This window comes from Levilactobacillus fuyuanensis (assembly GCF_003946395.1).
In the GTDB taxonomy this organism is placed as follows: Bacteria; Bacillota; Bacilli; order Lactobacillales; family Lactobacillaceae; genus Levilactobacillus; species Levilactobacillus fuyuanensis.
Genome location: NZ_RHNZ01000009.1, coordinates 57,672 through 113,258, shown reverse-complemented (window position 1 = coordinate 113,258; position 55,587 = coordinate 57,672). Strand labels below are relative to the sequence as shown.

The window sequence follows — 55,587 nt, the reverse complement described above, 5'->3', positions numbered from 1 at the left end:
ACTCAAAAAAATTGCCTAATCTCAATGGATTAGACAACTTTATAAATAGAATTACCAACAACAGTTGACATAGAACCATTAAATTACCCTTGACTCGTTTTCAACTTCTCAACCAACGCCTTAACCTGATCACTCGTTTCACAGTCGTTAATAGCTGCTTCCGCAAGATCACTCAGGGTCGAGGCATCCAGTTGTTTCATCAAGTTCCGAGTCTTCAGAACCGACGTGGCACTCATGGAGAATTCATCGAGGCCCATCCCCATCAGCAGCGGTACCGCCGTCTGGTCACCGGCCATTTCACCACACATCGCCACGCTCGTTCCGTGACGGTGAGCGGCCTTGATGACGTGGTTGATCAGTCCCAAGAGGCTTGGGTGGTACGGCTGGTAGAGGTAGAAAACCCGTTCGTTCCCCCGGTCAGCCGCGAAGGTATACTGGATCAGGTCGTTGGTCCCAATACTAAAGAAGTCAACTTCCTTAGCAAAGTGATCGGCAAAGATCGCAGCGTTAGGAATTTCAATCATCATACCTAACTTGATGGTCTCGCCCACCTTGACACCAGCCTCAACCAACTTCGTCTTTTCTTCGTTGAAGATGGTCTTGGCCTGCCGCAACTCTTCCAGCGTGGCAATCATTGGGAACATGATTCCCAAGTCACCAAACGCCGAGGCCCGAATCAGTGCCCGCAGTTGTGTCCGGAAAATGTCCTGCCGCTTCAGGGAAATCCGGATTGCCCGGTAGCCCAAGAACGGATTCATTTCCTTTGGCAATTGCATGTATGGCAGATCCTTGTCGCCCCCGATATCCATCGTCCGGATGACCACTGGCTTGCCGTCCATTTGTTCGACGGCCGCCTTGTAGGCAGCAAACTGGGTATCTTCGGAAGGCAACTGATCGCTGTCCATGTAAAGAAATTCGGAACGGAACAGTCCAATTCCCTCGGCACCAGACTTCAGAACGGCTGGCAAATCTGCCGGCGTCCCAATGTTAGCAGCCAACATGAAGGATTGCCCGTCCTTAGAAACGGTCGGTTCGTCCTTCAGCTTCTCCCACAACGCCTTTTGTTCGGCAAAATCACTAGCCTGTTGCTGGTAGTCTGCCAACTCGGTTTCGTCAGGTTCAGCCAGAGCTACCCCATGCAATCCATCCAAGATGACCGTTTGTCCATCTTGAATACTCGTCGTAGCGTTCTCCGTTCCGACAACCGCTGGAATCTCCAACGTCCGGGACATGATGGCCGAGTGACTCGTCCGGCCACCTAGGTCCACCAGGATTCCCTTCACGAACTGCCGGTCCAATTGGGCCGTATCGGAAGGCGTCAGGTCATGGGAGACCACGACGACCGGCGACTTAACCAGTGCCAAATTAGGCAACGGCCGGTTCAACAAATGGCTGAGGACCCGCTTCGTCACGTCGCGGACATCGGCTGCCCGTTCCTGCATGTAAGCGTTATCAGTCATGGCCTCAAGCATAGCCGAGAACTGGTCAGCCACGTCCTGTTGCGCCGTCTCGGCGTTGCAGGACTTCTGGGTGATTTCGTCCTCTACCTGTTTGATAAAGTCAGGATCATTGACCATTGCCAGGTGGGCATCGAAGACCTCTGCTTCTTTAGGGCCAAGGTTTTCGAGCGCTTTAGCTTTGATCTCTTCCAGCTCGGTCACGGTAATCTTCCGAGCTGCGGCCAACCGATCGATTTCAGCTTGGGGATCGGTAACCGTCGTTTTTTCGAAACTTAAATCTGGGTCAACTAACGTGTAGGCCTTAGCGATGCCAATCCCATCGCTGGCCGCGATTCCTGTAATTTTCGTCGACATACGTCATTTCTCCTCGAGTAATTCAGTCCGTCATCAGCGCTTCTTCTCCAGCACCTTATTGACCAGAATGCTGGGGTTGTGTTTCACTCCTTGACGTTGTAGCTCCTCAAAGATATTAAGGAATTGCTTCTGCCGGAACTTAAACCCGTCGATCATGATGGAATAGAAGGCCATGTTCCCATTACTAACGAGATTCCGCGTGAGGACCACGTTCTTCTCGTCCTGACTGACCACCGTCTTCCGAGCTAAGATACCGATCTGCATGACGGCATTGTTCGGGGTCATTTCAATCTTCAAGATATCCGCCCACGGCACCACGACCGCTGGTTCCTGCGTATTATCCGTAATGCCCTGATCGTCGAAAATATAGTCGGGACGTTTCGCATGACCCTTCACCGCAGTATCAAAGGCTGCATAGAAGAACAGCAAGCCAAAGGCCACCGCCACAATCTTCATAATTAGCCAAGTCGAGGTGAAGACCACCCCACAGATGGCCAGGCCAAACAGAATGAAGACAATCGTCGTCATATAAACTCGTAATCGACTGGGATAAACTTCGTACGCTTCTTTCATCATCAATTCCTCAAATCATTTGTGAACTAACCCGCCGCCAACTGTTACTTGATAGCTGAGTCGTATTCTACTCGCTTGGAGTCTGGCACAGTTTGGAAGTAGATTTCCAAACCATTGTCGTGGAAGTCCTTCAAGAGTGCCTTTTCGTCATCACCAATGGCAACCGTTGGGATAACAAACTTGGTGTTGGCCTTCTTGGAAACCCCACCGACGTTGAGTTCCTTTAATTCCAGACCAGCGTCCATGGCTTCCTTAACTTCCTTGATATACTTGAAGACCACAACGACCTTGTCATCGCCGAATTGGTTCTTCTTCCATTCTTCAGCAACTTCAGTGGCACTGTAAACCTTGATACTCAGGCCACCGGTAGAGTTGGTGCTAACGTAGATGTCTTTCATGAAATCGTCAGCAGCCGTAGCGTTGTCCACCACGTAAACGGAATTTGTCCCAAAACCCTTGGTCCACTTCGTCATAACTTGGCCGTGAATCAAACGATCATCGACCCGTGCTAAATTAATTTGTCCCATAATAGTTATCCTCCAATTTTAACGTCCGTAATTTTCTATGATTGGTGTAAGAAATTCTTGTCGATCAATTTCATCCCTTCGGTGGCAACACCGATAGAATCCGTGATCAACTTTTCAGTATTATCCTCAGCTTCTGAGAAGTTCAGAATGTTGACGAGGAGCGGTAAACTCAGGCCCGTCACGATCTTCATGTCGTGATACTTGGCCAGAGTTGACAGGGACACGTTAGATGGACTCCCACCTAATAAGTCGACTAACAGAACAGTTTCGTCATAATCGGCTTCGTTGGCTTGTAAAATATCATAAACTTTTGTCCGCAAATCATCAACCGATTCGCCGGGATGTAGGCCCAATGCTTTCACATTTTCCTGTGGTCCCATTAATAATTCCATACTCTTGACGGTTTCAACACCCATATCACCGTGGGTAATCACTAAGAATGCACGTTTCATAATCGCTAATTCCTCCTATTAGATGACGTAGAAGATACTCAATACGACTAACGCAATGGTCAAGTAAACCAGACCACGCGTGATCTTGAGACCCTTCTTCTGGAAGTACCAGTACAGCATCAGTACGGCGAACAGTGGCAGGATCCCTGGGAGGATCGTGTTCAAGATATCCTGAACGTCAAAGACCTTTTTACTGATACTAAACTTCAGGTAACTTTGGATCTTAATGTATTGCCCAGCTAAGATCCCCATCATGTAGAGCCCGAGAACCCCTAATCCATCAATGATACCGGCCATTCGGCCACCAGTCATGATTTCCTTAGCGGCAGCCCGCCCCAGTGAGTAACCCATCTTAGTAAAGTAATAACCATAAGTAAAGGTTGCGATGGCGAAACAGAGGAATGGTAGCAAGGCCCCCATGAAGTTCCCTTTCTGAGCGAAAGGCAAGAAGATGGCGATGAAGATGTATTGCACAGTCCCGGAGTCAATGGAGTCCCCAATACCAGCCAGTGGACCCATCAGCCCAACCTTGGTGTTGTTGATCATGTCTTCAGAGATTGGTTCCTCACCGTTAGCTAAGGCCTTGGCCCGTGCTTCTTCCAGTGAGAGTGTCACACCGGTTAACGTTCCCCCACCCCAAGTGGCCTGGGTGTTGAAGAATAACAGATGCCGTTGAAAGGCTTTTGCCAATTCGGTTTTGTCCTTGTATAACTTTTTTAAGTTTGGAATCAACCCGAAACAGAAGGCTGGTGCCAACATCCGGTCAAAGGTATGTGGGACTTCGTTAGCCCACCACCAACGGAACCAGGATTTCATTAAATCTTTATTCGTAATTTTATCAGGTTGCGGAATCCGATGTTCTTCAGCTTGAACATCTTCGTTTTCAGCAACGTCAGCGTTGTTTGCAGCTACTTCTTCACTCATTGATTTCTACCTCCTTAATTCGTCGATTTCTTTGAAGTAAACGTCACGTAGAGGATGGCAAAGATGGCACCGAAGATGGCGTAGATCGTCATGCTGATGTCCAACTTGGCAAAGGCCACACTCATGAAGTAAGCCAGGAAGAAGAATGGTAAGAGTTGTTTCTTCCCAATAACTTGCATGATTACGGCGATCCCTAAGGCAGCCAACCCACCGCCGACACTGTTCAAGACGTGAATCAACGTCCCGTGTTCGATGTTAGCAACTAAGCCAGAGATAACGGGTGCTCCGAAGTAAAGGGCGATGAACATCAGCGGAATGAACAGTGCGAAGGAAATCAAGGTTGGAATCCCCATGATGGCAAATCCTAAGCCCCGGGCATTCCCTTCCTTGGCGTACTTGTCCATTGGCTTCAACGCGAAGGTGTTGAGGAAGAATCTGAATTGATAGAGGTAACTTCCGAGTAACCCAACTGGCACCGCAATCGCGATGGCCCCTTGAGGACTCATGTGGCCGAGCAGTGCAACTGGCACCGCAATGGCCGTGGCAATACATGGTTCAGCGGGTAAGGCTCCCCCTGGCGCAACAAACCCCATGTAGACTAACTGAATGGCAGCGGTTACAATCATAGCTTGTTTGATGTCTCCCATGATGAACCCAACCATCATCCCTGTCATCAGCGGACTAAACCGCATTGTCAGGGTTGAAAAACCTAAAATTCGTGATTCAACCAAAGCGACCCAAAGTGCAATCAGTAACGCTTGCCAGATAGATAACGTCACATGCATGATAAATGCCTCCCTAAAATAAAATATATAATGGCTACACAAGATAATCATTCTTACCTGTCCGGTAAAAACATCTGTCTCTATTATAAATGAAATCGGTTCCATTACAACCTTGAATATAATCTTTTTTTCGAATAGAATGGAATCAAACCATAATGGGGGTAAAATAGCATGACTGAAATCACAATTTACGTTGTCCGCCATGGCGAAACCTTACTGAACTCTTTTGATCGGATGCAGGGCTGGGTGGATTCTGACCTCACAGCTAAGGGCCGGCAACAAGCCCTGACTACGGGAAAACAGTTGGCAAACATTCCATTTGATTATGTTTGCTCGTCGGATCTCAACCGCGCTATCGACACGCGCGACTTGATTCTCTCGCAGCTGACCCATCAGCCCAAGATTATTACGCCCAATGCAACCTTCCGCGAGGTCTTCTTCGGTTATTATGAAGGTCTCAATGCTCCAGCCGCCTGGCAGGAAGTCTCGCAGGCCACAGGCTACGCTGGTCAAGAAGAACTGATCAGTCACTTCGGTTTTCCCAAAACACGTCAGCTCATGCACGATGCGGACCCTGCTCATCAAGCGGAGACTTACGATCAGGTGATTGCCCGCTGGCGACACGGCTTTGACGTGCTTCACGAAGCATGCCCGGACAAGGCCACTGTCCTGTTAATTACCCACGGGACATTCATTCGGACGCTAGCCGATCACCAGGGGATTGATATTTTGGGGAACTTCCCATTGAATGGCAGTGTGTCTATTGTGAAGGAAACCAATGACAGTATAAAACTCGTGAGCTATAATCAGACTACAGCTATTAAATAGTGTTGGTGGTGCTGTCAAAACCTGTCGCCTTCGGTTGCCAGGGATTCCACCTGCTGCGGGGACCGGTGAAAGTCTGGAAAGCGGTCTTTCACCTCGCTTTGAATCCGCAAAAAATCATGCGTATCCAAAGTGTCCGGTGCTGTAAGAACGGGAAAATTCAATCGCCCGTTCTAACACCACAATCATGGCTGGCTCCATCCCTGGCCTCCTGCGGCTAAACTAGTTTTAACAGCCAACATTGTTCGACAATGCATCTAAACTCTTCTTTTAGCACGACCTTGTTATCTATCGTCTATCACTTTGAGCCACCATAATAGACATCGCAACCATAATAATCATTTTAGTATTTTAGAATAAAATTGGAGATAGACTCATGAATTCTGAGCTTTTGCAGACCTTTTTAAAAATTGTTGAATACCGGCAGATCTCTCAGGCTGCAGATTCTCTGTATATTACGCAAGCCGCCGTAAGTAACCGGTTACATCGCATGGAGAGCCTCTTGGGGGTCAAGCTGATCAACCGGGTCAAAGGGAATAATACAATCTCTTTGACACCCTATGGTACACGCCTTGTACCAATTGCCCGCCAATGGATTCAGCTCAGCGACCAAGTTGATAGTCTCAAGGAGATGGGTGACTACCACGTTTTGACGGTAGCGACCTCACTGGATATCAACACGGCTATCCTTTCCGAAATCGCGCCACAGGCTTTGCAGGACGATACTTTACTACGGCTCAACATCCAAACAACTGACGACTTGAATATATACAACCTGATTGATAACGATCTTGTAGACATTGGCTTTTCCTTTATTGAATCCACCCGTCACAAGATTGAGACGCGAAAAATTGGGCAGGAACGACTGGTGCTCGTGACCAAGCCAACCAGTAACTATCCAGACTTTGTCGGGACGACCATGCTCTCGCGCTACGATGAATTGATGATTCCCTACAGTGACAGCTATCGTAAGTGGCACATGCTGTGCTGGGAGGACAAGATTCCCCCATTTGTGCGGCTCGACACCAGCCTCGCCGTCCCCCAGTACCTGGTCAACGACCGCAATTGGGCGTTGATTCCAGAATCCATGGCCCGTTTCTTTATCAAACACGGGCAACCTCTGCGGATTCTTCATTTGATGGAAAAGCCGCCAGTGCTGCCCCTGATTGCAGTGAGTCGTCCGCAGCGGCTCAATGCCCCGGAATCCAAGAAACTGGTGGTCAAGATGCAATCTGAATTATTCAAAATGCAGCAAGACAACGACTTTATCTAGACAAAACAAAACGGACGCGTTGACCCTACCCTAATCGGCAGTGGTCAACGCGTCCGCTATTTAGTTTAAAAATTATTCGGCGTTGTCGCTGTTCGCTTCATCGTCAGCAACAGTATCACTGGCGTCTTCATCGCTAGCAGGCTTCTCGTCTGGTAAGTCAGCGACTTCATCACTACTCAAAACAATGTCATCGGCTGGTTCGTCGGCAACATCGTCCGGCACCGTCTTCCAGGCTGGGGCATCGTCTTTGGCTTCAAACTTATCGTTCAAAGCTTCTTTGAAATCATCTGCTGCGTCTGCGGCATAGAAGGCGTAATCCACGGCGCGGTCTTTGAAAGCATTGTAGCGGTCACGTGCGGCGTCCTTTAAGGCTTCGCGTTGTTCTAAGTCTAAGGCGTGATAGGCTGCGTAGGCTGCCCCACCGACTAATAATCCTGCTAATAACTTGTGTTTTGCCATACTAATGACTCCCTTTCCGTGATTATTCCTTATTTTTGTGATTTCTGTAGAGGTCAAACGCCGTCTTGCCAACCTTGGCAGCTAGTGACGTCTTGGCCGTCTGTTTAGCCGTATCCGACACGCGGTCGGTCAGGTTCCGGGTCGCCGTGTTCAAATCAGAAACACTTTCACCCAGATCCGCTGCGGCCTGGAAGACTGGATCGATGGTGGCAACTTTCTGGTTAACGTCTTCCAGTAATTCATTCGCGTTAGCCATGATATTTTCAGCCTGGTGACTGATAACATCGAGATCCGACGTCATCGTTTTCACCGACTTATTTACCTCACCTAACGTTTTATTCATCTTGACTAAGAACATGCCAATGAAGAGGACCAGAATCAAAAACGCAATCGCTGCGATCAGGCCCGCTACTTGTCCACCGGTCATGACAACCCCTCCTTGTACTCAGTTACTTACCAATAGAATAGCATTCTCAAGGGACGGGTGCAATTAAAACCCCAAATCCGGCCGCCATTTCTCGTCCAACTCTGGGCGCCACCTGTAAAATCTGCTAAACTAGAGAATAAACTCCCTGTACTATACGCTCACTAGTCAGCGTCCAGTGCGGGCTTCAAAGGAGACGCGTTTCTTGACGGACCTCGTAACGACCACGGCCACTTCTTCCAAGTGGTTCCAACACTATGTCACTTCTTTTGACTTGGAGAAGTTCATGCACCTCATTACCAGTCGCTTTCTGTCTTTACTTTTTTTAACACTTTTATTTTTTGTCATCAATCTTGTCGGGAAATTCATCCTGCGGCGTAGCTTCAAGCGCTACTTAGTGCCCAAATCTGGCCCCAGCAATCGGCTGCAAACAATCAGCATGCTGACGATGAATCTCTTTCACTACACGATCCTTTTCTTTTGGATCTATGCCCTACTGTCCACGCTGGGCGTTCCCGTCGGCACATTAATCGCCGGTGCCGGAATCTTCAGTTTGGCATTAGGCCTGGGTGCTCAAGGGTTTGTGAGCGATCTGGTTACTGGGATCTCCATTCTCATGGAACAGCAGCTCGATGTCGGTGATGTCGTTCAGATTGGCACGATTGAAGGCACGGTCACATCGATTGGACTGCGAACCACGCAGGTCACGAGCGCCGATGGAACGTTGAACTTCATTCCCAACCGCAACATTACCATCGTTTCCAACCGGTCACGAAATAACATGCACGCACTGGTCAACATCCCCATTGCCCCGACAACGCCGGTAGAAAAATTACCGGCTATTATCAAAGAAGTCAATGAGAAGCTGTTGCCACAACACCCTAGCGTCATCGGCGAGCCGGCCATCACCGGCGTAGTTACCCTGCCACCAAACGAACTGGTCTTTCAAGTTGCCTTGACCTGCAAGAGCGGCAGTCAGTTTGCGCTTCAGGCCAGTTTTCTGACAGCCTACCTGAAAGCCATCCGCCAAGCTGGGATTCAATTGCCGACCCATGCGTCGATGCCCGCTAGCAAGTAAGTCAAGGGAAGTCGCCTGCGGCTGCCAGAGACTCCACCTGCTGTGGGGCCGCCTGCAGCCACAAAACGGGCTTCCGGCTCGGTTTGAAACCTCGCTAGAACATGCGAGTCTCCAAACACGTCCCGCGCTGTAAGGCCGAGAAACCCACTCGGTCTAACACCGCTGTCACGGCTGGCTACGTCTCTGGCCTCCTACGGCTAAACTGTCTTTTAGCTTAAACTTGCGCGCATCGTTGTTGCGATATCAAACAATGTTATTTTTTCAATACCAGCAAGCTTCTCATACAATTAGGCAGCAAAACGACCGAATCTTCTGTTAAATTAGAAGATTCGGTCGTTTTATTTTACGCTATTAGCTACAGGCGGCCAATTACTTCTCGGCCTGGTCTGCCACCTTTTCTTTCGCGGTTACATCATAATATTTGTGGAGATTGTGCGCCATGAAATTAATCCGTTTCAACAGCTCACGCCGTGTGATAATTCCCTGGAAGACCTTATCGTCATCAACCAGGGGAATAAACGGCTCATCCACTAAGTAGTTTAAAATTGTTTCGAGTTTGGTTGGGTCACTTACCCACCGGTTGACCGGCAACATGGCATCGGCCACCGTATAGCGACTGAGCTGTTCCACAGCCGCCCCCGGCACGTGCAGGAGATATTCCGAAATAGCTGCCAACGAAATCATCCCCTGTAAGCGATCATCCGGCGTCAGCACGGGGATTCGGCTGTAACCGACCTTCGATAGCACCATAAAGGCGTGTTCTAAAGTATTGGTTGCCGTGACGTTCGCAACCACATCCGCAGAGATCACATAGCTCTTCGGGTCTTTAAGCAGCATTTGTTCAACGGCTGGGTCAATCATGCCTTAATTCATCCTTTCTGCGTCTCCGTACGGGCAAACGTGAATTTCAAATCCGGCACGGGCTGCCCGTCCCGCGTCACGTACTGAACGATCCACTGAGTCGCCGTGACCGTGATAACCGCACACGTTCCGCCTAAATACTGAAACTCACCGCGCGGTTGACTGATACTCCCAGGATTCACAAACAGATGACCACCAACCACTTCGGCAGCCAACTGGTGCGTGTGCCCGTAGAAAACAGCCTCGGCCTGAGCGGCATCCGCGCGTAGCTTCAACTGGGTCAGATCCCAGTTCACGCCATCGTGATGCCCATGCGTTAGTAAGACTTGTCGCCCATCAACTTCAGACGTGACGACCAACGGCAGATTGGTATCAAAATCCATATTGCCCTGGACCACGTAAGCGTCCTGAAACCACGGATCATCGGCCGTCATTTCCGAATCGCCGCAGTGGAATACGGCATCCGGTTGTAGCTGTTTCTTTAAGGCAACCAAGATGTCCCGGTCACCATGATTATCACTGATCACTAACCATCGACTCATCGTTAAGCCTCCCACCAGGCGTCGAACTGCGGTAACATCGCCGCCACAGCCTTGGCCCTGTGACTGTGCTGATTCTTAGTCGCCAAGCCCATTTCGGCAAAGGTCAACCGTTCCTCAGGCACATAGAATAACGGATCATACCCAAAGCCATCGTGGCCTCGGGGTGCCGTTAGGATTTCACCCCGGACTTCACCGGTGGCAACTAACTTCTTACCATCGGGCTTGATGAGGACCAGTGACGTGTGAAAGGCTGCCCCCCGTTTTGCGGCGGGAACCCCTTCCAAGTTCGCCAGTAATTTCTCATTGTTCTTGGCATCGTCGTGGTCGCCCGCATAACGAGCCGAGTAAATGCCCGGCTCACCATTCAATGCATCGACCATCAACCCTGAGTCATCAGCCAACACGGGCAGTTGCGTCTCGTGCGCGACCGCCGTTGCCTTTAACGTGGCATTCTCGGTAAAAGTCGTCCCGGTCTCCACAACCTGCTTGAGATTGGGAAAATCCGCCAGCGTCTTCACTGTCAAGCCTTTGGGCTCAAAGATCGCGCGGAATTCGCGGGCCTTACCGGCGTTGTTCGTGGCAATGACAATCGTGTTTTCCATTCGTTATTCAACCTCCGTTGTTTGGATCAACTCCGCTACGGGCAAATGCTGTGCCCGAACAGGCGTCTCTACTAACCAATTATCGGCTAATTCATTGAATCGGTCAACGTCACCCGTGGTGAAATAGTCGCCCGCCGGATGCTGAACACCGCTTGGATTGGCTAAGTTCCAGTAATCCAACAACGATGTCGCCATGTTAGCCGTGGCGGTCCCGGGATCAACCAAGATCACGTCGGGCCCAACCACTTCCTGAATCAATGTCCGCAGCAGTGGGAAATGCGTGCAACCCATGACTAAGGTATCGATATCCTTATCCAGTAATGGTGCTAGTCCGGCCTTGACCACGGACTGTGCATGAGCTGACGTTAAATCGTTAGCTTCCACTAGATCCACAAAATTTTGAACGGCTAAACTAAAGACCGTGTTATGCGGGTCCTTTGCCAAAATCGTTTGCTGGTATTGGTCGCTCTTGACCGTTCCGGTAGTCGCAATCACGCCGATCCGATGATTCCGCGTCGCCTGCACTGCCGCGCGGGCGCCGGGTGCGATAACACCCACGACTGGAATGGTCAGTTCCTTTTGCATGGTCGTGAGGGCTGCCGCCGTCGCCGTGTTGCAGGCGATAATCAACATTTTAATATCTGCCTGGCGTTGTAAGAACCCGGCAATTTGACGCGTGAAGGTCGTGACCTCCGCCGCATCGCGAGGACCATATGGCAACCGTGCCTGGTCCCCTAAAAAGACTGTTTTTTCGGTAGGCAACAGCCGTTGAACTTCTTTTAATACCGTTAAGCCGCCGACTCCAGAATCCATTAACCCAATTGGACTGTTTTGCATGAATCAACGCTCCTCTCAATTACTTGAAACTATATTATCGCCTTTTTATGAAGCGGATTCAAGTTTCTTGCCGTGAAAATATCTACAGGTGTAAAAAAATCGTTAAATTTATCATGAGTTCAATGTTACTTAGTTTTTAAGGTATAATGAATTCAGAATATAATTCGGACAAAGGAGCCAACTATTTTGAAAAACTTATACCAGACCGTCATGAATGATGCTGCGGGGGCTCAGTATCTTCCCCAGATGATTCTTCGTGATGCTCTCATTCCAGAATTGCTCGGCGATGACAAGGGGGCCATCGGTTACTGGGCCGGTAAATCACTCGCGCGGAAATTCCCGATTGGCAATCCTAAGGACGCCGCCATCTTTTTTGAGCAAGTTGGTTTTGGAACCCTCTCGCTTGAAAAACAAACATCACACATGACCCGCTGGCAACTCAGTGGTGATCCTGTTCGCCTCCGGCTTCAAGTCGTCGGCGACACCGACTTCACCCTCGAAGCTGGCTTTCTTGCCGAAATGATGGCCCAACAACTGGGCATCATCACCGAAGCAGAATTGGTGGAAACTGGCCGTAAGTTAAAGAACCAAGCCGTCACCTTCGACGTTTACACGGACCCAGACGACGTGATTCCAGAATACGATGCGCCACAGCCGCTCAGCTTGGTTAAACCAGCTGGCGAGAGTGATGATAGCGGAGACTAGACGCTATCCTTTTTTAAAGCGATAAATATAAGTGAAATCCATTTGAGGTTTCACTTTTTTTATTTTTCAATATCTTACCCGTTTATACAAAACGACTGCTACGGAATTGTCCGCGGCAGTCGTTTTTTTCGACCGGCGTCTTTAAGCTTCGACGTATTGGTCTAAAATCTTCTTTAATTGATCCTTGGAGTGGTAGCCCACGATGGAATCGACCACTTTGCCGTCCTTCTTGACCAGCAATGTTGGGATACTCATGATACCAAAGGATTGTGGCGTGTTAGGGTTGGCGTCAACGTCCATCTTGTTAAAGGTAACGTTGTCCATTTCCCCAGCCAATTGTTCAACTACTGGTGATTGCATCCGACAAGGACCACACCACGTTGCCCAAAAGTCAGTCAGGGTAACGCCCGTAGCAGTATCTTGTTCAAAGGTTTTGTCCGTTGTTTCCGTAACCATTGTATTGCCTCCCTATCAAATTCATAACTTAACTACCAGCAGCATTTCAGGTTGCTTCATAATCAGTCTACCAGACTTTGATAAAATCACAACTAAATTGCTTGCAACTTAATTGTCAGGCTATTTAAACCGCACGACCGTGGAGCCATCGCCCCCGGCATTGGCAGGTGAGAAGCCAAAGCTCTTGATGCGGTTGTTGCGCTTCAGATAGTCCGTTACACCCTTACGTAGGGCCCCGGTCCCCTTCCCGTGAATAATCGTCACGGATGGGTAACCTGCCAGTAGCGCAGAATCAATGTAGCGATCCACTTCGGCCATAGCCTCTTCGTAGCGGTGTCCCCGCAAGTCCAAAGTTGGTGACATGCCGGATGCCCCGGACCGGCGAACCGTTGCCCGGGGCTGCTTCTTACTCTTGGCAGAGTCCTTGGCCTTCTCCAGGTCGTTATTGGCAATCTTCATCTTCAAGATACCCAGCTGAACTTCCCAATGATTATCGTCCAGTTGTTGCATCAAGACCCCGATTTGACCGTAAGACTTCACGAGAACACTGTCGCCCTTGTGGAAGTCAAGCTTGGCCTTTTCACGCCGCAGAACCCGATTTTTCTTCAGCTTGGTATCCTGCTGCAGGGCGTTCAAGGCCCCTTGTGCGGAAATCAGCTCATCTTCCTTGACCACACTCTGACCGGCCGCCAATTGCTTCTTGCGAATATCCGCGATAATCTGGTTGGCCCGTTTCCGGGATTCATCGACCAAGCGGTTCGCATCGCGTTTGGCATCCAACATGAGTTGGTCCTTCTGGTGCTGATACTGCTCGAATTGTTTCTGCAGCTGGTCATGGAGCGCATTGGCTTCCTCCAACTGTGTCTGTAACTCGGCCGCATCCCGATCTGCATGGCGTTTCTGCTCAGTCAGGTCGCTGATCATGGCATTCAGGTCTTGACTATCTTGATCGGTCAAGCCGCGAGCGGCATCGATAACCTGAGCTGGCATGCCCAAACGAGAGGCGATATCCAGCGCGTTACTCCGTCCAGGAATCCCAATCAACAAGTGATAGGTCGGCCGTAGCGTCTCGCCGTTAAATTCCATACTAGCGTTGATGGTATCTGGCCGATTGTACCCATAAGCCTTCAGCTCAGGGTAGTGGGTCGAGGCCATCACGTAACTACCCAGCGTCCCAATCTCGTCCAGAATGGCAATGGCCAAGGCGGCCCCTTCTTGAGGGTCGGTCCCGGCACCTAATTCATCGACAACGATCAGGCTACGTTCGTCAGCTTGTTGGAGAATGGCGACGATGTTTTCCATGTGACCAGAGAAAGTACTCAGACTCTGCTCGATGGATTGTTCATCCCCGATATCGGCAAAGATATCATCGAAGACACCAATCACACTGTTTTCGTTAGCCGGAATAAATAACCCCGACTGGCCCATCAATTGGACCAGCGCCAGTGTCTTCAGTGTGATGGTCTTCCCACCGGTGTTTGGCCCCGTCACGATAATTGCCTTGTAGTCACGACCAATCGTAATATCATTGGCAACGACCTTCTTTTGGTCGATCAACGGGTGCCGTGCTTGCCGCAAGTTCACCTGATTATCCAGTGACAGCTTTGGTTCGCTGGCCTTCAGTTGATGGGCGTAGCGGGCCTTCGCATTGATGAAGTCAAAGTGACCGAGTAACTCGGCATTGCGGAGAATTTCATCCTGATAAGGCGACAGTAAGGCCGTCAGCTCAGCCAGAATCCGTTGTTCTTCGTGACGTTCATCCATTTGGTTCTGCCGCAAGCGGTTGTTTAAGCCCACGACTGCCTGCGGTTCAATGAACAGCGTTTGCCCACTGGCACTCTGATCATGCACGATCCCGCCAAAGCGTTGCTTGTATTCGGCCCGAACTGGAATTACGTAGCGGTCGTCACGGATCGTCACGATGGTTTCGCTCAGGTACTTGGCGTCCTTACCCCGCGTGTATTGGTCCATCGTGGTACGGATGGCCGCCTCGGTCTGGGTGATGTGTTGCCGGATCTGTTTTAATGCTGGTGAAGCTTCGTCCGTAATGTGACCGTCGCCTTCCAGCGAGGTCCGTAAACGACGCGTCACATCGGGTAAGGTCACGAGTTCCTTGACTACCCGGTTCAACCGCCGTAAATCGATTTCTTTGTCTTCCAAATCGCGGAAGAACTTTACCACGGAACTCGTCGTCCAGAGGACCCGACTGATCTGAGCCAGTTCGAGACCATTCAGGGCGGCTTCCATAGCTAAGCGGTGTAAATGGGGCCGGATATCATCCAACTTGGGCAGTGGAATCCCACTCTCCAAGCGATAAATGTCCGCGCCATCTCGCGTTTCATCGAGCCAAATCTGGAGTTGCTTCACATCGGCCGTGGGCTGGAGCTGATTGAGCTCATGTTGCCCAGCGGCGGAGACTAAATAACCGCGAAGCGCCTGCTTGATGCGGTCGTACTCCATAATTTTTAATGTTTTTTGATTCATAGGACGCTCCTCTCTAACGAGTCGTCAGAATTAATGTTCTGTCAGCCACCAGTTGTAGACCTGCTTCGAGAGGACCGGCGTTTGCTTCACGATCCACTGGGCAACTGGTGACGCTTGATAACTGTTTTGGAATCCCTTAACTGGTAACAGGATCATCAGATTTAAGATTAAAAAGATCACCACGTAACGGATGACCAGGTTGATCAGGCCGCCAGCCAGTGAATTCACTTGATGAATCACTGGCAGCCAGGTCACCTTGTTGAGGCCGTACGCCACCCGGTGGACGATGAAAAATCCCACCGTTAAGATAGCGGAGAAAGCAATCCCATTTAAGAAGAAACTGCTACTCTGGGCCGCCGTGACCGCACTGGCTGAGCTGTCCAACGACAGGTTGCCAATGAATTGGCCGATACCCGTCGCCAGTGGTTTCGCTAGGAACCGCGCGGCTAGCCAAACGACGATGTACCCAATCGTATTGAGCACCTGTAGAACTAGGCCCCGGCGGTACCCTCGGCGAAAACCGAAGATCAATACCACCAGAATAATTAGACTTAAAACCAAACTAGTCCTCCGTTTCCGGAGCGCTTGCTGAACTGGCCGCTGCATCTGGCGTCTCTGCTGCTTGGCTCGCCGCAACGTCTGCCGTGGAAGCCATCTTCAGCTGGTCAGAGACGGCGTTGAAGGCCATCAGAATGGCAGCGTCTTCCTTGGATAGATTTGGTGATAACTGTTTTAATTGCGTAAATTGTTGATTCAAGACTTCAGTAACCGCTCGCATATGTTCATCGGAGGTCTGTCCTACAATCGTGTAGGTTTTTCCAGCGATGACGGCTTTGAAGCGGTGCGTCTGTTCCGTCATTTCTCATTCCCCCTGCTATTTTGCGTGCTCATGATCCATCGGTTCGTCGAACGTTTGCTGGCGAACCCAATCTCACAATGCACAATACTTTATTTTACCATTACTAGCCACTCCGTTGCACGCTTTGCGGCCCGCTTCTTCGGATTCTTTCCGGTAACCATCGTCGGATTCGTGGTAAACAAAAAAGAGCGGAAGTCCTCCGCCCTTTCATCTTGTCAATTTGACTAGCCTTGCTTGCCAGCGTTGGGATCAATCGTCCCGTCTGCTAAGAAGGTGTTTAATACGGACTCAACCATATCCCATTCATCATCGGATTCGATCAATTGCAGGTCGCCACCGGATGGGTTAGCTGGATCATCGTCAGCTGGTAAAGCGTAGGCTTGGATATCAACTTCCTCGTCGTCGCTCTTGCCGGCTGGGTAAATCAAAATGTATGACTTACCAAAGTCGTCAGATTCAAAGGTAAACAGGACATCGTATAACTCTTCGTCACCATTTTCATCAACTAATGTGATTTGTTCTTGGTCTTCGTTCATGGGAAACCTCACTTTTCTCGGGTTAATTTTCCTTGCCGATCTAAATAGTTCTGCAAGATTAACCCGGCTGCTAATTTATCAATTACTTTTTTCCGCTTACGGCGTGATGTGTCAGCCTGTTCCACTAACATACGCTCCGCCTCTACGGTTGTCAACCGTTCGTCTTCGAAGTCAACGGGCAAATGGAACCGCTCCGTCAACATCTCCCCGTACCGCTTAGAAGCCGCGGCGCGCGGACCCAACGAATTGTTCATGTTCTTGGGTAGACCCACGACAAAACCATCAACGTCGTGTTCGGTGACCAACTCGGCCACCCGATCCAACCCAAAAACTTCTGACTCTTCGTCAATTCGAATAATTTCGATACCCTGAGCCGTCCAACCCAAAGCATCACTAATGGCAATACCAACCGTTCGCGAACCAACATCTAACCCCATTAACTTCATGAAGGCTTCACCGGTCCATTCTGGTTGAGGTAAACGCGAACCAACTCTTCAATAATCTCGTCGCGCTCATGCTTGCGAATCAGGTTCCGTGCATCATTGATACGCGGAATGTACGCAGGATCGCCCGATAGTAGGTACCCGACAATCTGATTAATTGGGTTATAACCCTTTTCTTCTAGTGCTTGATAAACCGTTACCAGTGTATCATGGACGTCCTTTGGCTGGTTAGCGCCAAAGTCGAAATACATCGTTTTGTCTAATGAACTCACTATAAAACACCCCCGCACTTCCTCACTTAGCCTCAATTTTACTCGATAATTCGGCAAACTACAACGACCGACACCCAATGTAATCTATTCGTAATACTGCCGTTATCAAGGGAGCCGCCCATAACGGACCGCTCCCTCGATGACGCCCTATTATCCTGGTGAAGTTAGCGTCATTTGCCTGTGGAGGCTAACGTTAAATTCTACCAAGTATTACTGAATCGTGACTAGCCGTTATAGCCATTCTAATTATGGCTTTTAGTAAAATTGAGGCTGTGATCCGAATTGTTTCGGTTAGGTGGTTGGCACGTGACTTACGGCATAGGCATTTACGCTTATGCCTAGCTTAGAGCCAAACCAGATTTTTGCTTATTCTGGTTCGAAGCCTGCTCTTTGATTTCACATAGCCGAAACGTGCTACACAAGGCAGACTCCTGCGCTTAACCCCGCTAAGGAAAAATCCAGTTTTAAATTTTCTATTGGCTTGGAGTTCGCTCTAATTTCACATTGCCGAAACGTGCTCCACAAGGCAGGTCCCTGCGCTTAACCCCGCTAAGGAAAAAGCCAGTTTTGAACTGTCTATTGGCTTAGAGCTCGCTCTAATTTCACATTGCCGAAACGTGCTCCACAAGGCAGACTCCTGCGCTTAACCCCAATAAGGAAAAAGCCAAACCCGGGCTTTTATCCTTATTGACGTTAATGCTCAGAGTCTAACCGCCTTGTTCCGCACTCTATTGCTTTTCCAACCACTCAACAGCCGCAGTCATGGCATCTGGCAAGCCTGCTGGGTTCTTCCCACCAGCTTGGGCCAAGTTTGGCCGACCGCCACCACCACCGTTGATCTTTGGTGAAATAGCCTTGATCAGGTCACCAGCCTTGACTTGCTTTTGCTTGTCAGCACTGACCGCAACGATCAGGTTCGCCTTACCGTTGACTTCGGCACCCAGTACCAAGACATCGGAGAGCGCCTTTTCACGCCACGTGTCGGCTAAGGCTCGCAGTTGATCCATCTTGGAGACTTGAACCGTCCCACTGATCAACTTGTAGTCACCCGCTTCAGTGACTTGGTCAAAGACCGCACTGGCTTCCTGACTCGCTAATTTGCCTTCTAAGGCTGCTTGCTTCTGTTCTAAGCTCTTTACTTGTGCTTGTAGGCTCGTCACCTTTTGTTCCACTTCAGCGTCCTGAGTGACCTTTAAATCGCCAGCAACGGCGTCTAAGATCTCACTGCGACCCTGCAGGTACTTGTAGGCTGCGGCTGAGGTCACGGCTTCAATCCGTCGTACCCCGGCACCAACACCGGATTCAGAGGTAATCTTGAACAGACCAATTTCGTTGGTGTTCTTGACGTGGTTCCCCCCACAGAATTCAGTGACAAAGTCGCCAGCGCTGACGACCCGGACAACCTTACCGTATTTTTCGCTAAATAGGGCGATAGCACCCATCTTCTTAGCGGATTCGATATCCGTTTCCACTGTCGTCACAGGCAGTTCCGCGAAGATCTTTTCGTTGACGATGGCTTCAGCCTTGGCTAAGTCTGCGGGATCAACTTGTCCAAAGTGGGTGAAGTCAAACCGCAAGTAGTCACCTTCAACTAAGGAACCGGCTTGTTGGGTGTGTTCGCCAAAGACTTCACGTAAAGCCTTATCCAACAGGTGGGTCGCAGTATGATTCTTTTCGACCTTGCTGTGGAACTTCGCATCAACCTTTAATTCGTAGGTCGTGCCCTTCTTCAAAGGTGCGACAACGGTCAAGGTATGCAGGTTTTGCCCGTTTGGCGCGTGTTGAACATCGGCCACGTGTGCAACCACGTTACCGTCAAGGTCGTAGATATCCCCCTTGTCGGCCACTTGGCCACCCATTTCGGCATAGAATGGCGTCGTGTCAAACATGGCTTCGGCCGTTCCCGTCGTTGCTTCATCGGCTAACTGGTCGTCGACGACCAGTTCAGTCAATTGGCTCTTGGTTTCAAGCTGCGTGTAACCCACGTATTGACTAGGCGTCGTGACGTTGATCAGCAGGTCGTGTTGTAAGCCCATGGCTTTTTGCTTGCCCCGGGCGTTACGTGCACGGTCCTTTTGCTTCTGCATTTCTGCCTTGAAGCCGTCTTCGTCGACCGTGATACCTTGGTCGTCGGCGTATTCTTCCGTCAATTCAACGGGAAAACCATACGTATCGTAGAGCTTGAACGCATCGGCACCGGCGATTTGGCTGCCACCTTGCTTCTTCAAGTCAGCAATCAGACTGTTCAGCAGGTTCAACCCACCATCCAGCGTTTCACCGAACCGGTCTTCTTCAGAGCGAACGACCTTGGCGATGTAGTCACTTTGCTTGAGCACGTCTGGGTAGTAAGATTCCATGATCTTACCTACAACTGGGACTAATTGGTCCAAGAAGGCCCCTTCGATACCCAGCTTTTGACCGTTAACAATGGCCCGACGGATCAAGCGACGGATAACGTAGCCGCGGCCTTCGTTTCCAGGCAAGGCACCGTCACCGATTGCAAAGGTAATGGCCCGCGCATGGTCGGCAATCACCTTGAAGGACACGTCGTCTTCGTGGTTAGCACCGTATTTCTTGCCGGCACTGAGTTCCGCCGTCTTTTCGATGATTGGTAGGAACAGGTCGGTTTCGAAGTTGGTCTTGGCATTTTGGAAAATGGAAACGACCCGTTCGAGACCCATCCCCGTATCAATGTTCTTCCGTGGCAGTGGCTTGTAAGTGCCATCTGGTTCGTGGTTGAACTGGGAGAACACGATGTTCCAGACTTCGAGGTAACGTTCATTTTCGCCACCAGGGTAATTTTCAGGATCGTCGTCAGCCAGGTTGTTAAACGATTCGCCACGGTCGTAGAAAATTTCGGAGTCGGGACCAGAAGGCCCTTCACCAATGTCCCAGAAGTTATCTTCTACGGCAATGATGTGATCAGGGGCAACACCTGCGGCTTCCCAGGCTTCCTTGGCGTCAGTATCCTTTGGGTAAACCGTCATAAACAGTTTGTCTGGATCCCAGCCGAACCAGTCTGGCGACGTGAGTAATTCCCACGCCCAGTTGATGGCTTCCGTCTTGAAGTAATCCCCAACGGAGAAGTTCCCGAGCATTTCAAATAAGGTGTGGTGCCGAGCAGTCTTCCCAACGTTTTCAATATCGTTGGTCCGGATACTCTTCTGTGAACTGGTCAACCGTGGATTCTCAGGAACCACTTGGCCAGAGAAATACTTCTTCATCGTGGCAACCCCAGAGTTGATCCACAGTAACGATGGGTCGTCCTTGGGAACTAATGATGCACTGGGTTCGATGGTGTGGCCCTTAGACTGGAAAAAGTCCAGGTACATCTGGCGAATCTGACTACTACTTAGGTCTTTCATCTCTTAATACCTCCAAAAAAGTATAAAAAACACCGTTGCCCGTAAAGACGCCGAAGCGCGGTACCACTTTACTTGCAACGATGTTTTAATCGTTTACCTCTTAAACTCATAACGCTGAGTCGCGATGTAGCTGAGGGAGCGCCAGTAACCGACCGAATCGTTTTTCACAGCGACCAAAACGTTTCTGAAAATCGGTGAGTTACGGTATATCCTCGAATGATATTTAATTGTCCATTAGAAATTATAGGTGGCAACCGGCCCCTTGTCAATCAAGGTTTACGATTATTAACACTGAGCTGACATTGCCTCCGGGCTGGTGAAAATGAACCGGGTCGCTGAGGGCGGACGGTCGAAAGCTGCTCGCCTACGGCTGCCAGGCATTCCGCCTGCTGTGGGGACCGGTGAAATCCTGAGAAACGGTATTTCACCTCGGCTTGAAACCTCGCCAAGTTCAGGCGAGTTTCCAACCACGTCCCATGGCGTAAGAACGGGAAGAATCGAACACCCGTCCTAACGCCATTGTCACGGCCGGCTCCATCCCTAGCCTCCTCCGGCTAAGATAACCTTCAACCATCACACTCACAAAAAACCATAGCTTATTGTGCTCACAAAGGCGTTCAACAACCGCGTAGTGACCCATTACCAACTAATTTGCCGGGAGCCGGAGGCAGCTGAATATGACAGCCTGTGACGATGGCGTTAGCTGACGTTCTTTGTCAGGTTACACCATGGGACGCCTTTTAAGACGCCTGAACTTGGCGGCTTGAAAGCGAATCCGAGGACCGCTCTTTGGCTTCGGATGGTCCCCATAGGCAGGCATATTTAGTTGCCGCAGGCGGCAAAAGGATAATTTTATTGGTAACGGTCTGACTCGCGCTTGCGGCGCTTCCGTTCGTTACGAGCGCTTTGACGTGCCGCAATCCGCTTCTCTTGATCCTTCCGCCGGTGAATCTCTTGCTTGATTTGATGCTTGTAACCCGGCTTGATCTTCTTTTTCTTCTTCATAACGAAACCGATCAATGATGGGTCAAGCTTTTCCGTACTCTTGTTCCGCTTCGTCCGACGATTACGGTCGTAGGAATCCACGATCTCACCGTTACTGATACGCTTAGGTTGGAACTTGATCCCTAAGGATTCAATTTCTGAAATCTTAGCTTCTTCATCTGGTGAATACAGCGTAATAGCGGTCCCAGCCATCCCCTGACGTCCCGTCCGACCAACACGGTGGACGAAGAAGTCGAGGTCTTCTGGAATATCGTCGTTGATGACGTGAGAGACCCCTTCGATATCAATCCCACGGGCAGCCAAATCAGTGGCAACCACGAATTGATATTGCAGGTTCTTAACTTCACGCATAACCCGTTTCCGTTCTCGTGGCTTGATGCCCCCATGAATCATGGCGACCTTTAAGCCTTGGGCCTTCAAGAATTCGTTGATCTGTTCGACCCGCGTCTTGGTGTTGGCAAAGATCAGAACCAGGTAAGGTTCCCCCATCGTAATCAACTGCAAGATCAGTTGGTTGCGGTTTTGCCCCTTGGTGGAGATCAACCAGTTATCGATGGTTGGGGAGATAATCGTGCTCGTTGGAATTTCTTCGATCACGGGATGGTTCATGTACTTACGCAGGAATGGGTCGAGGCGTTGTGGAATCGTGGCGGAGAAGACCATCATTTGTAATTCTTTAGGCATCCGGCCGGCAATCTTGTCGACCTGGTCTAAGAATCCAAGGTCTAACGTCATATCCGCTTCATCGACAACGAATTGCCGCGTGGTGTGGACATCCAAGGCTTGAGATTGGATTAAATCCAAGACCCGGCCTGGAGTCCCGATAATCAATTGGGGTTGGTAATGACGCAGCTTGTTGACTTGGCGTTGCTTGTCAGTTCCCCCAACGTAGTTACCGATACGAATTTCAAATGGGGCTTCGGCGGCCAATTGTTCAGCGGCCGTATGAATCTGGTAAGCCAATTCCCGGCTAGGCGTCGTGATAACGGCCTGAACCTGGTTTTCGGACGTTAATTGGTTAAAAATTGGCAACAAGAAAGTATGGGTCTTCCCACTCCCAGTTTGGGATTGGCCGACCACATCTTTACCTGATGCAATCACGGGAATCAATTTTGCCTGAACGGCAGTGGGTTCCGTGAACCCAATCTTTTGCAAGGCCGTCATTAAATACGGTTGCAAGTTGAAAGCTTTAAAGTTTTCGGTCATTCATTTTCTCCTTTAGCGTTCGCCACTAACTCATCGAGCTCGTGGATCACTTGATCGATCTCAGCTTGGTCCTTGGCGCCGGCACCACTGGCTAAGGCGTGACCGCCCCCACCATGATTCTTTGCCAAGCCGTTGATGGAAGGTCCCTTTGACCGCAACCGAATGCGGTACGTGTGGTCCTTGGATTCAACAAAAATGGCCCAAGCCACTACTGACGTAATCTTACCAGGCAATGGCACGATGGCAGAGGTTGAATCCCCCTTGCCCAAGCCAAAGGGTTCCACGACCTCATCACTCAACTTGAGATAAGCGGCCCCACTGGGTAAGATTTCCAAATTCTGATAAACATAAGCGGACAACTTCGCCATGGCCGGTGAGATTTCATCTTCAGCCTGGTTGACCTCGGTCGCTGAGAAGTTGTAACCCATCAATTTACCAGCGACGACCATCGTGTTCCCCGTGGTTGCGGGATACATGAAGCGGCCAGTGTCGCCCACGATACCGGCGTAGAGTAAGCGCGCAGCGTCGTCAGGCATGGTCAACTCAGCTTCGTTCGCTGCGAACCAGTCGTATAACATTTCGGACGTGCTGGAAGCCTGATCCAAGACCCATTGCAAGTCACCAAAAGCGTCCTCGTTAGGATGATGGTCAATCTTAACGACGGCTTTCCCCGTCGACCAGCGTTCGTCGTCGACTCGTGGCTGATTAGCGGTGTCCACAACGATCACTAAGGCGTCCTTGTAGGCTTCATCAGGAACTTCCTGATCCGCCTGTCCCATCCAGTCAAAGCCAGGGTAGTGCTTACCAACCGCATAAACGGTCTTATCGGGAAAACTGGCCCGTAAGATGTCGCGCAGTGCAATCTGAGCCCCAATGCAGTCGGGGTCTGGTCGCTGATGACGGTGGATGATAATTGTTTCATATTTTTTGATTTCTTCTAAAATGGCAGTTTCTATAGCCATGGTTGTTCACCTATTTTCTATCCGATTTACCAACGCAATTGCGTCGTTACCGCGTTTCAGTATACAAGTTTTACGGGGTAATTTCAAAGAAAGTCTTTCAGGATTAACGGTCTGGGTCAAACAAGGGTAGCTTCAGCTCTTCGAATGTTTGCGGTGCCAATCCCGTCAGAGTAATCCCTAGCAGTCGCACCTGCTCATCACTAGTGGCCACACTTTGATAAATTTCTAAGGCCATTTCGTAGTAGGTTGTCGCATCGTTGGGGATAAAATCCGGCTGCGTCACCCGTTTGGTAATTGTATTGAACTCGCTGTCTCGCAACTTCAGAACCAAGGTCTTGCCGTGGCGCTGCTTTTGCTTCACGGTCGTAGCGACCATTTCGGCCAAACGCTCGAGCTGACTCTCCACTTCACCGGTCGTAGTCAGGGGCGGCCCGTATGTCCGTTCCTTACCAATCGACTTACGCTCACGTTGATACTCGACTGGTCGCTCATCGATGCCCCGAACCCGCTGATAGAGGATGTAGCCGAACTTGCCAAAGTCGTGAATCAACGCCAGCTGACTACGTTCGTATAAATCCGCCCCATTTAAGATACCTAGCTCGTGCATCTTGGGCACGGTCTTCTTCCCGACCCCACGAAACCGTTCGATTGGCAAGGCCATCAAGAAGTCGTGGGCGTCCTCAGGCAGAATCACGCAGACCCCCACCGGCTTCCGAAAGTCGGAGGCTTCCTTCGCCAAGAACTTGCTGTAAGAAATCCCAGTTGAGCAGGTCAGATGCGTCTGATCAAAGATCTCAGCCTGAATCGCGTGGGCGACCTGCACCGCCGAATGCAGATGGTGCTTGTTCTCAGTCACATCCAGGTAGGCTTCATCAAAGGCCACAGTTTCAATCTTGTCCGTATACTCGTGAAAGATAGCGTGAATCTGGTCGGAAACTTCGCGGTAGCGCGGAAAGTCCGGCGTCTTGAAGATTGCATTAGGACACAGTTTCAGCGCCTCATTGGCGTTCATCGCCGAGTGCACCCCGGTCTGCCGGGCAATGTAATTAGCGGTGGTCACGACACCCCGCCCACCGGTCTTACGTGGATCTTGGGCCACAATCAGGGGATGGCCCTTGAATTCCGGATGATCACGCTCCTCAATGGACGCGTAAAAGGCATCCATATCGACGTGAATGATTTTGCGTTGCGTGAATTTAGCTGCCGGTTGCATCGTGGCCACCTCCCAGTATGGCATAGGCTTTTCTAAATTATAATCGAACACGCGTTTGTCCACAACTAAAATTATCGCAGAGTTAACAGCCGATTGTCGCCTGCGGCTGCCAGGGATTCTGCCTGCTATGGGGACCGCCCGCAGCCCAAGACCGGGCTTCCGGCTCGGTTTGAAACCTCGCAAGAATCACGCGAGTTTACAAACACGTCCCGCGCTGTAAGGCCGGGAAAGAACCACCCGCCCTAACACCGCCGACACAGCTGACGCCATCCCTGGCTTCCTCCGGCTCACATTGGTTGTTAACTCTGCGTTTTCTAAATTTTCCCAATAGTATAATTCATTGATTCCGACTACGAGTTACCACTTAGTAAAGTTATCATTCAAACTGGCAGATCATATTTCAATCCGTAAATACGCCCAGATATCAGCCATTTATAACACTTCAGCTCAACTATCATTTCAGGGATGACCTAATTATTTCTAATATCTCATAAAAAGATGCGACTAAATTGGCAGAAATTACATCAGTAATAAGTAGAGGGAGGCATTGCTCGAACAATTAACTGAGGTTTTCCATCATAGTCACCAAATTGAATCGTCAATGTAGCCACGGCCGGAGGAGGTCAGAGACGGAACCAGCCGTGAATGTGGTGTTGAATCGGGCGGTTGCTTCTCCCCGATTTTACACCACCGGTCGTCCTTGGAAACACGCGAACTTAGTGGTTCCAAGGCGAGGTGGAAGCCCGCTTCTTGGCTGGAACCGACCCCACAGCAGGTGGAGTCTCTGACAGCCGCAGGCCTACGCCCATTGACATCCTGTTTAGCGGAACAAAAAAGACTGACACAGATTGCGTCAGTCCCCTAACTCACCGTCAAACTCGTTGCCAGTGAGTCACTCTAAACCTATTTAGCTGCGTCGTCCTTGTCAGCACTGTCGTCAGCGGCTGCGCTGTCGGCCGTGTCAGCTGAATCATCAGCGGCACTTTCAGCAGGTTGGGCATCGCTGGCTGCTTCACTCGTTGCTGCAGCAACGGGTGCCGTGACAGCGGCTGGGGCTTGCGCCGTAACCGTTGAGATCGCCCGTAAGTCGAAGACCAAGTAGATGCCATCGCAATCCAAGGTAACCGTCTTGTCAGCATCGTTGATTTCATCAATGACACCGTGCAGGCGGCCGATGGTAACAACGTGGTCACCCTTCTTTAATTCACTCATCATGTCCTTGTGCTTCTTTTGTTGCTTTTGTTGTGGCCGCAACATTAAGAAGTACATCAAGGCTAAAAAGATCACTAAGATAATGATCGTTGAATACTGGCTAGCACCGCCAGCGGCAATTACAAAGTTTCCTAACACTTTCGTTCACTCCTTCATATCGTCTCTATTGAACCACTTTACCAGAACCAAGGGATTCCGTCCAATTATTTCTAGAAGTTCTTGGGATGTTCGGTATTATAACTATATTTTTAAAAAGTAATTTGTCATCATCCCGAACAATCAATCTAATCGTGATTCTGATTGGGCATCGGCAGGCCTAAATGGGCATAGCCAGCCGCTGTCACTACCCGACCACGCGCGGTACGTTTCAGATAACCACGCTGAAGCAGGTAAGGTTCGTACATCGCCGCAACGGTTTCCGTCTCCTCACCGATGTTGGCTGCCAGGGTGTTTAACCCGACTGGCCCACCATCATAGTAGTCGATCATGGTCGTCAATAACTTCACATCGGTCGGATCAAGTCCCGCCGAATCGACCCGCAGCAACGTCAACGCGTGGTCGACGATGGCACGATCGATGGTGGAATGATTGGGCGACACTTCGGCGAAATCACGAATCCGCTTCAATAACCGGTTCGCAATTCGCGGCGTCCCTCGCGACCGCAAAGCCACTTCATGGGCCCCATCGGTCGCAATCGTCGTATTGAAAATATCAGCGGACCGTTCGACGATGTCCTGCAAATCACGTGTTTCGTAATAGGCCATGTGCTCCACGATACCGAAGCGATCGCGCAATGGTGCCGACAGTAAGCCGGCCCGCGTGGTCGCGCCAATCAGCGTGAACGGTGGCAATGGGAAATGCACGGGATGGGCGGTTGGCCCCTGCCCGACGACGATATCGATGTAGAAATCTTCCATCGCCGAGTACAGCATTTCTTCAACAATCTTTGGCAACCGGTGAATTTCATCAATGAAGAGAATATCGCCGGGTTGAAGTTCGTTGAGTAATGCCACCAGGTCACCTGGCTTCTCGATGGCTGGCCCACTAGTCGTCCGAATGTGCACGGCCATTTCGTTAGCAATCACCATTGCCAGTGTCGTCTTCCCCAGACCAGGTGGTCCGTAGAGGAGAACGTGGTCGAGCGATTCTTCACGCTGTTTGGCCGCCTGAATGTACACGCTCAGCTCATGCTTGATGGGATCTTGGCCAATATATTGCGCCAAGGTTTGTGGTCGCAATGATTTTTCAATTGAGTCTTCGTTATCGTCCGCAGGTTCGGGCGATACTAAGCGATCTTCATCAGCCATCGTTCAGCCTCCTTTCGTTTATTTCAACTAAGTTCTACCATTGTTGCTTACGGCTGTCAGGGATTCTGCCTGCTGTGGGGACCGGTGAAATCCTGAGAAACGGTATTTCACCTCGACTTGAAGCCTCGCAAAGATCGCGAGTCTCCAAGCTCGTCCCATGGCGTAAGTTCGAGAAAACCACTCGATCTAACGCCATCGTCACGGCTGGCGCCATCCCTGACCTCCTCCAGCTAAGCTAATCGTTAACTTTCTTCAAAACACGAGAAAAGTCTCTCTTTCAATATGGATATCACCATTTTTACACAATAATTCAACTACGTTTAGTTCGTCAGCAAGCGCAATCCTTCACTCAGATAGTCGTTCGTTGACTCGCCAGCAAATTGCTTTAATTTCGGTGTAATCTTCTTAACGGCCGTCTCGCGATAACCCAGAGCGGTCAAGGCTGCAATAGCGTCGTCCAGTTCAGGGTTGGTGCCATCGGTCGTCGCGACTTCCGGCGTAAACAGATCGCCGTCATCGATGGGTTCCAAATCATCCAATTTATTCTGGAGATCCAGCACAATTTGCCCGGCCGTCTTCTTCCCAACGCCTGGAAACTTCGTCAGGAAGCTAACGTCGTTGGTCCGAATGGCCTGCATCAGACCTTGATGATCCGGATTAGCCAGTATGGCCAAGGCACTCTTCGGTCCAATGCCATTCACGTTGATCAGCTTCAAGAAGAGTTGCTTCTCCGCAAAGTCTTGGAACCCGTAAAGTGTCTGGGCACTGTCGCTAACTGCTTGATACACATAAATCGTTACAGCTTGACCGTCAGTGGTGACTTGGTATCGGTAGGGATTGGCCGTGTTGACCAGATACCCCACCCCATTTACATCAATAACCACGTGGTCGGGGTAAACCGCCGCAATGGTGCCATGGAGGTATTCATACATGACCAGTCTAATCTCCTTTAAAGAAACATATGTTTGCTTTTTAAATTGTACCATATTCCCATCAAACCTGCAGTGAATTCCACAGATTTAGTAAATCTGGCGAAAAGGTGACAAGAGTAGCGAATAACTGAAACATACGCGACATAAGCGCGCACATCTCCAGCCGTGAGTGTGGTGTGCAATCGGGTGATTGAGCCTTCCCGATTACACACCACGGGACGAGCTTGGAGACGTCTGAACTCGACGGCTTCAAGTCGAGACGAAGGCCCGCCCTTTGGCTGAAGCCGACACCACAGCAGGCGGAGTCCCTGGCAGACGAAGCGGCCAGATCTCCACAAGTGAGATGTGTTATTCGCCCCAGTCGTCGCCGCTGTGATGGGGATCCTGAATCCGCTTGAACAGTTTCTCCAGGTCCTGATCCGTAAAGTGAACCAGCACCGGCCGGCCGTGAGGGCAATTAAATGGATTCTCAGCCGTCGCTAATTTCTTCAGTAAGGCCCGTGCCTGTTGGTCATCCAAATGGTGGTTGGCCTTGATGGCGCGTTTACAACTCATCATGATGGCCGTCTTCTCACGGAAGGCCGCCACGGAAATCTTGCCGTCCTTTAAGACCCAATCGATCATTTCCTTGATCGTATCGGTCTCCTGCCCTGCCTTAAACCAGGTCGGATGCTCGTGAACAATGAAGCTGTTCGGGCCAAAGGACTCCAAGTGGATACCGACACTACTCAGCGTCTCCACGTGGTTACTCAGTTCCAGAACATCGGTCGTCGGGTAATCCAAAACGATTGGGACCAACAACTTCTGCTCGTCATCGCTCACTTGACCGATGGCTTGACGGTAGAACTCGTAGTTGACCCGCTCCTGAGCGGCATGTTGGTCGACCAGGTACAGACCGTCATCGGCCTCAGCCAACAGATACGTCCCGTGCACCTGCCCCAAGTAACGCAGTTCGGGGAACCGCTGCTGTGGCTTTGCCTGGGTTAATTGCGTGGCTTCTGGAATCGTTTCAACGGGTTGACTCGCCATTGCTGGTCGTTCGGCCGCCGATTCAGTTGCCTTGCTCATCCCCAGCGGTGCGGCAGGCTGTTCGGTCCGATATTTCTCATCAAATGCCTGCACGGCAGGTAGCTTAAAGTCACCCCGCGCATGGATTACGACCGGTTCAACCGGAACCTCTTCCGGCGTCTGCAATGGTTGTGGTCCCCGCTTAGGCGCAACCGCTGACGCATCGGCCACCACACTGGGTTGACTCGCCACTGGTGTTGGCCGAGTCGCCGCTGGTGTTGGCCGAGTCGCCGCTGGCCGTGATTGTGGAGCGCTGGAGAACTCATACTTAGTCGAGGCGTCGTTTAACGCCATCGTCAATTGATCGGTAGCCGGTTCCGGCGTCTTCTTTTGCTTTGGTAACTCGCTAAAAACATCAGGAATCAGATTCTCCGTGGAGAGCCGTTTGAACACGGTCTCCTGAATCAGCTGGGTCAGCTCCGGCTCCTGACTGATGCGAACTTCCTGCTTGGTTGGGTGCACGTTAACGTCAACTAGTAGCGGGTCCATCTTGATATCAAGTACGGCCAGTGGATACCGACCGACCATCAGCTTGGACCCGTAACCGGCGATCAACGCCTTGCTCAGCTGAAAGTTGTGGATGTACCGTCCATTGAGTAGCAGCGAAATATACTGCCGACTTGCCCGCGTCAATTCTGGTAGACTCACGTAGCCGGTCACCTTGAAGTCTGGATTGGACCCGTTAATGGCAACCATCTTCCGGGCACTCTGCACGCCGTAGATCCCGGCAATCACCTGTTGCAGGTCACCTCGACCGGTCGTCCGCGTCAATTCACGCCCGTTGTGCACCAGTGAAAAGGCCACGTCGGGATAGCTCAGGGCCAGCCGATTCACGATATCCGTGATTCGCGCCAATTCAGTCGCTGGTGATTTCAGATACTTCAAGCGTGCCGGAACGTTGCCAAAGAGGTCCTTGACCGTCACCGAGGTGCCCTTGCGTGCGGCCGCAGCGGTGTGTTCCTTGATGATGCCGCCCACGTTATGGATCAACGTGCCGACACCCCCGGTCGAGGTCGTCAGGGTCACGTCAGCCACGGAAGCAATACTAGGTAGTGCTTCGCCTCGGAACCCCAAGGACTTAATGCGAAAGAGGTCCTTGCGATCCGTGATCTTACTGGTCGCGTGCCGTTTGAAGGCCATCTCGGCGTCTTCGTCAGCGATACCGTCACCGTCATCGACCACGGCGATTCGCTTCAATCCGGCCTCTTCCACCGTGATGTCGATCTGTTTACTGTGCGCATCAACGGCATTTTCCACCAGTTCCTTGACGACGGATGCGGGCCGTTCAACCACTTCACCCGCTGCAATTTGGTCGGCCAGTACCGACGCTAACTCATGAATTTTAGGCATGTACGACCCTTCCTCTCAGACTTACTTCGATAATTTTTGTTGCCACTTGTAGACCTGACTCATCACGTCCATCGGCGTCATCCCCATCAGGTTCAAGTGACTTAATTGTTCGATAACCTTGGCTTGGGCCGGATTCATTTCCGGTTCATCGCTAAATAATGATAATTGTTGATCCGTATCCGCCGTTGATGGCGCTGCTTCAGTTGGCGTGGTTTGCTCAACCGGCATCGGAGCTGGTTCAGCGGACGGTGTGGTCGGCGTTTCAACTGCCGCACTAGCCGCGACAGTCTCGGTTGCCGTGTCAGTCGTCTTCGTCCCATCGACCTGTTCACTAGGTACCGCCACGGCTGGTTTCTCCGCAGCTTCCTCTTCCAAATCAGTCAGGATCACTTCCGCGCGTTGTAATAACGGCGTTGGCATCCCCGCTAATTTGGCCACGTGAATCCCGTAGGACTTGTCGGCGGGACCCGGTTGCATTTGGTGCAAGAAGACCAGGTCGCCATCGCGTTCTACGGCGCCCACGTGAACGTTGCGCAACTGCTTTAAGGAATCTTCCAGCGCGGTCAGTTCGTGGTAGTGGGTCGAGAACAGCGTCTTGGCGTGAACCTTGTCGTGGACGAATTCAATGATTGCCTGAGCTAAGGCCATCCCATCGTAAGTCGCGGTCCCCCGGCCAATTTCGTCGAATAGAATCAGACTGTTAGCGGTGGCGTGGCTCAGCGCGCGGTTGGCTTCCTGCATTTCGACCATGAAGGTACTCTGCCCAGAAATCAGGTCATCGGCCGCCCCAATCCGGGTGAAGATCTGGTCAAAGACGGGCATCTGTGCGGCCTCAGCCGGTACGAAGCACCCCATCTGTGCCATGATCACGGTCAGCGCCAGTTGCCGCATGTAGGTACTCTTCCCGGACATGTTAGGCCCAGTGATCAGAAGGACATTGGTCTGGTCATTCATGGAAACATCGTTGGGCACGTAAGACTGGCGGCCCAATACCTTTTCCACGACCGGATGCCGGCCCTGGGTGATCTCCAAATCATGGCCCGCAATCAGCGTGGGTTTCACAAAGTGGTAATCTTCACTGACAACGGCAAAACTCTGGAGGACGTCCAGACTAGCAATCGTCGCCGCTAACTTTTGTAGCCGTGTAATGGCCTTCTTGACCTGTTCACGTAGGTCGACGAACAGCTTGTATTCGAGCGCCGTGGACTTCTCCTCGGCTTCCAAAATCAAGCGTTCCTTTTCCTTCAATTCCGGTGTCGAGAACCGTTCGGCATTGGCCAGCGTTTGCTTGCGTTCGTAACGGTCGGCGGGCAACTTGTCGAGGTTGACCTTAGTCACTTCGATGTAGTAACCGAAGACATGATTGTAGCCGATCTTTAGGTTATTGATGCCGGTTACTTCACGCTCGTGGGCTTCCATTTCGGCCAGCCACTGCTTGCCGTTACGCATGGCGTCACGGTACTCATCGAGTTGGTCACTGTAGCCGTCGCGAATCACGCCACCATCCGTCACGGACAGCGGTGGTTCAGGCATAATGGCATCCCGAATGGCTTCGGCCACGTCTTCCACCGGATCGAGTCCATTGAGCATGGGTTCAAAGACTTTTTCACCCAGATCACCAATCGTATGGGCAATCTGAGGAACCTGTTCAAGCGACGTCTGTAGCTGAATCAGGTCACGGCCATTGACGCTCCCAAAAGCAACCCGACCGGCGAGTCGTTCCAGGTCATAGACTTTGACCAACTCGGCCTGTAGATTGCTGCGTTCGAAGTAGTGATCGAGTAAGACGCCGACCTTTTCCTGACGATTCTCAATCTGTTTACGATCAATCAACGGCCGATCGAGCCACTGTTTCAACAAGCGCCCACCCATGGCCGTCTTGGTCTCATCCAGAAGCCAGAGTAAGGTCCCCGACTTCTTCTTCGTCCGTAAATTCTGGGTAATTTCTAGATTTGACTGTGAAGAATGATCCATCTTCAGAAAGGCAGCTGGTTGGTAGGCCACGGCCCGCTGTAAATGGGCTAGGCTGCGTTTCTGCGTAACTGTCACGTAGGTCACCAAGACGCCGATGACCTGCTTCAAGAGGTCGCTGGTCAGATCCTGTGCCACGTAACTCAGCTCGGAGCTCCCTTGGATATCATCCTGTGACGAAATCATCATGCCCAACTGTTTGCACCGGTCCTGCAACGTCTGACTGACCGTGGTATCGACCACAACTTCCTTGGTCTGTAAACTCATCAGTTCATTGATGACGGTGTCGACCGTATTCAGTTCGGCCGCCTTCAATTCACCGGTAGACAGGTCGGTATACGCCAGCCCATAGTGCGTGGCATCGGTCATGGTGAGCGCCGTTAAGTAGTTGTTGCGTTTGGCCCCGGCCGCACCGGTATCCGTCTGGGTCCCAGGCGTAACCAGCTGAATGACCTCGCGTTTAACCATCCCTTTAGCCAACTTAGGATCTTCCATCTGTTCACAAATGGCGACCTTGTAGCCTTGATCGACTAAGATGTCGATGTAGCTCTGCACGGCCTTGTGCGGCACCCCACACATGGGAATGGGATTCTTGGCACTGTGACTCCGCGTGGTCAGGGTCAATTCAAGCAGTTGAGAACCCTTCACGGCGTCCTCGTTAAACATTTCATAGAAGTCCCCGAGCCGGTAAAACAGGAAGGCATCGGGATACTGGTCCTTAATCTTTTGATATTGCTCCATCATGGGCGTCGTTTTCGTCATGGAAATTGGTTCATCCTTTCACTTCACTAAAAACTTAGCTTTGGTACGGGTGTTGTGGACTGATTAAAATCGGCCGAATCCGTGAAGCGTGGCCGGTCTTGTCATTTAAGTCGACGACACAACCGGATAAGAGTCCCGCACCCTTTTCTTGAACGGTATAGCGCGTTGGCCGCTGATTCTCGAAGCGTTCGATCACACTGTCGGCCTGCATCCCCAGGACGCTGTCGGCGGGACCGGTCATCCCAACTTCCGTCAAGAAGGCCGTCCCGTGCTTCAGCACCTGAGCGTCGCTGGTTTGGACGTGGGTGTGTGTGCCAACAACCGCGGATAATTGGCCGTCATAGCGCATGGCGAAGGCCCGCTTCTCACTGGTCGTCTCGGCGTGGAAATCGACGAAGACAAAGTCGGTATCCAATTCGGGTAGGAGATTCTTCATCGTCGCAAAGGGATCATCCATGGGATTCATGAAGACCCGGCCCTGCATGTTCACCACTGCCAGCACCTGTTGGTTGACCTTAACCTTGGTCCAGCCTTGCCCCGGTGTGTTGTCACCAGGAAAGTTAGCGGGCCGCACCAGACGATTGGCACCGCCAATAAAGTCGTAGAGTTCGGCGTTATCCCAGGTATGGTTCCCCATAGTGACCACGTCGGCCCCGTCCTTTAAGAGTTGCTTGTAGATACTTTGACTGATACCACGACCGACTGGGGTTGAATTTTCCCCGTTGACGATGGTGACCTGGGGCTTCAAGTCCCGTTTTAACTGTGGCAGGTACTCGTGAATCATGTCCACACCGATATTTCCAACAACGTCACCAACAAAAAGAATACGCATCTTCGTTCCCCTATCTGTGACCCCACGTGGGTCCTCATTGACCGGTCTGCCCGATCATTCTTAGTTTCATTCTATTCAATCGATTCAAATCGCCTGGTTGGGTATAGCCAGAAGTAACTCGAACCGCTTCACTGTAATTCTGTCAATTGCATACGGTCTATTTTACCATGGATTAACCGCTAATGACGTAAAAAAGCTAGGACCATAATTGGCCTAGCTTCTCTGACTTATTTCGCATATTCAACTGACCGGACTTCCCGAATGACGGAAACTTTGACGTGACCTGGATAATCCAAGTCGCCCTCAATTTGCTTCTTAATGTCTCGTGCCAAGACAACGGCATCCGTATCGGAAATCTTCTCTGGCCGTACGATGACTCTCACTTCACGTCCCGCTTGGATGGCGAAACTGTGGTCGACACCATCAAAGGCATCGGCAATCGTTTCTAACTTATCTAAACGGTGAATGTAGCTTTCAAGAGAATCAGAGCGTGCGCCTGGACGGGTCGCCGAGATTACATCGGCGGTCCCAACCAGTTCCGCAATCACAGACTGCGAAGCCGTTTCATCCGCTTGAGCGGCGATGGCATTTACTACGACGGGACTCTCACGATATTTCTTCGCGAGATCGACTCCGGTTGTAATGTAAGAGCTGTCGTCCTCATGTTCAGCGGCACGGCCAATATCATGTAATAATCCTGCACGTTTTGCTAACGTAACATCCTCACCGAGTTCAGCGGCTAAGACCCCAGTGATCTTGGCAACCTCAATTGAATGGGTTAAAGCGTTCTGCCCATGAGAAATTCGGAAATTCAAGCGGCCGACCAACTTGACCAATTCGGGATGCATCGAGTGAATCCCGAGGTCAAAGGTCGTTTGCTCGCCAAGCTCCCGGACACGTTCGTCCAGTTCTTTCTTGGCTTTAGCCACCATTTCTTCAATCCGTGCCGGATGAATCCGACCGTCTTGAATCAACTTCTCTAAGGCAATCTTCGCAACTTCTCGCCGCAATGGGTCGAAGCCACTTAAGACGACAGCTTCCGGCGTATCATCGATAATCAAATCAATACCGGTCAACGTTTCCAGCGTCCGAATATTCCGACCTTCACGACCGATGATTCGGCCCTTCATGTCGTCATTAGGTAATGTCACCACAGAAATTGTGGTTTCGGTAACCATGTCGGCAGCGCTGCGTTGAATCGCTGACACAATCAGGTCTTTGGCGTTGGCCTCGGCCGTCTTGCGAGCTGACTCTTCGCTTTCCTTGATCATTTTTGCGCGTTCACCTGCCAGAGCCGTCTTGGCCTCTGAAATAATCAGGTCCCGTGCATCGTCCTGGGATAAGGCGGCAACAGCTTCCACTGCTTCCTGCCGTTTTTCAATCAGTGAGTCTGCTTGTTGTTGCTTCTTCGCTAAATTCTGTTCTTCACCACTAAGCTTTTTGTCTCGGCGGTTCAACGAATTTTCACGTTTTTCCAGAGAATTGTCTTTCCGGTCTAACGTTTCTTCCCGTTGAATCAAACGATCTTCTTGCTTCTGAACTTCGGCACGACGTTCTTTCAGCTCTTGTTCGACTTCCGCGCGATACTTGTGACTGTCCTCTTTGGCCTCTAGAAGCGCCTCTTTGGTAGCAGTCTCAGCTTGTTTTTTGGCTTCGGCAAGGACACCTTGTGCAGTGAACTTGGCAGCATCTAGCTTACGTTCGTAGACAGATTTACGATAATAATACCCGCCCACGACACCAACAACGATAGCGATGATTGCGAGGATTATAATTGGAACACTCATGATTCCACCTCCGCATCATCAAAAATGACTAATTTAAAAATCAGACTTTTCAAGATGTTGATATGATAACTGACGCAACTTCAATTTTAATGGTTGCCATCAACGCTGTCAACTAAACTCCTCGGAAAGTGCTGCCAATTTCGCCATTCTCGTGTTGTCGGTGTTTCTATCAACGACACCCAGTCGTTTCCCGCTGTGCCATCGGGGTATGAAAAAGGTTCGGAACCTACGTCCCGAACCTTATGCCCTACTTACCTTGCGGCTTGTTGGGAATCAATTCACTTTGTTGGGTTGCTGGCTTCTTGCCATCCTTCTTGGACTTGTTCTCGTCCTTGGCGGCATCGGCCTTCTTTGGTGCTGGTGTCTCGTCGCCATCGACGTTAACCCCATACGCCGTCCGAACCCGCGTATTAACCTCAGCCATCATGTCAGGGTGATCAGCCAGATACTGCTTAGCATTTTCACGTCCTTGGCCAATCCGGTCTTCACCGTAAGAGTACCAAGACCCACTCTTGTCGACGATATCTTTTTCAACCGCCATATCTAAGAGTTCACCGGTCTGAGAAATTCCTTGACCATACATGATGTCGACTTCAGCCCGCTTGAATGGTGAAGCCACCTTGTTCTTAACGACCTTGATTCGCGTCCGGTTACCGATAACATCGGTCCCGTCCTTGATCTGCTCTGCCCGGCGAACTTCCAACCGAACAGTGGCATAGAACTTCAGTGCCCGACCACCAGGCGTGGTTTCGGGGTTACCAAACATAACCCCAACTTTTTCCCGAATTTGGTTAATAAACAGGGCAATCGTCTTTGTCTTGTTGATTGAACCGGAGAGCTTCCGTAAGGCTTGGGACATCATCCGCGCTTGTAAACCAACGTGGGCGTCACCCATTTCACCTTCGATTTCAGCTCGAGGAACCAATGCGGCCACGGAATCCACGACCACGATGTCAACGGCACCACTAGAAATCAGAGCATCTGCAATTTCCAGCCCTTGTTCACCAGTATCTGGTTGTGACAGCAAGAGACTGTCAATGTCGACACCCAATGCCGTTGCGTAGGCTGGATCCAGGGCGTTTTCAGCATCAATATAAGCTGCTGTCCCGCCACGCTTCTGAACTTCAGCGACCGCGTGTAAAGCTACCGTGGTCTTCCCTGAAGATTCTGGTCCGTAGATTTCCACGATTCGTCCACGAGGATAGCCACCGACTCCCAAAGCCACATCAAGGGCTAACGAGCCAGAAGGCACAGTCTCCACCTGCATATTAGTATTGTCGCCTAACCGCATAATGGAGCCTTTACCAAAGTCTTTTTCAATTTTCTTCAGCGCTTTGTCCAGCGCCGCTTGTCGTTCGTCAGCCATCAAAATCCTCCTTAGGTGCGTTACATTTCAAGTAATACTATACCGATATGTTCGTCAAAAATCAAGTAAAAAGAGAACAATTGTTCCCTTTATTTTTGATCTCGTAAAATCCGTCGTAGCCAATCCAGGGCCTGCATCACGGCTCGTTCCCGAACCTTCGCCCGATTACCGGTCAAATGGACCAACTTCGCCTGTGGCGCCTGATGACGTTGCGCTAAGCCCAACCAAACCGTCCCGGCAGGCTGGCCCTCGAGGTCATCTGGACCTGCAACACCGGTGAAGCTCAGTGCAAAGTCCGTGTCCAGCTTCTGGCGTGACCGTTCTGCCATCTCTTGCGCCGTGTGCTCGCTAACCACACCGTCCGTGTCGATAACCTGTTGTGGAATACCCAACAGGTCGCGTTTGGCCTCATTGGCATAGGTTACAAAACCACCCGGAAAGACAGCTGAGACGCCGGGGACATCCCCCAGGGTGCTCTGAAACTTACCAGCGGTCAAACTCTCCGCCGCCGTAATGGTCAGATGTCGATCAATAAGCGTGTTGACCACGACCTGTGCCAGGCTGTTGTCATCACCATAGCCGTAGAGAAAATCTCCAACGCGGCTCTGAATCGTCGCCGTCATGTCGGCCAACAGCTGATTACCCGCCGCCGTGGATGGTGCCGCGGCCGTCAAACGTAACGTGACCTCGTTGACCTTGGCATAAGGTGCAATCGTTGGATTCGTCTGTTCGTCGATCAGATCGGCCAGCTGAGTCACTAAGTCCGCCTCACCGATGCCGAAGAATCGCAAGACTCGTGATACCAAAAATTCTTGACGCCGATAAGCTTGTTTCAGCAGGGGTAACGCCTCATTTTCAAACATAGGTTCCAATTCACTTGGTGGCCCAGGTAACAGCATCAGATCTGCCCCATTAGGATCGCGATAGAAGGACCCTACAGCCATCCCGGTGCTGTTCTTAAGCAGTGTGCTGCCTGCCAAGTAAAGTGCCTGCAGGCGATTGTTAGGGGTCAATTTTTGGCCGGTCGTGGCGAAGTGTTGCTGAATCTTGGCCATGGCTGGTGCATCCTCAACTAATTTAACACCCAACAGCTGTGCCACCGTTTGTTTCGTCAAGTCATCCTTAGTCGGTCCGAGGCCCCCACTGATGACCACCAGATCACTACGCGACCGCGCCTGATTGACCACAGTCGTCAACCGATCGGCGTTGTCGCCTACCAAAGAATGGTAGTAGACTTCAATCCCGGCATCCGCCAATCCTTGCGCGATATAGGCCGAGTTCGTATCCACCACTTGCCCCAGCAAGATTTCAGTCCCAACCGCAATAATTTCCGCTTGCATGTTACCCCTCCTGCAGGTTACTTAACTTAACTCCGTAAAAAAATCGAAATTAAACGTCAAACACCCAAAGTTTTTTTAAAAATTTTTTCTTCTCATTTAGTCAAACCCGCTTCAACTAGCCACACGGCCTATCGGGCAAGACTTTGATCACCCGTCGCGTTATAGAACCGCGTGCTAGGCTTCTCATTTAATTTTTCAATTACAGACTCCAGCATAACACCGGTGGCCAAAAATCACTGGCAATTACATTCAAAATACGGCATTTTTTTGAGAGGATTCCAGAAGTGTGTGCGCGAAGAGTCACCCAAAAAATTAACGATAAAGCCAAGATAACCCCCGTCAAACGAATCGACGGAGGTTATCAGATCTAGCTACAGAATGAATTGAATATTATCGTGAAACACACGTGGTCAATCCACATGTTCACCGTTAAACTAACTTTCCGGCAGAGACGAACCAATCACGTTTTAAGCCCATGTAAGCCGCAGAGTTGGTGAAAATGGGCTCAGCTGTGGGAATTCTCTTAGCGGCGCTTTAGGCCGGTTAGAGAATTGGGAACTTTGAGACGCGCTTCTCAGAGGCTCAAAGTTCAGTTGGAAGACCGCTCTCTGGCTTCCAACGTCCGCCCTCAGCGACCCGGCCCATTTTCACCAGCTCGGAGGCAATAGCAGAGATTAAAACCGTTATTCTGCGGAGGAGTCGGCGAAGACTTGCCGGTTCTGCACAAAGTAGTCGATTCCAGAGTAAATCGTGAAGAATAAGCAAATGTAGAAGAAGATCAGCGCCATTGGAATGTGAATCGTCGCAAAACCAATGTTATTCAACAACAGGAGAATGATCCCCACCATTTGCGTGGTGGTCTTGATCTTCCCTGGCCAAGCAGCGGCCAATACGCGACCTCCAGTCTCCACAACGATCAAACGCAAACCGGTCACGGCTAGCTCACGGCAGACAATGATTGCGGCCCCCCAAGCGGGAATGGCCCCCATGTCGACCAGCAAGATGAAGGCCGTCATGACGATCATCTTATCCGCCAATGGATCGGCGAATTTTCCGAAGTTAGTGACCAAATGTTGTCGCCGAGCAATCTGACCATCCAAGAAGTCGGTGATTGAGGCCACGGCAAAGACGATAGCCCCCCAGATTTGGGTGACTGGAATCGAGGTTCCGAGCCACACAACACTTCCCCAGTTCAGGGGTAGGACTAGTAACAATAGAAATACAGGAATCAAAATGATCCGCATAATGGTTAAGCGATTTGGTACGTTCACGAACTTTTCCTCCTTAAACATCTCTCACGAAAAAAGCGAGGCGGTCGCCACGGACCGACCCGCTTCTTCATTATTTGAATTCCAAAGTAACCGTCTGAACTTGACTCGTCGTTGTCGTGCTTGAGCTGGAGCTCGTTGTCGTAGTCGTCGTATCAGAGGATGAGCTGCTAGTAGCTGAACTCGTCGCCGTGGCTGACGTAAAGTCAAACGTCTTGCCATCGACCTTAACCTTCGTTTCAGGAGCATTCCCGAACTTAAAGGTTACACTCGTTGCGGAACTTGGGATGGTCATCGTGTGAGACGTTGCTGAAGACAAAGTCCCTTGCCAAGTCGTTGCGCCGCCAACACTAACGGCAACCCATGCACTACTAGAAGCAGACAAGGCAACCTTTGGCTTGGATGAAGCGTTCTTCATTTCCCAAGTTGAACCAGAAGTCGTCGTGCTCAATTGTTTGAAGCTAGGCGTCTTGGTCTTCTTGGAAGAAGACTTAGAGGACGTGCTGCTAGACTTCGAACTGCTGCTAGAAGACTTGTTAGAACTGCCGGATACACTGACAGAACTGCTGTCAACGTTGTCCTTCTTGGTGCTACTTCCATTGTGGGAAGCAGCAACCCAGATACCGACCAATACGACGAGCACAACAATAACGATTCCGATCACTGGAATCGTCCGCCGTAGCTTAACGTAACGGTCATCGACCTTCCGTTGTTGTGAACGGGTCTCCGGATTGTTTTCGTTGACCTTGTCCACATACTCCTGCGTCTGCGTACTAGGCAGCGCGCTGTCAAATTGCTTTAAGAGTTCTGCGCCGTCCAAGTCGACCATGTCCGCATATTGCTTGATGAATGCCCGGACGTAAAAGTCGCCGGGAAGTTCATCAAAGTTTTGGTCCTCAATCGCAATGAGGTACCGCTTTTGGATTTTAGTCGTCTGTTGCAGGTCATCCAGCGTGAAGCCCTTAGCAATCCGGGCGTCGCGGAGGGTTTTCCCCAATGTTATTTTGTTTTCACTCATTTTTAATTCTCCACCTGTTCAAAATTTCTCTACTAGCAGTATAGCATAGGCACCCGATCATTTTCAGCGACAGGCCCCAGAATTCATGATTTAACTGTTTCTTAAACTCCAGTTAGGGCAAAATCGTATAAACTGTCGACTGACTCTGATCCAAGAAGGCCTTGGCTGCCGTTAACAGCTCGTCAAAGGTCAATTGTTCCAGAATCGCTAGCTCGTCAAAGATGGTGGCCCCATCGAAGAGTGGCCCATCGTACTGGTTGGCGATGCCTTCCACAGAGTTGATGGCCCCAACGATCCGCCCGATGGCTTCGCGTTTGACCAAATCAAACTGTGGCTTGGCAGCGGCGAGTTGGGCGGGCGCATCCTTGAGAATGGCCGTCAACTCGCTGGCAAACTGTTCCGGTTGGTCGGTGTCCCCTGCCAGCTGAGCGAAGTGCGCCCCCCGTTGGACTTGGAAATCATAGCCAAAGCTGTCATCGATCACATTGGCATCGTACAACCGCAAGTAGTTATCCCCGGTATCGTTAAATAACAGGTCGAACATCAGGGAAACGGCCACACTGTAAGTTAAGCCATCTCGGCCGGCTGGCACCTCATCGAAACCCCGCAAGCCAATGTTGACCTTAGGCCGTGTCAACGTTAAATGCCGTGTCGTTGTTGGCACGATATCGGCTGGTTGCGCCTGCGCTGATGGAATCCGCGTAATCGGTTCGTTAGGCGCAAAGGTCTTGGCGTCCTGGTTAGCCGTGATCCAGGCCAACGCCTTCTCGGGATCCAACTGGCCCACGATAATCAGATTCATATTACTTGGGTGATAAAAGGTATTGTAGGCCGCGTAAAGGTCATCGGCCGTAATCTTATCGATAGAGTCGACCGTCCCCGCAATGTCAATGTGTAGCGGTTCCTTGGGGTAGAGGTGGCCGATCATGCCAAAGTAACTTTGCCAGCCCGGATCATCATCGTACATTTGAATTTCCTGGCCAATAATGCCCTTTTCCTTGTTGACCGTGGCCGCCGTAAAGTAGGGGTCCTGCACAAAGTCGAGCAGAATCTCCAAGTTTTCCTTGAGGTGACTGGTCGTAGCAAAGAGGTAGCTGGTCTGCGTGAAGCCGGTAAAGGCATTCGCACTGGCCCCATACTTGCCAAATAAGTCGAAAGCGTCGTGATCTTTTTTTTCAAAGAGCTTGTGTTCCAAGAAGTGGGCAATCCCATCGGGGAACCGGACGGGCGCTGTCTGTCCCCGCGGTACAAATTCATTGTCCATGGCACCATAATCGGTCGTCATGATGGCAAACGTCTTGTGGAAGCCTGCCTTGGGCACCATCAAGACCTTCAGCCCGTTCGTTAAAGTTGTTTGGTAAACCGTTTCGCCTAACCGGTCATACGTTTTCTTACTTAGCACCCTGCACACCTCCATGTAAACAATACGTTGCCTGTAAGGTTACCTGTTGGGCCACCCGCGCGACATCCGCCACGGTAATGGCATCCAGCTTCTTCTGCCACTCTGCCAATGGTTCATGTAAATGGGTCAACTGTGTGTTCAGCAGCCCAGTCAAGCGGCGCTGTGGACTATCCAACGCAGCCAAACGCGCATTTAAAAGACTCGCCTTCACTTCAGCCAGTAAATTTTCGGAAAGATTCCCCTGTTGAACCGCCTTGAGCTGTTCAGCGATAATTGCCTCAACACGCTGTTGGTTCTCTGCCTGAATCCCGGTCTGCACACTGAGCGTCCCCGTGAACGGATTGTACCCACTGCTGGCGTAATAGGCCAGACTGGCCTTCTCACGCACATTGGTAAACAGCAGGGAAAGTGGCGTGCCACCAAAGGCCGCATTAAAGACAACGGCCGCCATGAAGTCGGCATCGTCTCGATAAATTGGCAGGTGATAGGCCAAGTTTAATTTAGCCTGAACCACGGGCGCTTCGTCGTCTCCATTCTGAACGTGATCACCCAATGACCATCGATAGTAAGGCGTTGCGTCCGTGATCGTGCGGTCGGCTAAAGGCCAATCCGCCATCGCAGCCTGGGCGCGGTCCTCATCGACATCACCAACCACCGCCACGTGGACAGCGTCATTGGCTAACATGTCGTGATAGGTGCCGAGCACGTCGGCTGCGGAAAGGTCATTTAACACGTGGGTATCCCCCAGCGCACTCATGGCCTGAGTTGGCTGACCGGTGAATAACAGCTCTTGAAGCCGCCGGTTGGCCAAATATTGTTTGTCATCATCTAATGATTTAATTGCCGTTAATAGATTTTGCCGTTGTTGGGTAAAGATCATCGGATCAAAGTTCCCATCAGGCAGCAATGGTGCGAACAACACTTCCTTTAATAAGGCCATCCCCTGCTCAAACAGTGGTTGCTGGTCGTTAAAGTTATCCAAGTATTGTTCGTCAACGAGTGAGCACGTCAAGCGAATCACGTGCTTTGTCCCTAACTTGATGACACTGATACCGAAGCTGGCCCCATAGAGCCGAGAAAGCTCCCGAGCAAGTGCCTTCTGCGTGGGATAAGCCGCCGTACTGGTCTCTAATACCTGAGCCAACAGTGCGCGGGCCGTGATGGCCGTGGCTTGAAGTGGTGCCACGAAGTCCACCTTGATCCCAATAGTTTTAAATTGTTTTGTGGGTAACAAGTCCAAGGTTACCCCATCTTTTATGCGAAAATGCACGCGCTATTGCCTCCTCTAGCAAAATACTAATCGGTGTTTAATTCTAAAGGAACCGCGGCTTAAATACAAGCGACGACTGCAACGAATTCCTACGTGGGGGATGAAATTTGTCGCCTGCGGCTGCCAGAGATTCTGTCGCTGTGGAGACCGCCTGCAGCCAAAGGACGGGCTTCCGGCTCGGTTTGAAACCTCGCCCAAAATCAGGCGAGTTTCCAAACGCGTCTTGTGCTGTAAGGCCGGGAAGAAACAATCGCCCGGTCTAACAGCACTGTCACGGCTGACGCCATCTCTGGCCTCCTCCGGCTAAGCTAGATTTCATCCCCAATAGTCGTGTGAATATTACCAATTATCTACCGCTTATCTTTTAGACACCCCCCACTCATCCTCTCATACTCAGATCTTATTCACAAAAAAACTCGCGGCCAGAACAACCACGTGAAGTGAACCCCCAAGGTTGGACAGAAAGTCCAACCTTGGGGGTTTTACTATGGTTAAGTTTGATTTAGATTTTAGAATTAAGGTCGTCACTGAATATTTGAGCGGAGTTGGATCAACCTCATTGGCCAGAAAATATGGTATCAGCAAGGAGGAAACTATCCTTCTTTGGGTTAGTCGCTTCCGGAAATATGGTATAACTGGATTGAAGCTGAAGGATCAGAAGCCAGAATATTCTAGTCAGTTCAAGGTTGATGTATTAAACTGGAGAAAACAACATCAGGCCTCGCTTCCGGTAACGGCTCTGCACTTCAATCTATCTTCGCCAAGCACCATTTGGCAATGGGAGAAGCGCTTTGAGGAGCAAGGAATCGCTGGCCTTGAACGGAAGCGAGGAAAGCCTAAAATCATGGCTAAACATAAGCAAACGAAGCCTTCAAAGAGTCGCAATAACTCCAGTACCGCCGATGAATTGAAGCAATTAAAACAAGAAAACTTGATGTTAAAGATTGAGAATGAATACCTAAAAAAACTCGATGCCTTAGCTCAGAAGAAGTCAGCAGACAAGAAATCTCGCAAATAGTGACCGAGTTAAGGCAGGTCTTTCAAGTGCCCATCAAGCTCCTACTCAAGGTCGTCAAAGTACCAAGAAGTACGTATTATTATGCACGATCGCATCGTCAGCATGAAAACCTAGATGATTCTCCAATCATTCAGGCAATTGATGAGATTCGGCAGGAGGATTCTAAGTACACCAAAAAGTATGGTTATCGGCGACTAACTAAAGCCTTACAGGAACATGGATTCACAGTGAATCATAAGCGCGTCTTACGCTTAATGCATGAGCATGATTGGCTTTGTTTAGCGTACAATCGGCAAAAACGTAAATACAATTCATACAAAGGAACCGTTGGTAAAATTGCGCCTAATCGATTAAATCGACGATTCAAAACGGACCGACCTTATCAAAAACTCGTTACAGATGTTAGTGAATTTCGATAGGGTGGTATGAGCCAAAGCGAACGGGTCTATTTAGAACCAGTTATTGACCTCTTCTCAGGCGAAGTGTTAGCTTTCAACATCAGTGACCATCCGACAGTAGAATTCGCCTTAAAATCGCTTAGAGAAGCGTTAGAAGGACTGCCAAAGTTAAGCTATCGAACAACGGTTCACACGGATCAGGGATTCCAGTATCAACATAAATTCTGGCGAGAAACACTCAAAGAACATCGCGTATTTCAAAGCATGTCACGCAAAGCAACTTGCCTAGATAATGCGGCAATTGAATCGTTCTTCCACATCATGAAGGTTGAAGTCATGGATGAACATTTTGAGAATGAGGAAGATCTGGTTCAAGCCATGACTGAGTGGATTAACTTCTACAACAAGCGTCGAATCAAAACAAAACTGGATGGCAAGTCCCCGGAAAAATACCGGGAACTCGCCATCCAGCAAGCAGCATAAATTATGTGTCCAACTTTATGGGTTCACTTCAACGAGTCTATATTGCAAATTGCTTCTTCTACCATCTCAGAAAATCATTAGCCATTAACTACCGCAGGCGAACACAACCTATTTAGTCTTTAACAGTGGCGTATCCACGTTACTGCCGAACCACTTCTGGTTGATCTGTTTCAGTTGCCCATCGGCAGCCAGCTTCTTCAGACCAGCATTGATCTTTCGACGCATCGTGACGTCGCCCTTGCGCATCCCAACCGCGAACTTTTCCTTTGGGAAGCTCCCAACCGTCACCCGGTAATCCTCAGGGTGTGCTTGGTGTTTGATGTAGTAGTTGGCGTAAGTACTGTCGATCAGTAATCCCTTGATCCGGCCAACGTTTAGATCAATGAAGGCGTTGGTGAAGGAATCATAGGTAACTGCATCGTGATTCTTAATACGGTTCTTTAAGAGTTTCGGATAGGTATCGATATCGTTGGCTCCGGACGAACCGGTCTGTGCCCCTAGAACTTTACCCGTCATATCTTTATAAGACCTAATGTGATTCTTCTTGAGCGAGACCAGTACCTGGTCGTTGTTCAGGTACGTGTCGGAGAAGGCGACCTGCTTGGATCGTTGCGGTGTGATGGAAAAGCCATTCCAGATCAGGTCAATCGTTCCGTTGTGGAGCTCCGTAACGTTCATGTTCCAGTCGATGGATTGGAAGTCGACCTTGATACCGTACTGCTTGAAGACGGCACGGGCCAAGTCGATGTCGTAACCGACCAGCTTCCCACTCTTCTGCCGGAAACCCATGGGCACAAAGCTGTCGTCCAGTCCAATGACGACCTTCTTTTTCTTCCGAATGCTCGACCAAGTATCCTGGGTGTTGGCCCGCTTAGTGACGTTGGTTCCACAACCAGCTAGCGTTGCCGTCAGCCCAATCAGCAGAAAGGCCAGCGCGAAAAATCGGATTTTTTTAAATTTCATTGCGTGGCGCCTCCCTCTACTCTTTTGGTTCGACCCGTAACATTTGATCGGCAATCGATTCTGCAAACGGAATATCATGAGTCACGACAATTTGAGTCATGCCCTCTCGTTTTAACTTCAAAATAATTTCTTCAACTTCGCGACGCAAGTCTGGATCCAACGCCGACGTTGGTTCGTCGTAGCAGAGTAACTTAGGGTGCATCGCCAGTGCCCGCACGATGGCGACTCGTTGCTTCTGGCCCCCGGAGAGCTCGTAGGGGTACAGATCAGCCTTGCCCCCAAGGTTCAATCGTTCCAATAAGGCCCGGGCTTCCTTCTCAGCATCGGCAGCGGACTTCTTCAAGACCATCGTTGGTGCTAACACCACGTTTTGTAAGACAGTGAGGTTGGGGAACAACTGGAAGTCCTGGAAGACGACCCCGATAACGGCATCGTTATCCCGATTCGTTGCGGGATCAAAGGCCTGGCCGTCCAATAAGAATTGCCCACCATCGACCATTTCCAGACCACTGATACAACGCAGTAACGTCGTCTTGCCGGCCCCGGAAGGTCCGACAATGGTTAAGATTTGACCATCGTTTACAGTTAAATCGACTTGATCCAAGATGGTTTTGCCATCAAATTTTTTGGTAATCCCTTTAAGTTCTAACATGATTAAACCACCCTTTCTCTAACGCCAGTAACTGTAGTGCTTTTCCAACCGCTTCAGGACCAACGTGCAGACGGCCGTCAACAGTAAGTAAATCACGCCGACCAGTAACATTGGCACCAACGTGACGTCCCGCGCCATAGCGACGTTCCCGGCACGTAACAGATCACCTAACCCGATGACGTAGACCAATGAAGAATCCTTGACCAGGTTGATAACTTCGTTTCCGATTGACGGTAAAACAATCTTGACAACTTGTGGAATCACAATCTTGCGTAACGTTTGCCAGTTGGTTAACCGCAACACCCGAGCACTTTCGTATTGTCCCACGGGAATTGCTTGCAGGCCGCCTCGGAAGATTTCAGCGAAGTAGGCCGTGTAGTTCAGGATGAAGGCGAAGAGCGCTGCGTCATACCGGTTGAACACAATCCCAGCGATTGGTAACCCATAAAATACGAAAATTAATTGCAATAACAGTGGGGTCCCTCGCATCAGCCAAACGTAGATGTTGATCACCCACGTCAATGGCTTGAAGCGGGTAATCATGCCCAACCCGACTAAAATCCCGAGTGGGACAGAAATAATTAAGGTCCAAAAGAATATGGACAACGTCATTCCGGTACCGGAAATCAGTGATGGTAAAATCTGGCTAACATAGTGCATAACAATTATCCTCCTTCTTCAACGCAAAAACGCCCTCCTGAGATTTCTCTCAAGAGGGCGTTGATCACGCGGTGCCACCTCATGTACTCGACGGGCTCACGCCACGCCGACTTACGGAGTTCCTCGCAATATCCCGTGAAAATAAAAACGCCCTCTTAGACCCTAATTGGGCCTAAGAGGACGATCACATCGTGGTTCCACCTCTAGTTTGCTAAGCCATCGCTGACTTAACCTCGGTGAGTTGCAAGCAACTCCAGCTATAACGGGCTATCCCGGATCATCCTACTAGATTCAGACGACCAACTCACAGATGTGTTTCGGACGGACAAGGTCACCCATTTTCATCGACTGGGCTTTCTGTAGGCACTTGCTGGTCTTACTCTTCTGTTCGACGTTTTTCGTTTCATTACCGATATACTACTTTTAATTTTCATAAACGTCAAGCCCTATTTTGAAATTTCCTGAAAATCGAATGGTTTACGTTGGTGAAAACTGTTGCCTGCGGCTGTCAGAGATTTCGCCTGCCATGGGGACCATCTACAGCCATAGAACGGGCTTTCGGCTCGGTTTGAAGCCTCGCAAAGTTCACGATACAACGATCTCTTCTAGCAGTAAGCAACGTCAGAATTCAAATTGTCCACTGCATTGCATGGCAGTCATTAATGACATTTTTGCAGAATCTATCAGCTAAGTTTGAACCAATATTAATTCGGAGAACAGTCAAAGCTGGAGGAGGCCAGAGATGGCGCCAGCCGTGGGCGTCCTGTTGGGACGGATGGGCTTCCCGACCCTACAGGACTGGACGCTTTGAAGACACGATTTCTGTGGCTTCGAGGCGAGGTTCAAGACCGACTCCCAGGCTTGAACCGGTCTCCACAGCGGCAGAATCTCTGGCAGCCGCAGGCGACCGTTCACAACCAATCAAAATGGTAAAACAAAAAAAGAAGCCCTCAACGACCACTGTCGCCAAAGACTCCCCGTTCATTTCATAATTTTAATTCGGACGGTGCTTAACCGCGATGGAACCAGCTGCTGACCTTATGCCAGAAGCCGTCTTCCTCTTGTGGTTCAAGCTTCATTAGCGGCACCGTTTGGCCCTCTAAACGCCGCGCCACGTTACGGTAACCCTGTGACGCTTGGTTTTCCGTCTGCATGACGATGGGTTCACCCTGGTTAGACGTGGAAATAACCGCGTCGTCATCCACGATGATTCCCAGCAATTCGATACCCAAGTGATGGGTGATCTCATCGATATCCATCATGGAACCGTCTTGCATCATGTTCAACCGAATCCGGTTGATCAGTAAGCGTGGTGCTTCAGTCAACGGATGTTGTTCCAATAATCCAACGACCCGATCGGCATCCCGCACCGCAGAAATTTCCGGTGTAGTCACCACGATGGCGGCGTCGGCACCGGCTACGGCGTTCATGAAGCCCTGTTCGATCCCGGCTGGGCAATCGATCAGAACATAGTCGTATTCAGGCTTTAACTCATCAACAATCTCTTTGACCTGGTCGGGTTGCAGAGCCGTTTTGTCCGTATTCTGGGCGGCTGGTAACAGGTAAAGCTTGTCATCAAAACGCTTGTCCTTGACTAGCGCTTGGGGCAGCTTTGCCCGCCCTTCGGCAACGTCTACGATATCGTAGATGATTCGGTTATCCAGTCCCAGGACCACGTCCAAGTTCCGTAATCCAATGTCCAGGTCCATCAGGCACACGCGTTTACCCATCAAGGCTAACGCCGTCCCAATGTTGGCACTGGTCGTGGTTTTACCCACACCACCCTTACCAGAGGTGATCACAATTGCTTTTCCCATTCTAAATTCCTCCAATCCGGTTGTACAATTTCGGGTTGATCTTCTTTAATGCGCTGAGCTTACCGTACGACAACACATGGAGGTCGTTGACGTAAGCAATGGTTTGGCTAGAATCGGCCACTTGGTCTGGTTCGATAATGTCAAACTGTTCGGCAATTCTGACCTGTTGTGCGGTCACAAGATTCCCCATAATCAGTTTGGATTCATCGTCGGGATAACCCGCCTGCAAGATGCCGCTCACGTCCCCCATACAGAAGATGTTTCCGGTCGTCCGAAGCTTACCACCCTCGTGAATCGTTCCTAAGAATAGGACATCCCCTTGCATGGCAACCTCTTGGCCGTTACGAATCACCTTACTCAGAAGGTGGACGTTTTCTCGTTCACGAAGCTGTATAGCATCGTCAATGGTCATAACGTTGGCCGCAATCTTATGGATTTCAAAACGCGGGTAGTTGCCTACCAGTTGTTCGATCTGTGATTTTTCATCGGCGGTTAAGATCCGATCCTCTGTCAAGACATCCAATGAAACCTTAGGTGTCTCCATGGCGGTTGGATCCACGTTTAAGTTCTCCAATAATGACCGTAGATCGGCTAGGATTTGGTCTAAGCTCGCCGATTGTTTGAGCACCAAATCATAGCCGTTTTGCGTTCCCCGTAATACGGCAGCTTGCATAGCGTTCGTTCCCTTCACCTATTTTAACCAATTATACACCCATCGAATGGGGAAATATAAGATGACAAACATGGCCAAATTAAAGGCCAACGTTGGTCCCAAAGTATTCACCAAGAATGAGCTGCCAGACATCGACGTCATGTGGACGGCGCGACTGGCCACGAAGCTCAGAGCTTCGACGATGGTAATGTCAATAAAGTAGATCAGCAGTCCGCTCAAAAAGTTCGGACTGATATAGTTCACGAGTTGGCGGGTCAGGTAGACCACTAACGGGAAGACGAAGATGTATACGCCGAAAATCCCCGTGTAGTAGAGGTCGAAGACGGCCCCAATCACGGCGGCCCACTTTACTAGGGGCATCGCCATGTTCTCCTCAAATAACACACCACAGACCAGCCATAAAACCACCAGGTGGCTCACCATGACCGAGGGTGTATTAAACATTTGGCGACTGAAGACCTGGCTAACACTGCCATCAACAAATAATAGCAGAAACAGCCCAATTGGGAAGCCAAAACGCATTTTAGATAATCGATACACGCCTTAGCCCCCTTACTGTTTCGTAACCGCAACCGTCACAATGTTCAGGTCGCTCAAATCAGTTGCCGGCGTAATATACAGCTTCGTAGACAGCCCATAATCGGAACCGACCGATTTGGCCACTGTTCCAACGAATAAGCCCTTCGGCGTCACGCCACCAAGACCACTGGTCACGACCTTATCGCCTTTACTGATCTTAGACTTAGTCGTCAAGTTGTCCATGACGATTTGACCCGTCGCAGACTTGTAGCCACTCAGAACCCCGTTGACCGTCTTACCGGCCTTCGTCGTGATCGACACGGCGAACCGGTTCGCAGAGTCGTTGTTGTCGGTGATCAATTCAACCTTTGAATTGGTCTTGTTGACTTCAGCGACCCGACCAACCAAGCCGGACCCGGACATAACGGGCATGTTCTTGACCACACCGGCCGAAGAACCCTTGTTGATCACCACTTGGTTCTGCCATGATGATGGCGTCCGGGTGATGACAGCGGCACTGATGGCTGTATAATCCGTTAATGAATCGTTTAACTTAATCTGTTGCTTTAATTGCTTGTTTTCCTTAGCTAAGGTTTGGTCGCGGACCTTGGTCTGGGCGAGCTCACTAACCTGCTTCTTTAATTGCTGGTTTTCCTGATACGTGTTCAATAGTTCCGAAATGGCGCTCACCGAACCACTTAATCCATTCGCTGGCAATGCCACAACCCGGTCAGTTAACCCGACAATATCGTTCCCGAACTGCTGAATCAGCGGTGGCGTGGACTTCTTGTTACGAATAGTTACGGACACCGTCATCAAAGCAAAGCTAACAATCAAGCAGACAATGATGATCACTAGTCGCCGATTGAAAGAAAATTTCTGCATGTTTGACCTCCATCTTGTTCGCCAGTCACGGACTCGCCACTGGCGTCACAATAAAGAAGCGGGAAGCTGCCTTCCCGCTAGTCCCTATTTTTTCTTCATGACATCGATACTCTTTAATGATTCACCGGTACCAGCTGCCACACAATCCAGAGGATCGTTGGCGATAGACACTGGAACTTTGGTTGCTTCTGCGATGACTTCTGACAGGTTCTTCAGTAAGGCACCCCCACCAGTCAACACGATACCGTGATCAATCACATCAGCAGCAATTTCTGGTGACGTTTCTTCCAAGGTTTCCTTGATCGCGGTGATCACGTCTTGAACGGGTTCTTGAATAGCCTTAGCTACGTCAACAGCGGAAACTTCCACTGCCTTAGGTAACCCGGATACCAAGTCACGTCCACGAATCGTAGCGCCTTCGATCTTGTCAGCGTCTTCGATTGAAGCTGAACCAATGTCCATCTTCAACTTTTCAGCAGTTCGTTCACCAATCAACAGGTTGAAGTTTGACCGCACATAAGTCGCAATCGCATCATCCAACTTGTCACCAGCTACTCGAATGGAACGACTGGAAACGATACCCCCAAGGGAAATCGTTGCCACGTCGGTTGTCCCACCACCCATGTCAACAACCATACTACCGGTTGGATCCATGACGGGTAACCCGGCACCAATGGCCGCAGCAAATGGTTCTTCGATGACGTAAGCGTCACGAGCACCTGCAACACGGGTCGCGTCAATAACCGCCCGCTTTTCAACTTCCGTTACACCGCTTGGCACACAAACCATAACGTAGGGCTTGCCGCTAGACTTACCGACCGTCTTTTCGATGAAGTACTTCATCATGGCAACAGTCGTATCATAATCCGCGATAACCCCGTCTTTCATGGGCCGAATGGCAACGATACTAGCCGGCGTACGGCCGATCATTGCGCGAGCGTCTTCACCAACGGACACAATTTCCCCACTCTTTGTGTTCTTGGCGACAACAGAAGGTTCGCGTAGAACGATTCCTTTACCGTCAACATACACAATTGTATTGGCAGTACCAAGATCGATTCCAATATTTTTCGTTCCTAATCCGAACACTGTGTTTCATCCCTTCATTGTCAACAAAACATTTATAGTTTTTTTGTCTTATTCATTGATAGACGTATTATAACATACCTATCTACGTGAGAACACGTCGTCAATGTCAAGAATACCGAACTTTTAACGAGAAAGAAATAGGTAAAACCGATTTTAATCAGATTTTAAACCTTCTGACTTATTTGTCTTCTGAATTAGTGGTAAAATCCCAGCCTCACGCAGACTGAAGTAGGTCCGCAGACCAATCACAAAGCCGTCGAGCACCGGAATTCCCATCAATTGACCGCACTCGGCCAACCGGCGCATGAATGTCAAATCATTCGGTGAGGGATCAGCTAGACCACTGGGATGGTTATGCGCCACGACAATGGCTGCCGCACCAGTTAGGATGGCCAGGCGAAAAATCTCACGGGGATGAACCGGGCAATTGTCCAGCGTTCCTACAAATACGGTCTGTCGGTCAATCACCTGATGCTTGGTATCCAACGCCAAGACCTCCAAGCATTCCTGCGGGGCATAGCGTAAATCATCCATCAAACTCTCACCAATCTGACTACTCGCCACGACCTCACCGTAGATCTGCCGCGGTGCCCGTTGCGCCCAACGGCCCAGGTCGATTGCCGTTAGCAATGCTCGCCGTTCTCGCCTGCCCCGCACGTAGCGGTCACACTGTTGCTGGCTGGCATACCGTAGATTGGCCACGCTGTGAAAATACTGGAAGAACCGGTCACATTCGCTCGCGGCCGACAGTCCCAGCCCGCGAAGGACCCGACCGACCAGCTGTCGTTCATTGGCACTACTAATTCTCTCTCGTCGCATATTCTCAGCTCCCTTACAGACTAACTCCGTAAAAAAAGCTGATTTATTTTTCTGAATCCGTAAAATATTGCCGAACTTCTGAAATAAAGTAGAGCGACCCGGTCAACAGAATTAGACTGTCCCCGGAAATGTTACCCAGTGCCGTTTTGAGCGCACTCGGCCAGTTGTCCGCTATCGTCACGCGCTTGGAAGAGGCCACCGCCTCCTCCAGAGCTTGTGGCGTCGCGGCCGCCCGTTTACCGGGGCCCTGAAATTGGGTCACGATAATGTGGACGTTACGCACGTGCAGTAGCGTCTTCACCATCTGGTCATACTGCTTATCCGCCAACACCGCCAGAATAATCGTAATATCCTGTTGGGCAAAGTGTTGCCGCAACAGCTGCGCCATTTCCACCATGGCGGGCTCATTATGGGCCCCATCAATGGCAATCAAGGGTTCATCATTCAAACGTTCAAAACGCCCAGGCCACGCCGTATGCTTCAAGCCTTCGCGAATCTCCGCAATATCGAGCGGCAAATGCCGGACCTGATGATACGTGATGAAGGCCGTGAGTGCGGTGGCCGCATTGTCAATTTGATACTGTCCCAACAGGTCAATCTCCAAATGCCGCCAGCGATGATCTCCCCAGGTGTAGGCGAACCGTTCGCCCCAACCAGACTCGGGTTGATTTTTCACCGTAAAATCGCGACCTAATGCACGAACGTCGGTCTGCTTCTCACTAGCAGTCTGGTCCATGACGGCCAGTGCATCCGCCGTCAAGCGTCCACAAACTACCGGCACGCCAGACTTAATGATGCCGGCCTTCTGCGTGGCAATCTTAGGAATCGTATCCCCTAAAATCTTCATGTGATCCATGCCAATCGTCGTGATGACCGAGACAGCCGGCGTGATAATATTGGTCGAATCATATAGACCACCGAGGCCAACCTCGACCACGACAATATCCACTGGATGGCTGGCGAAGTAGCAGAACATCAAGGCCGTATCGATTTCAAATTCAGTCGGTCCCTCTTCGGCGAGCTCCTCGTCCAGCCGGGCCACCACGGGTTGAATCCGATTAACCATAGCCACCAGATCCGTGTCACTGATGGGCTGACCATCCGTACTGATCCGCTCATTGAACCGGGTAATGAATGGCGAGGTAAAGGTCCCCACCGTCTGGCCCTCGGCCATGAACATGTCCCGTAAAAAGGCCACTGTGGACCCTTTGCCGTTGGTACCGGCAACGTGAATCATACTTAAC

Annotated in this window: 53 protein-coding genes and 1 other annotated feature (1 of these 54 cut by a window edge); of the genes, 7 read left to right on the top strand and 46 right to left on the bottom strand. The window is 50.5% G+C overall.

The window, feature by feature from the left end; all coding sequences use genetic code 11:
* Positions 1 to 83: 83 nt before the first annotated feature.
* From ptsP to EKM73_RS06710, 6 genes are read right to left on the bottom strand one after another with little or no spacing between them, the layout of a single operon-like run.
* A complete protein-coding gene (ptsP, locus tag EKM73_RS06735; protein WP_125701203.1) occupies positions 84 to 1,814 on the bottom strand; it encodes a phosphoenolpyruvate--protein phosphotransferase in 1,731 nt (576 codons plus the stop codon).
* 33 nt (positions 1,815 to 1,847) lie between these two features.
* Entirely contained in the window at positions 1,848 to 2,390 is a 543-nt protein-coding gene (locus tag EKM73_RS06730) for a hypothetical protein (protein ID WP_225421326.1), read from the bottom strand.
* A 41-nt stretch (positions 2,391 to 2,431) separates the two neighbouring features.
* Entirely contained in the window at positions 2,432 to 2,914 is a 483-nt protein-coding gene (locus EKM73_RS06725) for a PTS system mannose/fructose/N-acetylgalactosamine-transporter subunit IIB (RefSeq protein WP_125701202.1), read from the bottom strand.
* A gap of 35 nt (positions 2,915 to 2,949) precedes the next feature.
* Complete coding sequence (locus tag EKM73_RS06720; RefSeq protein WP_020088324.1) at positions 2,950 to 3,366, bottom strand: PTS sugar transporter subunit IIA; 417 nt, start codon at positions 3,364 to 3,366, stop codon at positions 2,950 to 2,952.
* An 18-nt stretch (positions 3,367 to 3,384) separates the two neighbouring features.
* Complete coding sequence (locus EKM73_RS06715; protein ID WP_125701201.1) at positions 3,385 to 4,290, bottom strand: PTS system mannose/fructose/sorbose family transporter subunit IID; 906 nt, start codon at positions 4,288 to 4,290, stop codon at positions 3,385 to 3,387.
* A gap of 14 nt (positions 4,291 to 4,304) precedes the next feature.
* Positions 4,305 to 5,075 carry a PTS mannose/fructose/sorbose/N-acetylgalactosamine transporter subunit IIC gene (locus EKM73_RS06710; protein ID WP_020088326.1) on the bottom strand — a complete coding sequence of 257 codons (771 nt, stop codon included), beginning with the start codon at positions 5,073 to 5,075 and terminating at the stop codon, positions 4,305 to 4,307.
* 171 nt (positions 5,076 to 5,246) lie between these two features.
* Here EKM73_RS06710 and EKM73_RS06705 point away from each other — a divergent pair, with 171 nt between their 5' ends.
* Both EKM73_RS06705 and EKM73_RS06700 read left to right on the top strand, forming a co-directional pair.
* A complete protein-coding gene (locus EKM73_RS06705) occupies positions 5,247 to 5,903 on the top strand; it encodes a histidine phosphatase family protein (protein ID WP_125701200.1) in 657 nt (218 codons plus the stop codon).
* A 373-nt stretch (positions 5,904 to 6,276) separates the two neighbouring features.
* Positions 6,277 to 7,173, top strand: coding sequence for a LysR family transcriptional regulator (locus EKM73_RS06700; RefSeq protein ID WP_125701199.1), 897 nt, complete (start codon positions 6,277 to 6,279; stop codon positions 7,171 to 7,173).
* Between the two features lie 72 nt (positions 7,174 to 7,245).
* Here the strand turns inward: EKM73_RS06700 and EKM73_RS06695 are convergent, their stop codons facing one another.
* Both EKM73_RS06695 and EKM73_RS06690 read right to left on the bottom strand, forming a co-directional pair.
* Entirely contained in the window at positions 7,246 to 7,632 is a 387-nt protein-coding gene (locus tag EKM73_RS06695) for a hypothetical protein (protein WP_125701198.1), read from the bottom strand.
* Between the two features lie 22 nt (positions 7,633 to 7,654).
* Positions 7,655 to 8,059, bottom strand: a complete 405-nt coding sequence (locus tag EKM73_RS06690; RefSeq protein WP_125701197.1) for a DUF948 domain-containing protein — start codon at positions 8,057 to 8,059, stop codon at positions 7,655 to 7,657.
* A 202-nt stretch (positions 8,060 to 8,261) separates the two neighbouring features.
* Between EKM73_RS06690 and EKM73_RS06685 the strand changes: the two genes are divergently transcribed.
* Entirely contained in the window at positions 8,262 to 9,134 is an 873-nt protein-coding gene (locus EKM73_RS06685; RefSeq protein WP_125701196.1) for a mechanosensitive ion channel family protein, read from the top strand.
* A gap of 369 nt (positions 9,135 to 9,503) precedes the next feature.
* Here the strand turns inward: EKM73_RS06685 and cbpB are convergent, their stop codons facing one another.
* Genes cbpB through murI form a run of 4 tightly spaced genes read right to left on the bottom strand, consistent with a single transcriptional unit; the run spans position 9,504 to position 11,976 of the window.
* Positions 9,504 to 9,995 carry a cyclic-di-AMP-binding protein CbpB gene (cbpB, locus tag EKM73_RS06680; protein WP_125701195.1) on the bottom strand — a complete coding sequence of 164 codons (492 nt, stop codon included), beginning with the start codon at positions 9,993 to 9,995 and terminating at the stop codon, positions 9,504 to 9,506.
* Positions 9,996 to 10,003: 8 nt separating this feature from the next.
* The gene (locus tag EKM73_RS06675; RefSeq protein ID WP_125701194.1) at positions 10,004 to 10,537 is read right to left on the bottom strand and encodes a metallophosphoesterase; all 534 of its coding nucleotides are present in this window, start codon (positions 10,535 to 10,537) and stop codon (positions 10,004 to 10,006) included.
* Positions 10,538 to 10,539: 2 nt separating this feature from the next.
* Positions 10,540 to 11,139: an XTP/dITP diphosphatase gene (locus tag EKM73_RS06670; protein WP_125701193.1), complete on the bottom strand. Its 600-nt coding sequence runs from the start codon at positions 11,137 to 11,139 to the stop codon at positions 10,540 to 10,542.
* A gap of 3 nt (positions 11,140 to 11,142) precedes the next feature.
* On the bottom strand, positions 11,143 to 11,976 hold the full coding sequence (murI, locus tag EKM73_RS06665; protein WP_125701192.1) for a glutamate racemase: 834 nt from the start codon (positions 11,974 to 11,976) through the stop codon (positions 11,143 to 11,145).
* Between the two features lie 186 nt (positions 11,977 to 12,162).
* On the opposite strand from murI, the gene EKM73_RS06660 reads away from it, so the two are divergent.
* Positions 12,163 to 12,681, top strand: coding sequence for a YslB family protein (locus EKM73_RS06660; RefSeq protein ID WP_125701191.1), 519 nt, complete (start codon positions 12,163 to 12,165; stop codon positions 12,679 to 12,681).
* A gap of 141 nt (positions 12,682 to 12,822) precedes the next feature.
* Here EKM73_RS06660 and trxA read toward each other — a convergent pair whose 3' ends face one another.
* The 24 genes from trxA to yfmF all read right to left on the bottom strand — a co-directional run bounded on the left by trxA (position 12,823) and on the right by yfmF (position 44,367).
* On the bottom strand, positions 12,823 to 13,137 hold the full coding sequence (gene trxA / locus EKM73_RS06655) for a thioredoxin (RefSeq protein ID WP_020088337.1): 315 nt from the start codon (positions 13,135 to 13,137) through the stop codon (positions 12,823 to 12,825).
* A 120-nt stretch (positions 13,138 to 13,257) separates the two neighbouring features.
* Positions 13,258 to 15,621: an endonuclease MutS2 gene (locus EKM73_RS06650; RefSeq protein WP_125701190.1), complete on the bottom strand. Its 2,364-nt coding sequence runs from the start codon at positions 15,619 to 15,621 to the stop codon at positions 13,258 to 13,260.
* Between the two features lie 30 nt (positions 15,622 to 15,651).
* The gene (locus EKM73_RS06645) at positions 15,652 to 16,182 is read right to left on the bottom strand and encodes a CvpA family protein (RefSeq protein WP_125701189.1); all 531 of its coding nucleotides are present in this window, start codon (positions 16,180 to 16,182) and stop codon (positions 15,652 to 15,654) included.
* A 1-nt stretch (position 16,183) separates the two neighbouring features.
* Positions 16,184 to 16,480 (bottom strand): cell division protein ZapA, encoded by a 297-nt coding sequence (locus EKM73_RS06640; protein ID WP_125701188.1) that lies wholly within the window; start codon positions 16,478 to 16,480, stop codon positions 16,184 to 16,186.
* A 224-nt stretch (positions 16,481 to 16,704) separates the two neighbouring features.
* On the bottom strand, positions 16,705 to 17,016 hold the full coding sequence (locus tag EKM73_RS06635) for a DUF1292 domain-containing protein (protein WP_125701187.1): 312 nt from the start codon (positions 17,014 to 17,016) through the stop codon (positions 16,705 to 16,707).
* 8 nt (positions 17,017 to 17,024) lie between these two features.
* A complete protein-coding gene (ruvX, locus tag EKM73_RS06630; protein ID WP_125701186.1) occupies positions 17,025 to 17,462 on the bottom strand; it encodes a Holliday junction resolvase RuvX in 438 nt (145 codons plus the stop codon).
* Complete coding sequence (locus tag EKM73_RS06625; protein WP_020088343.1) at positions 17,459 to 17,731, bottom strand: IreB family regulatory phosphoprotein; 273 nt, start codon at positions 17,729 to 17,731, stop codon at positions 17,459 to 17,461. The genes ruvX and EKM73_RS06625 overlap by 4 nt, the downstream gene beginning before the upstream one ends.
* Before the next feature lie 728 nt (positions 17,732 to 18,459).
* A complete protein-coding gene (gene alaS, locus EKM73_RS06620; RefSeq protein ID WP_125701185.1) occupies positions 18,460 to 21,096 on the bottom strand; it encodes an alanine--tRNA ligase in 2,637 nt (878 codons plus the stop codon).
* Between the two features lie 852 nt (positions 21,097 to 21,948).
* Entirely contained in the window at positions 21,949 to 23,307 is a 1,359-nt protein-coding gene (locus EKM73_RS06615) for a DEAD/DEAH box helicase (RefSeq protein WP_125701184.1), read from the bottom strand.
* On the bottom strand, positions 23,304 to 24,269 hold the full coding sequence (locus tag EKM73_RS06610; protein WP_125701183.1) for a DHH family phosphoesterase: 966 nt from the start codon (positions 24,267 to 24,269) through the stop codon (positions 23,304 to 23,306). Before EKM73_RS06610 ends, EKM73_RS06615 begins: the two co-directional genes overlap by 4 nt.
* Before the next feature lie 103 nt (positions 24,270 to 24,372).
* On the bottom strand, positions 24,373 to 25,482 hold the full coding sequence (gene dinB, locus EKM73_RS06605) for a DNA polymerase IV (RefSeq protein ID WP_125701182.1): 1,110 nt from the start codon (positions 25,480 to 25,482) through the stop codon (positions 24,373 to 24,375).
* A 903-nt stretch (positions 25,483 to 26,385) separates the two neighbouring features.
* The gene (yajC, locus tag EKM73_RS06600) at positions 26,386 to 26,832 is read right to left on the bottom strand and encodes a preprotein translocase subunit YajC (protein WP_125701181.1); all 447 of its coding nucleotides are present in this window, start codon (positions 26,830 to 26,832) and stop codon (positions 26,386 to 26,388) included.
* Between the two features lie 146 nt (positions 26,833 to 26,978).
* The gene (gene ruvB / locus EKM73_RS06595; RefSeq protein ID WP_125701180.1) at positions 26,979 to 28,001 is read right to left on the bottom strand and encodes a Holliday junction branch migration DNA helicase RuvB; all 1,023 of its coding nucleotides are present in this window, start codon (positions 27,999 to 28,001) and stop codon (positions 26,979 to 26,981) included.
* A 320-nt stretch (positions 28,002 to 28,321) separates the two neighbouring features.
* On the bottom strand, positions 28,322 to 28,933 hold the full coding sequence (gene ruvA / locus EKM73_RS06590; protein WP_125701179.1) for a Holliday junction branch migration protein RuvA: 612 nt from the start codon (positions 28,931 to 28,933) through the stop codon (positions 28,322 to 28,324).
* A gap of 348 nt (positions 28,934 to 29,281) precedes the next feature.
* Entirely contained in the window at positions 29,282 to 31,351 is a 2,070-nt protein-coding gene (gene mutL, locus EKM73_RS06585; protein WP_125701178.1) for a DNA mismatch repair endonuclease MutL, read from the bottom strand.
* Between the two features lie 21 nt (positions 31,352 to 31,372).
* Positions 31,373 to 34,090 (bottom strand): DNA mismatch repair protein MutS, encoded by a 2,718-nt coding sequence (gene mutS / locus EKM73_RS06580; protein ID WP_125701177.1) that lies wholly within the window; start codon positions 34,088 to 34,090, stop codon positions 31,373 to 31,375.
* Between the two features lie 28 nt (positions 34,091 to 34,118).
* Positions 34,119 to 34,916, bottom strand: coding sequence for a TIGR00282 family metallophosphoesterase (locus EKM73_RS06575; RefSeq protein WP_125701176.1), 798 nt, complete (start codon positions 34,914 to 34,916; stop codon positions 34,119 to 34,121).
* A 227-nt stretch (positions 34,917 to 35,143) separates the two neighbouring features.
* On the bottom strand, positions 35,144 to 36,703 hold the full coding sequence (gene rny / locus EKM73_RS06570) for a ribonuclease Y (RefSeq protein ID WP_125701175.1): 1,560 nt from the start codon (positions 36,701 to 36,703) through the stop codon (positions 35,144 to 35,146).
* Positions 36,704 to 36,950: 247 nt separating this feature from the next.
* On the bottom strand, positions 36,951 to 38,069 hold the full coding sequence (recA, locus tag EKM73_RS06565) for a recombinase RecA (RefSeq protein ID WP_125701174.1): 1,119 nt from the start codon (positions 38,067 to 38,069) through the stop codon (positions 36,951 to 36,953).
* A gap of 89 nt (positions 38,070 to 38,158) precedes the next feature.
* Complete coding sequence (locus EKM73_RS06560; protein WP_125701173.1) at positions 38,159 to 39,409, bottom strand: competence/damage-inducible protein A; 1,251 nt, start codon at positions 39,407 to 39,409, stop codon at positions 38,159 to 38,161.
* 683 nt (positions 39,410 to 40,092) lie between these two features.
* On the bottom strand, positions 40,093 to 40,680 hold the full coding sequence (pgsA, locus tag EKM73_RS06555; protein ID WP_125701172.1) for a CDP-diacylglycerol--glycerol-3-phosphate 3-phosphatidyltransferase: 588 nt from the start codon (positions 40,678 to 40,680) through the stop codon (positions 40,093 to 40,095).
* Positions 40,681 to 40,750: 70 nt separating this feature from the next.
* Positions 40,751 to 41,695, bottom strand: a complete 945-nt coding sequence (locus tag EKM73_RS06550) for a helix-turn-helix domain-containing protein (protein WP_125701171.1) — start codon at positions 41,693 to 41,695, stop codon at positions 40,751 to 40,753.
* A 112-nt stretch (positions 41,696 to 41,807) separates the two neighbouring features.
* Entirely contained in the window at positions 41,808 to 43,112 is a 1,305-nt protein-coding gene (yfmH, locus tag EKM73_RS06545; RefSeq protein ID WP_164508876.1) for an EF-P 5-aminopentanol modification-associated protein YfmH, read from the bottom strand.
* A complete protein-coding gene (yfmF, locus tag EKM73_RS06540) occupies positions 43,087 to 44,367 on the bottom strand; it encodes an EF-P 5-aminopentanol modification-associated protein YfmF (RefSeq protein WP_125701169.1) in 1,281 nt (426 codons plus the stop codon). Before yfmF ends, yfmH begins: the two co-directional genes overlap by 26 nt.
* A gap of 487 nt (positions 44,368 to 44,854) precedes the next feature.
* Here yfmF and EKM73_RS06530 point away from each other — a divergent pair, with 487 nt between their 5' ends.
* Genes EKM73_RS06530 through EKM73_RS06520 form a run of 3 tightly spaced genes read left to right on the top strand, consistent with a single transcriptional unit; the run spans position 44,855 to position 46,266 of the window.
* Positions 44,855 to 45,385: a helix-turn-helix domain-containing protein gene (locus EKM73_RS06530; protein ID WP_125701168.1), complete on the top strand. Its 531-nt coding sequence runs from the start codon at positions 44,855 to 44,857 to the stop codon at positions 45,383 to 45,385.
* Positions 45,385 to 45,804, top strand: coding sequence for an IS3 family transposase (locus tag EKM73_RS13040; RefSeq protein WP_382386867.1), 420 nt, complete (start codon positions 45,385 to 45,387; stop codon positions 45,802 to 45,804). Before EKM73_RS06530 ends, EKM73_RS13040 begins: the two co-directional genes overlap by 1 nt.
* 6 nt (positions 45,805 to 45,810) lie before the next feature.
* Positions 45,811 to 46,266, top strand: coding sequence for a DDE-type integrase/transposase/recombinase (locus EKM73_RS06520; protein ID WP_125701166.1), 456 nt, complete (start codon positions 45,811 to 45,813; stop codon positions 46,264 to 46,266).
* Positions 46,267 to 46,374: 108 nt separating this feature from the next.
* Here EKM73_RS06520 and EKM73_RS06515 read toward each other — a convergent pair whose 3' ends face one another.
* The 10 genes from EKM73_RS06515 to EKM73_RS06470 all read right to left on the bottom strand — a co-directional run.
* On the bottom strand, positions 46,375 to 47,229 hold the full coding sequence (locus tag EKM73_RS06515; RefSeq protein ID WP_125701165.1) for an amino acid ABC transporter substrate-binding protein: 855 nt from the start codon (positions 47,227 to 47,229) through the stop codon (positions 46,375 to 46,377).
* 16 nt (positions 47,230 to 47,245) lie between these two features.
* Positions 47,246 to 47,881: an amino acid ABC transporter ATP-binding protein gene (locus EKM73_RS06510; RefSeq protein ID WP_125701164.1), complete on the bottom strand. Its 636-nt coding sequence runs from the start codon at positions 47,879 to 47,881 to the stop codon at positions 47,246 to 47,248.
* 18 nt (positions 47,882 to 47,899) lie between these two features.
* A complete protein-coding gene (locus tag EKM73_RS06505; protein ID WP_125701163.1) occupies positions 47,900 to 48,541 on the bottom strand; it encodes an amino acid ABC transporter permease in 642 nt (213 codons plus the stop codon).
* A gap of 173 nt (positions 48,542 to 48,714) precedes the next feature.
* Positions 48,715 to 48,942: a binding site (T-box leader), on the bottom strand.
* A 609-nt stretch (positions 48,943 to 49,551) separates the two neighbouring features.
* Positions 49,552 to 50,358: a septum site-determining protein MinD gene (minD, locus tag EKM73_RS06500; protein ID WP_125701162.1), complete on the bottom strand. Its 807-nt coding sequence runs from the start codon at positions 50,356 to 50,358 to the stop codon at positions 49,552 to 49,554.
* A 1-nt stretch (position 50,359) separates the two neighbouring features.
* Positions 50,360 to 51,031: a septum site-determining protein MinC gene (locus EKM73_RS06495; RefSeq protein WP_125701161.1), complete on the bottom strand. Its 672-nt coding sequence runs from the start codon at positions 51,029 to 51,031 to the stop codon at positions 50,360 to 50,362.
* A gap of 18 nt (positions 51,032 to 51,049) precedes the next feature.
* Positions 51,050 to 51,571, bottom strand: coding sequence for a rod shape-determining protein MreD (mreD, locus tag EKM73_RS06490; RefSeq protein WP_125701160.1), 522 nt, complete (start codon positions 51,569 to 51,571; stop codon positions 51,050 to 51,052).
* Between the two features lie 12 nt (positions 51,572 to 51,583).
* Positions 51,584 to 52,435: a rod shape-determining protein MreC gene (gene mreC, locus EKM73_RS06485; protein ID WP_125701159.1), complete on the bottom strand. Its 852-nt coding sequence runs from the start codon at positions 52,433 to 52,435 to the stop codon at positions 51,584 to 51,586.
* Between the two features lie 84 nt (positions 52,436 to 52,519).
* Positions 52,520 to 53,524 carry a rod shape-determining protein gene (locus tag EKM73_RS06480; RefSeq protein ID WP_125701158.1) on the bottom strand — a complete coding sequence of 335 codons (1,005 nt, stop codon included), beginning with the start codon at positions 53,522 to 53,524 and terminating at the stop codon, positions 52,520 to 52,522.
* A gap of 153 nt (positions 53,525 to 53,677) precedes the next feature.
* Entirely contained in the window at positions 53,678 to 54,343 is a 666-nt protein-coding gene (locus EKM73_RS06475; protein WP_125701157.1) for a JAB domain-containing protein, read from the bottom strand.
* Between the two features lie 43 nt (positions 54,344 to 54,386).
* Positions 54,387 to 55,587: the 3' portion of a bifunctional folylpolyglutamate synthase/dihydrofolate synthase gene (locus EKM73_RS06470; protein ID WP_125701156.1), read on the bottom strand. It continues 119 nt past the right edge of the window; only the last 1,201 of its 1,320 coding nucleotides appear in the window; its start codon lies beyond the right edge, outside the window; the stop codon is at positions 54,387 to 54,389.

Bases quoted from the DNA above. Each gene is read 5' to 3' on its own strand.
- EKM73_RS06670 (WP_125701193.1), bottom strand. From the start codon at position 11,139: ATGGAAAACACGATTGTCATTGCCACGAACAACGCCGGTAAGGCCCGC.
- yfmH (WP_164508876.1), bottom strand. From the start codon at position 43,112: ATGGAGGTGTGCAGGGTGCTAAGTAAGAAAACGTATGACCGGTTAGGC.
- EKM73_RS06550 (WP_125701171.1), bottom strand. From the start codon at position 41,695: ATGAGTGAAAACAAAATAACATTGGGGAAAACCCTCCGCGACGCCCGG.
- recA (WP_125701174.1), bottom strand. From the start codon at position 38,069: ATGGCTGACGAACGACAAGCGGCGCTGGACAAAGCGCTGAAGAAAATT.
- EKM73_RS06635 (WP_125701187.1), bottom strand. From the start codon at position 17,016: ATGAACGAAGACCAAGAACAAATCACATTAGTTGATGAAAATGGTGAC.
- EKM73_RS06515 (WP_125701165.1), bottom strand. From the start codon at position 47,229: ATGAAATTTAAAAAAATCCGATTTTTCGCGCTGGCCTTTCTGCTGATT.
- EKM73_RS06475 (WP_125701157.1), bottom strand. From the start codon at position 54,343: ATGCGACGAGAGAGAATTAGTAGTGCCAATGAACGACAGCTGGTCGGT.
- EKM73_RS06495 (WP_125701161.1), bottom strand. From the start codon at position 51,031: ATGCAAGCTGCCGTATTACGGGGAACGCAAAACGGCTATGATTTGGTG.
- cbpB (WP_125701195.1), bottom strand. From the start codon at position 9,995: ATGATTGACCCAGCCGTTGAACAAATGCTGCTTAAAGACCCGAAGAGC.
- EKM73_RS06725 (WP_125701202.1), bottom strand. From the start codon at position 2,914: ATGGGACAAATTAATTTAGCACGGGTCGATGATCGTTTGATTCACGGC.
- EKM73_RS06530 (WP_125701168.1), top strand. From the start codon at position 44,855: ATGGTTAAGTTTGATTTAGATTTTAGAATTAAGGTCGTCACTGAATAT.
- EKM73_RS06720 (WP_020088324.1), bottom strand. From the start codon at position 3,366: ATGAAACGTGCATTCTTAGTGATTACCCACGGTGATATGGGTGTTGAA.
- EKM73_RS06560 (WP_125701173.1), bottom strand. From the start codon at position 39,409: ATGCAAGCGGAAATTATTGCGGTTGGGACTGAAATCTTGCTGGGGCAA.
- EKM73_RS06650 (WP_125701190.1), bottom strand. From the start codon at position 15,621: ATGAATCAAAAAACATTAAAAATTATGGAGTACGACCGCATCAAGCAG.
- EKM73_RS06615 (WP_125701184.1), bottom strand. From the start codon at position 23,307: ATGACCGAAAACTTTAAAGCTTTCAACTTGCAACCGTATTTAATGACG.
- EKM73_RS06695 (WP_125701198.1), bottom strand. From the start codon at position 7,632: ATGGCAAAACACAAGTTATTAGCAGGATTATTAGTCGGTGGGGCAGCC.
- dinB (WP_125701182.1), bottom strand. From the start codon at position 25,482: ATGCAACCGGCAGCTAAATTCACGCAACGCAAAATCATTCACGTCGAT.
- EKM73_RS06575 (WP_125701176.1), bottom strand. From the start codon at position 34,916: ATGCGTATTCTTTTTGTTGGTGACGTTGTTGGAAATATCGGTGTGGAC.
- EKM73_RS06705 (WP_125701200.1), top strand. From the start codon at position 5,247: ATGACTGAAATCACAATTTACGTTGTCCGCCATGGCGAAACCTTACTG.
- alaS (WP_125701185.1), bottom strand. From the start codon at position 21,096: ATGAAAGACCTAAGTAGTAGTCAGATTCGCCAGATGTACCTGGACTTT.
- EKM73_RS06730 (WP_225421326.1), bottom strand. From the start codon at position 2,390: ATGATGAAAGAAGCGTACGAAGTTTATCCCAGTCGATTACGAGTTTAT.
- ruvA (WP_125701179.1), bottom strand. From the start codon at position 28,933: ATGTATGAATACCTCCATGGCACCATTGCGGCGGTTTACCCCGACCAC.
- EKM73_RS06715 (WP_125701201.1), bottom strand. From the start codon at position 4,290: ATGAGTGAAGAAGTAGCTGCAAACAACGCTGACGTTGCTGAAAACGAA.
- ptsP (WP_125701203.1), bottom strand. From the start codon at position 1,814: ATGTCGACGAAAATTACAGGAATCGCGGCCAGCGATGGGATTGGCATC.
- EKM73_RS06710 (WP_020088326.1), bottom strand. From the start codon at position 5,075: ATGCATGTGACGTTATCTATCTGGCAAGCGTTACTGATTGCACTTTGG.
- trxA (WP_020088337.1), bottom strand. From the start codon at position 13,137: ATGGTTACGGAAACAACGGACAAAACCTTTGAACAAGATACTGCTACG.
- mreC (WP_125701159.1), bottom strand. From the start codon at position 52,435: ATGCAGAAATTTTCTTTCAATCGGCGACTAGTGATCATCATTGTCTGC.
- EKM73_RS06505 (WP_125701163.1), bottom strand. From the start codon at position 48,541: ATGCACTATGTTAGCCAGATTTTACCATCACTGATTTCCGGTACCGGA.
- ruvX (WP_125701186.1), bottom strand. From the start codon at position 17,462: ATGAAGTTAATGGGGTTAGATGTTGGTTCGCGAACGGTTGGTATTGCC.
- mutL (WP_125701178.1), bottom strand. From the start codon at position 31,351: ATGCCTAAAATTCATGAGTTAGCGTCGGTACTGGCCGACCAAATTGCA.
- EKM73_RS06610 (WP_125701183.1), bottom strand. From the start codon at position 24,269: ATGGCTATAGAAACTGCCATTTTAGAAGAAATCAAAAAATATGAAACA.
- EKM73_RS06690 (WP_125701197.1), bottom strand. From the start codon at position 8,059: ATGACCGGTGGACAAGTAGCGGGCCTGATCGCAGCGATTGCGTTTTTG.
- murI (WP_125701192.1), bottom strand. From the start codon at position 11,976: ATGCAAAACAGTCCAATTGGGTTAATGGATTCTGGAGTCGGCGGCTTA.
- ruvB (WP_125701180.1), bottom strand. From the start codon at position 28,001: ATGGCTGATGAAGATCGCTTAGTATCGCCCGAACCTGCGGACGATAAC.
- EKM73_RS06510 (WP_125701164.1), bottom strand. From the start codon at position 47,881: ATGTTAGAACTTAAAGGGATTACCAAAAAATTTGATGGCAAAACCATC.
- EKM73_RS06675 (WP_125701194.1), bottom strand. From the start codon at position 10,537: ATGAGTCGATGGTTAGTGATCAGTGATAATCATGGTGACCGGGACATC.
- EKM73_RS06700 (WP_125701199.1), top strand. From the start codon at position 6,277: ATGAATTCTGAGCTTTTGCAGACCTTTTTAAAAATTGTTGAATACCGG.
- EKM73_RS06640 (WP_125701188.1), bottom strand. From the start codon at position 16,480: ATGACGGAACAGACGCACCGCTTCAAAGCCGTCATCGCTGGAAAAACC.
- minD (WP_125701162.1), bottom strand. From the start codon at position 50,358: ATGGGAAAAGCAATTGTGATCACCTCTGGTAAGGGTGGTGTGGGTAAA.
- EKM73_RS06520 (WP_125701166.1), top strand. From the start codon at position 45,811: ATGAGCCAAAGCGAACGGGTCTATTTAGAACCAGTTATTGACCTCTTC.
- rny (WP_125701175.1), bottom strand. From the start codon at position 36,703: ATGAGTGTTCCAATTATAATCCTCGCAATCATCGCTATCGTTGTTGGT.